Source organism: Clostridiales bacterium FE2011, assembly GCA_017569305.1.
Lineage (GTDB): Bacteria > Bacillota > Clostridia > Christensenellales > Aristaeellaceae > Aristaeella.
This window is the reverse complement of sequence record CP069418.1, coordinates 2,191,256-2,248,926: the sequence shown is the minus strand read 5'-3', so window position 1 is coordinate 2,248,926 and position 57,671 is coordinate 2,191,256. Positions and strand designations below refer to the sequence as shown.

At 56.3% G+C, this 57,671-nt stretch carries 46 protein-coding genes (1 of these 46 cut by a window edge); 19 read left to right on the top strand and 27 right to left on the bottom strand.

What is annotated here, in order from left to right; all coding sequences use genetic code 11:
• A protein-coding gene (locus tag JRC49_10125) for a hypothetical protein (GenBank protein QTE70156.1) crosses the window boundary here: on the bottom strand, nt 1-102 show its 5' end (the start). 1,005 nt of this gene lie to the left of the window's left edge; 102 of the gene's 1,107 nt are visible here — the first part of the coding sequence; its start codon is at nt 100-102; its stop codon lies off the left edge, out of view.
• 202 nt (nt 103-304) lie between these two features.
• On the opposite strand from JRC49_10125, the gene JRC49_10120 reads away from it, so the two are divergent.
• The 3 genes from JRC49_10120 (at nt 305) to JRC49_10110 (ending at nt 4,334) form a co-directional block, all read left to right on the top strand.
• A complete protein-coding gene (locus JRC49_10120) occupies nt 305-1,678 on the top strand; it encodes a peptidylprolyl isomerase (protein ID QTE70155.1) in 1,374 nt (457 codons plus the stop codon).
• Nucleotides 1,679-1,739: 61 nt separating this feature from the next.
• The gene (locus JRC49_10115) at nt 1,740-2,642 is read left to right on the top strand and encodes a DUF975 family protein (protein ID QTE70154.1); all 903 of its coding nucleotides are present in this window, start codon (nt 1,740-1,742) and stop codon (nt 2,640-2,642) included.
• A 297-nt stretch (nt 2,643-2,939) separates the two neighbouring features.
• Nucleotides 2,940-4,334, top strand: a complete 1,395-nt coding sequence (locus JRC49_10110) for a 2-isopropylmalate synthase (GenBank protein ID QTE70153.1) — start codon at nt 2,940-2,942, stop codon at nt 4,332-4,334.
• Nucleotides 4,335-4,510: 176 nt separating this feature from the next.
• Here JRC49_10110 and JRC49_10105 read toward each other — a convergent pair whose 3' ends face one another.
• From JRC49_10105 to JRC49_10085, 5 genes are all read right to left on the bottom strand, one after another.
• The gene (locus JRC49_10105; protein QTE70152.1) at nt 4,511-6,793 is read right to left on the bottom strand and encodes a DUF4982 domain-containing protein; all 2,283 of its coding nucleotides are present in this window, start codon (nt 6,791-6,793) and stop codon (nt 4,511-4,513) included.
• A gap of 119 nt (nt 6,794-6,912) precedes the next feature.
• Nucleotides 6,913-8,439 (bottom strand): carbohydrate ABC transporter substrate-binding protein, encoded by a 1,527-nt coding sequence (locus JRC49_10100; protein QTE70151.1) that lies wholly within the window; start codon nt 8,437-8,439, stop codon nt 6,913-6,915.
• A 239-nt stretch (nt 8,440-8,678) separates the two neighbouring features.
• On the bottom strand, nt 8,679-9,578 hold the full coding sequence (locus JRC49_10095) for a carbohydrate ABC transporter permease (GenBank protein ID QTE72862.1): 900 nt from the start codon (nt 9,576-9,578) through the stop codon (nt 8,679-8,681).
• A 52-nt stretch (nt 9,579-9,630) separates the two neighbouring features.
• A complete protein-coding gene (locus tag JRC49_10090) occupies nt 9,631-10,497 on the bottom strand; it encodes a sugar ABC transporter permease (protein ID QTE72861.1) in 867 nt (288 codons plus the stop codon).
• 320 nt (nt 10,498-10,817) lie between these two features.
• Nucleotides 10,818-11,849: a LacI family DNA-binding transcriptional regulator gene (locus JRC49_10085; protein QTE70150.1), complete on the bottom strand. Its 1,032-nt coding sequence runs from the start codon at nt 11,847-11,849 to the stop codon at nt 10,818-10,820.
• A 553-nt stretch (nt 11,850-12,402) separates the two neighbouring features.
• Between JRC49_10085 and JRC49_10080 the strand changes: the two genes are divergently transcribed.
• Nucleotides 12,403-13,467, top strand: a complete 1,065-nt coding sequence (locus JRC49_10080; protein QTE70149.1) for an undecaprenyldiphospho-muramoylpentapeptide beta-N-acetylglucosaminyltransferase — start codon at nt 12,403-12,405, stop codon at nt 13,465-13,467.
• A 448-nt stretch (nt 13,468-13,915) separates the two neighbouring features.
• Nucleotides 13,916-15,406 (top strand): DUF4173 domain-containing protein, encoded by a 1,491-nt coding sequence (locus JRC49_10075; protein ID QTE70148.1) that lies wholly within the window; start codon nt 13,916-13,918, stop codon nt 15,404-15,406.
• Between the two features lie 91 nt (nt 15,407-15,497).
• On the opposite strand, the gene JRC49_10070 is transcribed toward JRC49_10075, so the two are convergent.
• From JRC49_10070 to JRC49_10045, 6 genes are all read right to left on the bottom strand, one after another.
• Nucleotides 15,498-16,103 carry an SH3 domain-containing protein gene (locus JRC49_10070; GenBank protein ID QTE70147.1) on the bottom strand — a complete coding sequence of 202 codons (606 nt, stop codon included), beginning with the start codon at nt 16,101-16,103 and terminating at the stop codon, nt 15,498-15,500.
• Between the two features lie 388 nt (nt 16,104-16,491).
• Entirely contained in the window at nt 16,492-18,015 is a 1,524-nt protein-coding gene (locus JRC49_10065) for a carboxylesterase family protein (protein QTE70146.1), read from the bottom strand.
• Nucleotides 18,016-18,206: 191 nt separating this feature from the next.
• Nucleotides 18,207-20,126: a right-handed parallel beta-helix repeat-containing protein gene (locus JRC49_10060; protein ID QTE70145.1), complete on the bottom strand. Its 1,920-nt coding sequence runs from the start codon at nt 20,124-20,126 to the stop codon at nt 18,207-18,209.
• A gap of 225 nt (nt 20,127-20,351) precedes the next feature.
• Entirely contained in the window at nt 20,352-22,040 is a 1,689-nt protein-coding gene (locus JRC49_10055; protein ID QTE70144.1) for a sugar ABC transporter substrate-binding protein, read from the bottom strand.
• Between the two features lie 561 nt (nt 22,041-22,601).
• Nucleotides 22,602-23,504: a carbohydrate ABC transporter permease gene (locus JRC49_10050; GenBank protein QTE72860.1), complete on the bottom strand. Its 903-nt coding sequence runs from the start codon at nt 23,502-23,504 to the stop codon at nt 22,602-22,604.
• 65 nt (nt 23,505-23,569) lie between these two features.
• A complete protein-coding gene (locus JRC49_10045) occupies nt 23,570-24,478 on the bottom strand; it encodes a sugar ABC transporter permease (GenBank protein ID QTE70143.1) in 909 nt (302 codons plus the stop codon).
• Nucleotides 24,479-24,754: 276 nt separating this feature from the next.
• Between JRC49_10045 and JRC49_10040 the strand changes: the two genes are divergently transcribed.
• From JRC49_10040 to JRC49_10030, 3 genes are all read left to right on the top strand, one after another.
• Nucleotides 24,755-25,564: a helix-turn-helix transcriptional regulator gene (locus JRC49_10040; GenBank protein ID QTE70142.1), complete on the top strand. Its 810-nt coding sequence runs from the start codon at nt 24,755-24,757 to the stop codon at nt 25,562-25,564.
• 270 nt (nt 25,565-25,834) lie between these two features.
• A complete protein-coding gene (locus JRC49_10035) occupies nt 25,835-27,112 on the top strand; it encodes an O-acetylhomoserine aminocarboxypropyltransferase/cysteine synthase (protein ID QTE70141.1) in 1,278 nt (425 codons plus the stop codon).
• A gap of 370 nt (nt 27,113-27,482) precedes the next feature.
• Entirely contained in the window at nt 27,483-29,159 is a 1,677-nt protein-coding gene (locus JRC49_10030) for an EAL domain-containing protein (protein ID QTE70140.1), read from the top strand.
• 211 nt (nt 29,160-29,370) lie between these two features.
• Here the strand turns inward: JRC49_10030 and hflX are convergent, their stop codons facing one another.
• The 4 genes from hflX to rsmA all read right to left on the bottom strand — a co-directional run bounded on the left by hflX (nt 29,371) and on the right by rsmA (nt 34,210).
• A complete protein-coding gene (gene hflX, locus JRC49_10025; protein ID QTE70139.1) occupies nt 29,371-31,137 on the bottom strand; it encodes a GTPase HflX in 1,767 nt (588 codons plus the stop codon).
• Between the two features lie 6 nt (nt 31,138-31,143).
• Complete coding sequence (locus tag JRC49_10020) at nt 31,144-32,661, bottom strand: GNAT family N-acetyltransferase (protein ID QTE70138.1); 1,518 nt, start codon at nt 32,659-32,661, stop codon at nt 31,144-31,146.
• Nucleotides 32,662-32,677: 16 nt separating this feature from the next.
• Nucleotides 32,678-33,157, bottom strand: a complete 480-nt coding sequence (locus tag JRC49_10015) for a dUTP diphosphatase (protein ID QTE70137.1) — start codon at nt 33,155-33,157, stop codon at nt 32,678-32,680.
• Between the two features lie 225 nt (nt 33,158-33,382).
• On the bottom strand, nt 33,383-34,210 hold the full coding sequence (gene rsmA / locus JRC49_10010) for a 16S rRNA (adenine(1518)-N(6)/adenine(1519)-N(6))-dimethyltransferase RsmA (GenBank protein ID QTE70136.1): 828 nt from the start codon (nt 34,208-34,210) through the stop codon (nt 33,383-33,385).
• A 162-nt stretch (nt 34,211-34,372) separates the two neighbouring features.
• Here rsmA and JRC49_10005 point away from each other — a divergent pair, with 162 nt between their 5' ends.
• The 3 genes from JRC49_10005 to JRC49_09995 all read left to right on the top strand — a co-directional run bounded on the left by JRC49_10005 (nt 34,373) and on the right by JRC49_09995 (nt 37,985).
• A complete protein-coding gene (locus tag JRC49_10005) occupies nt 34,373-35,359 on the top strand; it encodes a phosphodiester glycosidase family protein (protein ID QTE70135.1) in 987 nt (328 codons plus the stop codon).
• 27 nt (nt 35,360-35,386) lie between these two features.
• The gene (locus JRC49_10000; GenBank protein ID QTE70134.1) at nt 35,387-36,319 is read left to right on the top strand and encodes a prolipoprotein diacylglyceryl transferase; all 933 of its coding nucleotides are present in this window, start codon (nt 35,387-35,389) and stop codon (nt 36,317-36,319) included.
• A gap of 226 nt (nt 36,320-36,545) precedes the next feature.
• Complete coding sequence (locus JRC49_09995; protein QTE70133.1) at nt 36,546-37,985, top strand: hypothetical protein; 1,440 nt, start codon at nt 36,546-36,548, stop codon at nt 37,983-37,985.
• A 348-nt stretch (nt 37,986-38,333) separates the two neighbouring features.
• Here the strand turns inward: JRC49_09995 and nifJ are convergent, their stop codons facing one another.
• Nucleotides 38,334-41,858: a pyruvate:ferredoxin (flavodoxin) oxidoreductase gene (nifJ, locus tag JRC49_09990; protein QTE70132.1), complete on the bottom strand. Its 3,525-nt coding sequence runs from the start codon at nt 41,856-41,858 to the stop codon at nt 38,334-38,336.
• Nucleotides 41,859-42,293: 435 nt separating this feature from the next.
• Between nifJ and JRC49_09985 the strand changes: the two genes are divergently transcribed.
• The 3 genes from JRC49_09985 to JRC49_09975 all read left to right on the top strand — a co-directional run bounded on the left by JRC49_09985 (nt 42,294) and on the right by JRC49_09975 (nt 46,226).
• Nucleotides 42,294-44,012 carry an arginine--tRNA ligase gene (locus JRC49_09985; GenBank protein QTE70131.1) on the top strand — a complete coding sequence of 573 codons (1,719 nt, stop codon included), beginning with the start codon at nt 42,294-42,296 and terminating at the stop codon, nt 44,010-44,012.
• A gap of 331 nt (nt 44,013-44,343) precedes the next feature.
• Nucleotides 44,344-45,504 (top strand): M15 family metallopeptidase, encoded by a 1,161-nt coding sequence (locus JRC49_09980; GenBank protein ID QTE70130.1) that lies wholly within the window; start codon nt 44,344-44,346, stop codon nt 45,502-45,504.
• Nucleotides 45,504-46,226: an SDR family NAD(P)-dependent oxidoreductase gene (locus JRC49_09975; protein QTE70129.1), complete on the top strand. Its 723-nt coding sequence runs from the start codon at nt 45,504-45,506 to the stop codon at nt 46,224-46,226. The genes JRC49_09980 and JRC49_09975 overlap by 1 nt, the downstream gene beginning before the upstream one ends.
• Here JRC49_09975 and JRC49_09970 read toward each other — a convergent pair.
• The 4 genes from JRC49_09970 to JRC49_09955 all read right to left on the bottom strand — a co-directional run bounded on the left by JRC49_09970 (nt 46,186) and on the right by JRC49_09955 (nt 49,605).
• Nucleotides 46,186-47,112 (bottom strand): DMT family transporter, encoded by a 927-nt coding sequence (locus JRC49_09970; GenBank protein ID QTE70128.1) that lies wholly within the window; start codon nt 47,110-47,112, stop codon nt 46,186-46,188. The two genes, JRC49_09975 and JRC49_09970, sit on opposite strands and share 41 nt — an antisense overlap.
• 177 nt (nt 47,113-47,289) lie before the next feature.
• Nucleotides 47,290-48,063, bottom strand: a complete 774-nt coding sequence (locus JRC49_09965; protein ID QTE70127.1) for a polysaccharide deacetylase family protein — start codon at nt 48,061-48,063, stop codon at nt 47,290-47,292.
• On the bottom strand, nt 48,060-48,914 hold the full coding sequence (locus JRC49_09960) for a serine acetyltransferase (protein ID QTE70126.1): 855 nt from the start codon (nt 48,912-48,914) through the stop codon (nt 48,060-48,062). The genes JRC49_09965 and JRC49_09960 overlap by 4 nt, the downstream gene beginning before the upstream one ends.
• A gap of 256 nt (nt 48,915-49,170) precedes the next feature.
• Entirely contained in the window at nt 49,171-49,605 is a 435-nt protein-coding gene (locus tag JRC49_09955; GenBank protein QTE70125.1) for a hypothetical protein, read from the bottom strand.
• 198 nt (nt 49,606-49,803) lie between these two features.
• Here JRC49_09955 and JRC49_09950 point away from each other — a divergent pair, with 198 nt between their 5' ends.
• Complete coding sequence (locus tag JRC49_09950) at nt 49,804-50,430, top strand: polysaccharide deacetylase family protein (protein ID QTE70124.1); 627 nt, start codon at nt 49,804-49,806, stop codon at nt 50,428-50,430.
• Between the two features lie 278 nt (nt 50,431-50,708).
• Here JRC49_09950 and JRC49_09945 read toward each other — a convergent pair whose 3' ends face one another.
• Nucleotides 50,709-51,272: a chromate transporter gene (locus JRC49_09945; GenBank protein ID QTE70123.1), complete on the bottom strand. Its 564-nt coding sequence runs from the start codon at nt 51,270-51,272 to the stop codon at nt 50,709-50,711.
• The gene (locus tag JRC49_09940; GenBank protein ID QTE70122.1) at nt 51,269-51,871 is read right to left on the bottom strand and encodes a chromate transporter; all 603 of its coding nucleotides are present in this window, start codon (nt 51,869-51,871) and stop codon (nt 51,269-51,271) included. Before JRC49_09940 ends, JRC49_09945 begins: the two co-directional genes overlap by 4 nt.
• Nucleotides 51,872-51,960: 89 nt before the next feature.
• Between JRC49_09940 and JRC49_09935 the strand changes: the two genes are divergently transcribed.
• A complete protein-coding gene (locus tag JRC49_09935; GenBank protein QTE70121.1) occupies nt 51,961-52,815 on the top strand; it encodes a class I SAM-dependent methyltransferase in 855 nt (284 codons plus the stop codon).
• A 22-nt stretch (nt 52,816-52,837) separates the two neighbouring features.
• Nucleotides 52,838-53,476 carry a hypothetical protein gene (locus JRC49_09930; protein QTE70120.1) on the top strand — a complete coding sequence of 213 codons (639 nt, stop codon included), beginning with the start codon at nt 52,838-52,840 and terminating at the stop codon, nt 53,474-53,476.
• Nucleotides 53,477-53,517: 41 nt separating this feature from the next.
• Here the strand turns inward: JRC49_09930 and JRC49_09925 are convergent, their stop codons facing one another.
• The 4 genes from JRC49_09925 to JRC49_09910 form a co-directional block, all read right to left on the bottom strand.
• Nucleotides 53,518-53,886, bottom strand: coding sequence for an ACT domain-containing protein (locus JRC49_09925; GenBank protein QTE70119.1), 369 nt, complete (start codon nt 53,884-53,886; stop codon nt 53,518-53,520).
• A 318-nt stretch (nt 53,887-54,204) separates the two neighbouring features.
• Nucleotides 54,205-55,134, bottom strand: coding sequence for an aldo/keto reductase (locus tag JRC49_09920; GenBank protein ID QTE70118.1), 930 nt, complete (start codon nt 55,132-55,134; stop codon nt 54,205-54,207).
• A complete protein-coding gene (locus JRC49_09915) occupies nt 55,131-55,622 on the bottom strand; it encodes a VOC family protein (protein QTE70117.1) in 492 nt (163 codons plus the stop codon). Before JRC49_09915 ends, JRC49_09920 begins: the two co-directional genes overlap by 4 nt.
• Nucleotides 55,623-55,646: 24 nt before the next feature.
• Nucleotides 55,647-56,363: an SDR family NAD(P)-dependent oxidoreductase gene (locus JRC49_09910; GenBank protein ID QTE70116.1), complete on the bottom strand. Its 717-nt coding sequence runs from the start codon at nt 56,361-56,363 to the stop codon at nt 55,647-55,649.
• Nucleotides 56,364-56,573: 210 nt separating this feature from the next.
• On the opposite strand from JRC49_09910, the gene JRC49_09905 reads away from it, so the two are divergent.
• Complete coding sequence (locus JRC49_09905; GenBank protein ID QTE70115.1) at nt 56,574-57,266, top strand: AzlC family ABC transporter permease; 693 nt, start codon at nt 56,574-56,576, stop codon at nt 57,264-57,266.
• Nucleotides 57,263-57,583 (top strand): AzlD domain-containing protein, encoded by a 321-nt coding sequence (locus JRC49_09900; GenBank protein QTE70114.1) that lies wholly within the window; start codon nt 57,263-57,265, stop codon nt 57,581-57,583. Before JRC49_09905 ends, JRC49_09900 begins: the two co-directional genes overlap by 4 nt.
• Nucleotides 57,584-57,671 lie beyond the last annotated feature (88 nt).

Sequence of the window (57,671 nt, the reverse complement as noted above, 5' to 3'; positions counted from 1 at the left end):
CAGGGACATATACCAGTTTCCGCCGGGGCCTTCTTCGGCCAGAACAGGAGTGATCGCCAGCAGCATGCACAGTGCCAGCAGCAGGGCTGTGATTTTCTTCATGGTGTTTCTCCTTTCAATTTTGAGCTTTCTGAACGCTTGAATCAGGTAACTATTATACCACAAAATGCCATTTTTGTGACACCCTTTCCGTTCTTTACTGTTTTTTTGTTCCGAAGCTGAATTTTGCTTGCCTGAGCTAATCCCCTTTGCTATAATATTGGAAGTGTTCCCAAAGATATTGATATGAACGGAGAGAATTCCTATGCGTAAAAAAGCTCTTCTTGCCCTGATGATGGCCGCAATTCTGCTGCTGAGCGGCTGCGCCCTGATCAAAAAGGATCAGGCTGTTGATGATGCTACCGAGATTATCCGGATGGGTGACCAGGTGATCACCAAGAAGGAAGTCCTGGCCCAGGCTGAACAGGAACTGTATGATCAGTACTCCATGTATTCCATGTTCAACTATTCCTACGACGTAACGGATCCTGCAAACATCCAGGCCGCGAAGGACGCCGCCGTCGATACCCTGAAAACAAGCCTGGCTCTGACCGCCAAGGCCAAGGAACTGGGACTGGACCAGCTGAGCGATGAAGAGCTGGAATCTGTCAAGACCACTGCCCAGGCAAACCTGGACAGCGTCATCGCATCCGCCAAGGCTTATGTTGAAGGCGGAAGCGAAATGGATGAAACCGCTCTTGCCGAAGCCGCCGCAAAGATGGCTGAAGACGCCGGCTACACTCTCGACGCGTATATCGCCCAGGGTACCACCGATGCCATTTCCGCCAAGCTGAAGGAATACGCTGTGAAGGACGTTGCGGTCACGGATGAAGAAATCCAGGCCGAGTACGACAGCCGCGTGGAATCCCACAAATCCACCTACAGCGAAAGCGCCGGCACCTGGGCTTCCGCCGCGAACAACAACTCCACCCTGTACTACACTCCCGCCGGTGTACGCCGCGTGAAGCAGATCCTCATCAAGTTCAAGGATGAAGACAAGACCGCGATCGACGACGCCAAGACCAAGCTGAACGACGCCAACACCGCCGTCACCACCGCCCAGGCCAAGGTTGACGCAGCCCAGGGCACCGTGGATACCGAAGGCATCTCCGATGAAGACAAAGCCAAGGCTGAAGAAACTCTGTCCGCCGCGAAGCAGGAACTGGAAGATGCTGACAAGGCCCTGCTGGCCGCCAACCAGGCTGTGACCGAGGCTACCGATAAGGCCTTCGCGAACATCGATGAAAAGGCCGACGCCGTGCTGGCCCAGCTGGCTGAAGAAGGCGCCGACTGGCAGAAGATCATGGACGAAAACAACGAAGACGAAGGCATGAAGGATAACGAGAAGGGCTACGCCGTAGCCGCCGGAATGACCAACTTCGACGCCGCCTTTGTGGATGCCGCCATGGCCCTGGAAAAGATCGGCGACATTTCTCCCAAGACCAAGGGCAGCTACGGATACTACATCATCCGCTATGAAAGCGATGAGGCCGAAGGCCCCGTTGCCCTGGATGCTGTAAAGGAAACCCTTTCCTCCTCCCTGCTGACAACGAAGCAGAACGACGCCTACGAAGCCACCAAGGCTCAGTGGGTGGACGAAGCCGGCATCAAGGTTGACCTGAATGCCCTGAAAGACTGACCAATGCATGAAGGGGATGCCGCAAGGCATCCCCTTTTGCTTTTTTGAAGGAGATTCTCCAATGTTTTACCCCTCCGGAATATTCCGCATGAAAGCCCGCGCTGTGCTGAAGGACCACTGGCAGACGGCGCTGCTGATCGCGCTGATTGTGAACCTGCCCACGCTGTTGATGCAGGGCTTTTCCGCCTTTACCGGCAATGACCTGATTCCCCGGCTGAACAGCGTTCTCGTGTCCGCTTCCCGGGACGGCCTCCTGCCCCAGGAGCAGCTGCTAAAGGAGATTGACGTTATCCTCGGCAGTACCAGTTTCTGGACTATGCGGGGACTGGAACTGCTGGCCTGGCTGATCACCCCCTGCCTGACCCTGGGCATGTACCGGTGGCTGCTGAACCGCGTACGCGGCCTGGAAGACCCGGTAAGCACCGTGCTGTGCCGGATGAACCAGTTCTTCCGTGCCATCGGCCTGCAGCTGCTGATCATCCTGAAGGTGCTGCTGTGGATGCTTCCCGGGATCGCGGTATCCGTATACCTGCTGCTTCCTGTTTATCAGTCCGGGGACGTGAGCGTCCAGCTGGCCGCCCTGCAGCGCAGCTACAACATGACCCTGCCGGTTCTGCTCCTGATCGCCGTTCCCGGCGTCATGGCCGCCCTGCGTTACTCCCTGTCGGAGTACATCATGGCGGATGAGCCCCAGACCCGCATCCTCACCTGCATCCGCCACAGCAAAGAGCTGATGAAGGATAAGAAGAAGGATCTGTTCTTCCTGCTGGTCGGTTTCCTCCTGTGGTACATGCTGGAGCTGCTGATCTCCTCCATGCTCAGCGGCGTCCTCGGTCTGGTCTTCCAGATGCTGGCCGGCCTGGCCATCAGCGTCTATATGAGCTGCTCCATCGCCGTGTTCTACCTCTTCCTGGAGAGCGGCGAGAAAACGCCGAAGGAACCCGAACCTGAAGAATTGAATTAATTCGATTCTTCAGGTTCGTAATTCATAATTCATAATTCACAATTCATAATTGTTTTTGTGAACCTTTCCCTGCGTTCCGGAACAAACATGTCATGAATACCCTGTTGACATTTATCGATTCTTTCAGAGGGCAGCACTATATAATTATGAATTCTGAATTGTGAATTATGAATTTGATCAATTCCGAATCCTGATCCGAAATTGATCATTTTGGTGTTCTTTTTGTTCTTTGCTTGAGTTTCCGATAGTTTGAGACTATAATGAGCGCATTGTATACAGAAACCGGAGTGATCGAGTATGCTGAGTTTTGACAACACCGTGAACCTGCTGATGCAGTCCAAGTACCGTTACAGCCTGCAGGATGTTGCGGAGCCGAACCTGTACAGGGAAATCTATGACTACGACCATGTGCCGAAGGTTGCTTTCAACCTCCGTCATGTTCCCATGCAGATGCCCGATCATATCTGGATGACCGACACCACCTTCCGTGACGGCCAGCAGAGCGTCAGCCCCTTCACGCCGGAACAGATCCTGCACCTCTTCAAGCTCATGAGCCGCCTGGGCGGCCCCAACGGCATGGTGCGCCAGAGCGAGTTCTTCCTTTATACGGAGAATGACCAGAAGGCGCTGCACCTGTGCCAGGATGCGGGACTGAAATTCCCGGAGATCACCACCTGGATCCGGGCCAATGAAAAGGATTTTGAACTGGTCAAACAGGCCGGCGTCGCCGAAACAGGCGTGCTGGTTTCCTGCAGCGACTATCATATTTTCAACAAGATGCACCTGACCCGTAAGCAGGCCATGGACAAGTACCTGGGCATCGTCAAAGCCGCCCTGGAATACGGCATCCGTCCCCGCTGCCACTTCGAGGATATCACCCGGGCCGACTTCTACGGCTTCGTGGTGCCCTTCGCCGGCGCCCTGATGGACCTGAGCCGTGAGAGCGGTATCCCGATCAAGATCCGCGCCTGCGACACCATGGGTTACGGCGTCAGCTATCCCGGTACCGCACTGCCCCGCAGCGTACAGGGTATCATCTACGGTCTGCGACACTACGCCGAAGTGCCCTCCGAACAGCTGGAGTGGCACGGCCACAACGACTTCTACAAAGTGGTTTCCAACGCCGCCACCGCCTGGCTGCACGGATGCAGCAGCATCAACTGCAGCCTGCTGGGCATCGGCGAGCGCACGGGCAACTGCCCGCTGGAAGCCATGGCGATTGAATACCAGAGCCTGCGCGGCGACGACGGCGGCATGGACCTGACCGCCATCACCGAGATCGCGGACTACATGGAGCGGGAGATCGGCCTGGAAATCAGCCCGCGGCAGCCCTTCGTCGGCCGCCACTTCAACGTCACCCGCGCCGGTATCCATGCCGACGGCATGCTGAAGGACGAGGAGATCTACAACATCTTCAACACCGCCAAGCTCCTGAACCGGCCCGCTTCCGTGGCTGTGGACAGCCGCGGCGGCACCGCCTCCATCGCCCACTGGCTGAACAACTACTTCCGCCTGACCGGCGACAACACCATCGACAAGAACGATCCGCTGATCGTCGATATGCGTGCCCGCGTGGACGATCTCTACGCCAAGGGCCGCAACACGGTCATGGGCGACGAGGAACTGGAAGTTATGGTCCGCCGCTGCGACCAGAACCGGTACGAAAAACTGCTGTTCCACAAGAGCAAGTAAAGAAAACGAGGTTCGGAATTTCCGAACCTCGTTTTAATGAAGAATGAAAAATGAAAAATGAAGAATGGCGGAAAAAACACCTTCCGGAAACGGAAGGCGTTTTCATTTCTGCTTCCCCGCCGTTTTGCGGCGGCGGGATTAATTATGCATTACGCATTATGCATTATGCATTGCATTCACATCCTGTATTCTGCTTCCAGTCCTCCGTCCGTTCTGGCGTATACCAGGGCTTTTCCTTCGCCCTTTCCCTTCCGCAGGTATACGGTCAGGGTGCCTTCCCCGGTCGTGCGGAAGCGCTCGCTGTAGGGCGTCAGGTCATCCGGTAGTCCGTTCTCCATGCCCAGGATCTTCACGTCTCCCAGCACCTGAACGCGGATCACCTCGTCCTGTGCGGGCTGACCGTCTTTGTCCAGCAGCACAGCTTCCAGCTGGATCACGTCTTCCCCGGGCCGGCTCTCATGCCGGATCCACTGCAGGGTGCAAGCCTTGCCGGGGGTAGACAGCTTATCCTCCGCGCCTTCTGTCCGGGCTTCCAGGACGCCGTTCTCATAGGGCACCTGCCATACTGCCCGGCCGCCGTCTTCCTCCGCCAGTTCCTTTTTGCCCAGGCTCTTCCCGTTCAGGAAAAGCTCCGCGGTTTTGCCGTTGGTGTAACAGGAGACCCGTTTTTTCACTCCGGGCAGTCCCTGCCAGCGGAAGCATTCGCCCCAGGCGCCGGAATCATGTTCTTCTTCCCCGGGTCCCACAGCGATGCGGATCATCGGCTCCTTTGTCCACAGCGCCAGGCGCTGCGCGTAAAGGGGCTTTTCCTTTCCCCGCAGGTCCAGGGCGCCTGCCTGGCTGATGCGCTTCGGCCAGCCGGGGCATTCTCCCAGGAAGTCCACGCCGGTCCAGAGGAACTGGCCTGCCATATATTCATGCTCCGTCACGGCCCGCCAGGCGGACGGATCATGGCTGTTTTCACTGCCCAGGATCACCCGGCCGGGATAAGTCTTGTGATCCTCCTCATAGAACTGCTCCCGGTAGTTATATCCCGCAATGTCCAGGGCGTCCGCGTAGCCTGTGCGGTTGCTCAGTTCCGGGAAGCTCAGGGCGCTGGTCACCGGCCTACTGTCATCCAGGGCATGCATCTGCGCCGTCAGCTCCGCCGCCACCTTTGCCAGGCGCCCGGCGTCCGGTTTCCGGTCGTCATAGAGACGTTCCGCCAGGGGCTTGTTGGCGTCGTTGTTGCCCAGTACTTCCTTAAAGAGGGGCGTCACATACGGGTCATTGGGATAATCGATTTCGTTGCCGATACTCCAGAGAATCACGCAGGGGTGGTTCCGGTCCCGCTCCACCATGGAGCGCAGATCCTCTTCATGCCACTGGGGAAAATCCTCCGCATAGCCGAAGTGCTTGGGCGGATAGACGTTGTGTCCCTGCCACCACTTGTTCTTAATGCCTTCCCACTCGTCAAAGGCTTCATCCATCACCAGGAAGCCCAGCCGGTCGCACAAATCCAGCAGCGCCGGATCCGGCGGGTTATGCGCGGTGCGCAGGGCATTGCAGCCCATGGCCTTCAGTTTTTCCAGGCGGATCCGCCATACGCTTTCCGGCACCGCCGCACCCAGGCAGCCCGCGTCATGATGGACGCACACGCCCCGGAGCTTCATGTTCTCCCCGTTCAGGAAGAACCCATGGTCCGCGTCAAACACAGCCGTGCGGATGCCGAAAGGAATCTCCTCCCGGTCTGTCACGACACCGTTCTTTTCCGTTTCGCCGCACAGGGTATAAAGGTATGGATCCTCCGGACTCCAGCGCCGGGGAGTATTCACCCGCAGCCGCAGGCAGCCGTTCTCCCCTTCCGCTTCACCTTCCGCGGCGATGCCTTCCGGCGTCCGCAGGGCAAAGCGCACCTTGTCCGCGCCTTCCGTTTCATACCGGATGCCGATGACCGCCTCTTCCCCGTCATCCGCTTCCGTCACGGCAAAGATGCCGTGCTCCCGGAAGCAGACCGGATCCGTCACTGTCAGCGTCACGGGACGGTCCACACCGGAACCGGTGTACCAGCGGGAATCAGCCACTTCCGAATGATCCACCCGGACGGCGATCACATTCTCCCCGGGACGGATAAATTCGCTGATATCAAAAGAGAAGCTGGTATAGCCGTAGGCATGCTGGCCCAGGTAGTTGCTGTTGATCCAGACCCGGGCACGCTTGTATACGCCTTCAAAGGTGATCCGTACCCGGCGGGCAGCGTCCTCCGCGTCCAGGGTGAAATGTCCCCGGTACCAGCCGATGCCGCCCGGCAGATAGCCGGTGCCGCTGGCCCAGCAGGGATCAAAAGGATGCTCCACGGCCCAGTCATGGGGCACGGTCACCTGCCGCCATCCCCGGTCGTCAAAGCCCATATAATACGCATCTGCGGTATCTCCCAGATGGAACCGCCAGCCTTCACTGAGGCGGATGTCCTTTCTCATGCGCGTCTCTCCTTTGGAAAGATTGACACCCCCGGCCGCTCACGCGCGGCGCTGCGGGCATAAAAAGGGGGCTGGCCCCGGCGGAGTGTACACCGCGGACAGCCCCGAAACCGGATGAATTACTTGGCGTAAACAGCATCCAGCTGGTTCTGGATTTCAGACATCACCATTTCGATGCCGGCATCCTGCAGAGCCTGACGGAATTCAGCCACCAGCGCTTCCGGATCATCGTTCATACCGAAGACGATACGGGGCATATAGGTGTTGTAAACGTTGCTCAGGTTGTCCATGAAGACGCCCACCATGGAGTTGTCATAGATGTACTGTCCGTAGGGATAGTCGATCTTCACAGCGTCATAGGCGTCATACATCTTCTGGATGGCATCCCAGTCAAGCTGGGCATTGCGGTATTCCAGGTTGTCGTTGCGGCCCCACCAGAAGTTGAAGGAGACGCCGTCCACGGAATCTTCGAAGCCATCGGGACGGGAGAACAGGCCGTTCTCATCCACGGTGTACATTTCGCCTTCGAAGCCGTACTGCATGAGATGATAGATTTCAGGATCGTTCCGCATGAGGTCATAGACCATCAGGGCGCGTTCCGGATTCTTGCTCTGGGCAGCCACAGCCATGGCGCCGTGGGTGATGTTCAGGGAGATCAGGTTGGAAGCCTCTTCGCCGAACCAGAAAAAGCCGAGGTCGGAACCGGGCTGCTTGCGTTCCATGGTGGTACGCTCGCTGGTCCAGGTCTGGGTGTGGTGCTGATGGGCACCGGTCTTGCCTTCTTCCATTTCGGTAACCACGTCGCCGGTGTAGTTCAGCACGTCAGCGCGCCAGTAGCCGGCGTCCGCCCATTCCTTCATGGTCTTGGCAAAGTTCACCAGCTCGTCGCCTTCCAGGTAGTAGCGGCTCAGGGTGTAGGGATTCTCTTTGCTCTCGCCGTAGAAGATAGCTACCGGGAAGCCTTCGATAGCGATGTTGCCGGTATGGGAGGTCTGCCAGCCGCCGGCCATCTGGGGGCTGTAGGAAGATCCGTTACCGTTGGCATCCCACGGAATCACGTCCGGCTTGTTTTCCTTGATGTACTTGAAGTATACGCCCAGGTCTTCCCAGGAATGCACACCGTTCTCAAGGCCGGCTTCACGGGCCCAGTCGCCACGGTACATGAAGCCGTGGTTGGTCCACTGCGCGTAGTTGTCTTCGGGCATGAGGTAGATCTCGCCGTTGTACTTGCACAGGTTCCAGTGCGCTTCGGACACGCTCTCCCAGGTCTTGGGGGCGTAGGTCTTCAGCATGTCTTCAGACAGGGGCAGGAAAGCGCCTTTCTGGCTGTTGGGCCAGGCATCCAGCCAGTCAGTAGCGGTACCGATCAGGTCGATGTCGCCGCTCTGGGTGGCCAGGGCCAGGTTGTACTGGGTCTGCCAGTCGGTCCATTCGATCCAGCGGAACTCCAGCTCAGCGTTGACCTTTTCGGTCAGCAGCTCGTTGATCTTTGCCAGCACTTCGTCGGTCCGGTTGGTGGGCTTATCGCCGGTGACCAGGTACACGATCTTCACGTGCTCGGATGTGTCGATGGCAGACTCTGCCACGACCGGCACGATGCTGAGCAGCATGGCCAGGGTCAGGATAACCGCAATAAGTTTTTTCATGGGGAATCCTCCTTCATATATATGATTCAGCCCATCCGGGCTTAAATCCAAAGAAATTCACAATTCACAATTCATAATTCATAATTTTTGACTGCAAAACCATCTGTTGTTCCATCCACAATTCATATTTCTCAATCCACATCTCATAATCAGCAGTTCCGACAGTTTCAGTAACTGTAATTATGAATTATGAATTGTGAATTATGAATTATCATCCTCCCTTTCGCCGACCTCTTCGCTCAGCCTTTTACTGCTCCCACAGTAAGGCCGGCGACGAAGTACTTCTGCACGAAGGGATACAGCAGGATGATGGGGCCGGTGGCGATGACGGCGGTGGCCATCTTCAGGGTTTCGCCGGGAAGGTCGGTAATGACCACGTTGGAGCCGGCGATGGAGTTCTTCAGGCTGGCCACCTTGTTGATCACGTTGTACAGGTGATACTGCAGGGGCCGGTACTCCACCTTGGTGGTCAGGAACAGGGAGCTGTAATACCACTCGTTCCAGTAGCTCAGGGCCAGGAACAGGCCGATGGTGGCCAGGGCCGGCTTCAGGTTCGGCAGGATCAGGCTGTAGAAGATCCGGAAATCTCCCGCGCCGTCAATCTTGCCGGACTCGGTAATTTCATGGGGAATGGCCTTCACGAAGTTCTTCATCAGCACGATCAGCCAGGGGCTCATCAGCAGCGGAAGCAGGATTGCGAAGTAGCTGTCACGCAGGTTCAGGTACTGAACCATCAGCAGGTAGAAGGGAACCAGGCCCGCGGAGAACAGGGACGTGAAGTAGATATAGAACATGATCCCGTTCCGGTAGGGGAAGTCCCTCCGCTGCAGGGCGTAGCCCGTCATGGAAACAATAAACAGACCGATCAGCGTACCCACCAGCGTCAGGCCGATGGTCACGGCGTAGGCGCCGATCATCTGGTCCGGACTGCGGAAGAGCAGTTCATAGGAAAAGGTGCTGAAGTCCGAAGGCCACAGGGTGAAACCGGACCGCCGGATGCTTTCTTCTGTCGCGAAGGAAGACGCGATGATCATCCAGAAAGGCATGATACAGACGATACAGAAGATGGTGACCAGGATGTAGGTCAGCACGTTGATGATGATCTGGCTCTTATCCTTGCGGATGTGGGTCGTATGCATCAGGTGCTCGGCGTGAATCTTCTCAGTCATTTTACTCACTCCTCCTTTCCGCTCAGAACAGGGCGTAGTCAGGATCCAGGTGCTTCACGAAGGCATTGGCTCCCAGCACGATGAAGAATCCGACCACACTCTGGAACAGGCCGACGGCGCTGCTCTGGGAGAAGTTGAAGCTGTTCATCATGGATCGGTAGACGTAGGTTTCAATGATGTCCGTGGTCTTGAACAGCATGGAGTTGTTGCCTACCAGGTTGTAGAACAGTCCGAAGTTACCTTTCAGGATGCCGCCGATGGCGAAGAGGAACAGGATGATAACCGTGGGCTTCAGGGTCGGCAGCGTGATGTAGCGGATGCGCTGCCAGGCGTTGGCGCCGTCAATCTGGGCTGCTTCCATCATGGAAGAATCCATGCCGGTAATGGCCGCGAAATAAACCACGGTGCCATAACCGGTGGACTTCCACAGATGAACCAGCACGATGATGAAGGGCCAGGCTCCCGCGTTCTGGTAAACCTTTGGCATCTCCATGCCCAGGCTGCGAACCAGATGGGAGATGAAGCCGTAGTCATAGTTCAGCATGTTGTACACCAGCAGGGACACCAGAACGTCCGAGATGAAGTACGGCAGGAACATGATGCTCTGCGCCAGCTTCTTGTATCCCTTGCAGGCCACTTCATTCAGCATGATGGCGAATGCCAGCTGCAGGATATTGCCGCAGACGATAAAGGCCAGGTTGTACAGCACCGTGTTCTTCAGCAGCAGGCCCAGCTGGCCGGAGATGAAGAGGAACTGGAAGTTCTTCAGTCCCACAAAGGGGCTGGCAAAAATACCCTTGTTGTACTGGAAGTTCGTGAAGGCGATGTACGCGCCGGGCATGGGCAGGTAGGAAAAGACGAGGAAGAACAGGATGGCCGGAAGGCACATCAGGATCAGCGTCTTGTTCTGCACGATGGTACGACCCACGGAAGGCTTGCGGTAATTGATCACCTTCTGCTGCGCGGCTTTTTGCAAGTGACTCACTCCTTCTCTTTCGTTCCTGTCAGTGTGTGGTCCGGATCCTGAAACCGGTTTCAAATCCCTGAAAAAAGAATGAAACCGGTTTCAAATCTCCTGTCAAAAAAAGTCCCGGAATCCTTTTTTCTTCACAATAAAAACAAATGAAATTCATCTTTACCTGAGGTCATTATAACAAAGGCGGGACTGCATTGCAAGAACTTTATTCTTTTTTACCATATTATACATTTTCAGGCCTTTTTCGGCGGTGCGCAGGATTCCCGTTCCGTGATGAAGACAGGAATGCGCCGCTCCTGCGGCCACTCATTCTGCGGGTCCAGGGCGGTCTGCACCAGAGAAGTGCCGAAAGCCTGGTAATCATACCCCACAGATGTCAGTTTCGGTGTGGTGATCCCGGTGACAAAGGTATCGTCGAAACCCAATAGCGAAATATCCTCCGGCACATGCAGGCCGGCGGCCAGCAATCCCTGCAGGATGCCCGCGCTGACCAGGTCGTTCATGCCCAGCAGGGCGGTGGGCTTCCGCTTCAGCTTCAGCAGGGTTTCCACACCTTCCAGGCCGGCTTGCACCGTATAATCCGATACGCCGATCAGCATCTTTTCATCCACGGGCAGGCCCAGCTCACCCATCACCCGGCGGAAGCAGTCCAGCCGCTCCACGGTTCCGTAGTATTCTCCCCCGGCGTAAACGAAGCCGATCTCCCGGTGGCCGAGTCCCGCCAGGTAGCGGACGCCCAGTTCCACAGAAGCCCGGTGATCCACGAAGATACCCGGGATTTCCGGCATGGGGCTGCGGGCGCCCACCACAATCCGGGTATAGCCCAGCGTCTTCCGCAGCAGGACGGTGAAAGCCGGATCCTGCTCCTCCAGGTCAATGCGTCCGCCGCAGAGGATCACGGCTTCCGGACGGAGCTCCCGGATACGGTTCAGCACGGAAATCTCCTTCTCCGGCCGGGACGTGGTATCCATCAGCAGTGTCACGTATCCCCGCTTATGGGCCTCACTTTCGCAGGCGGCAAACACACTGCTGTAATAGGAGTTGTCACTGTGGGCCACAATCACGGCAATAGTCCGGCTTCTGTTTTCTGTCAGCGCGCGGGCATACGCATTCGGATGGAAGTCATATTTGCGGATCACTTCCATCACTCTCTTGCGTTTTTCCTCGCGCACAGAAGCTGTACCGGTCAGAATCCTGGATACAGTAGCCGGACTGACCTGGGCTTCCTTCGCGATATCATAGATGGTGATATTCTTCTTCTCCATGATTTCCTTCTCCGGTTGTAATCTGCCGTTATCATGCCATACAAATATCAAAAAAGCAAGCAGGCGGCTGACTGCTTGATTTTTGGATAATTCACAATTCATAATGATATATACTTTCAACCAGTCAGAACGCCTGTAAAGTAAAATATCCATCACGCCTGGCGGAATGTGACAGCGGGACAGACCAAGTGTCACAGTCGTTGACCGTGACGCTTGGTCTGTCCCTTCTGTCACGTTCCGTTTTCACGTCGAGTATATCATTCCGCATTATGCAATCTTAATTTTGCATTTGACGTCATCCATATGACGCCATTGTCCCTCTGTCACGTTCCTGCTCTCCACAGCCTCAACGCAAAGAAAAAAAAGGATACCCCACACGCCTGACTGGAAGCTCCCTGTTTCAGTTTCTGTCTGCGGGGAGAAATTTGCTTCCAATGGCTGAATGATATATAATTGCGTTATTCCCATATGGAATTCACACTATATAATTATGAATTAATATGGAATCCTGAATTCCGGATTCAGAATTCCAAATATAGTTTGGAGTGTTATTTTGAAAAAAATCGTTTTAACCGGCGGCGGAACCCTGGGTCATGTCACCCCACATCTGGCACTGATCCCCAGGCTGAAGGAAGCCGGGTATGAAATCCACTATATCGGCACGGAGAACGGCATGGAAGCGCCGAAAATGCGCGCCGTGGAAGGCATCACCTACCATGCGGTCAAGAGCGGAAAGCTCCGCCGTTATCATGACTGGAAAAACTTTACCGATCCCTTCCGGGTCATCGCGGGCGCTTTCCAGTCCGCCCGGCTGATGGGAAAAATCAAACCGGACGTGGTGTTCTCCAAGGGCGGCTTCGTCGCGGTGCCGGTGGTTTTCGGCGCCTGGCTGCACCGGATTCCGGTGCTCTGCCATGAAAGCGACCTGACCCCCGGCCTGGCCAATAAGCTGTGCAAGCCTTTTGCCACCCGTTTTGCCACCACCTTCCCGGAATGCGCGGAAGCCCTGGGCGCCAAAGCGGAAATGACCGGCACTCCCCTGCGCCCGGAACTGTTCCATGGCGACAAGGCAAAGGGACTTTCCCTGCTGGGTTTTGACGGACAGAAACCCATCCTGCTGATGATGGGCGGTTCCTCCGGTGCCCAGAGTGTGAACGCCTGCCTGCGCAAGGCGATTCCTGAACTGACTCCTGATTTTGACGTGGCCCATATCTGCGGCAAGGGCAACCTGGACGCGGATCTGGAAGGCACGCCCGGATATAAGCAGATTGAATTCCTGGACGCTGACCTGCCGGACGTGCTGGCCTGCACCGACCTGGTGCTGAGCCGCGCCGGCGCCAACGCCCTGTGTGAGTTCCAGGCCCTGGGCCGTCCGATGCTGCTGATCCCCTATCCCAAGGGAGCCAGCCGCGGCGACCAGATCCTGAACGCGAAGAGCCTGGAGAAGCGCGGCCTGTGCCGGGTACTCCTGCAGGAAAACATGACCCCGGAAACCATGGTGAAGGAAATCCGGGAAACGTGGGCGGAAAGGGATACACTAACCGAAGCGTTAAAGAACGCCCCGCCTGCTAATGGCACAGAACGAGTTTTACAGATGATTCAGGAAATTCAGAAATAAAAGCTCATAACAACCTTATGTTTTACAACCGCGTTGGATCAAATCCAGCGCGGTTGTCCTTATCGTATGGTTATAGGCTGTCATTCCGACTAAGGCAGTTTACTGCCGCATGGAGGAATCCCTTACTATAATAGATTCAAGGGATATCCGCAACCTCAAAGGTCGCGACTCTCCACTGGAGAGCTCACTCCCTTTCGGTTGACCTCACCTCTGACGGAATTTCAGCCACTGGCTGCCCTCAGAGGTTCGCCCTCGACTTCGCTCGGGATGACATTCTATAATCCATACTCATAGAATAAGTTAAGCAGTCCGAGCCTGTTTTATATGTTTTCTTGATTTATAATATATTCTTATCGTATTACGATATATTTTTATTGACATGTAAATACTCATCGTGTTATACTCCGCCCGAAGAAGCCACAAAATACAACCCGCAAGGAGGAACACAATGAGTGAATTAACTGAAAATGTTCTGACTGAAAACAATAAGCCGCTTCCTGCCGCGCAGGACGAAATCAAAATGGACCGTGCAGGCGTCATCCTGCTGATACTTTCCTTCCTGGCAGCCCTGCTGTACTGCTTTGCCCACAGCTGGACGGGTTCCGTCTGTCCCGGGCCCGGCATCGGCCTGGCGATCAGCCACTGGGTGCTGACAGGCGTCACCCTGGCTGCCGCCAAAGCCCGGGGGCGGTTGACGCTCCGGCGGGACGGTCTCTTCCTGCTGGTCCTTTCCCTGCTGCTCAGCGCCGTATACGCCGTCTTTGCCAACACCACCCTGCGGCGGCTGAACCTGCCGGTCCTGCTGCTGATCACCGCCCAGGCTCTCTTTACGCTCACCGGCCAGAACACCGCTTCCGCCCTGTCCGGCCAGGGGCTGTGGGAAGGCTTCCGCCGGTACCTGCGGAGCCTGTTCCGCTGCAGGAGCGTTCCGTTCACCGCCGTCACCCGGCGGACAGAGCATAACGGTTATCTCCTGCCCGGCATCCTGGCCGCGATCTGCACGATGACCCTGGCGGCCATCCTCCTCAGCTCCGCGGATCAGGTATTCTCCGGCATGCTGGACAGCGTGGCGGAGAAGATACGGGATATTGATTTCCTGTTTATTTTCCGCCTGTTCCTGGCCCTGATCCTGACCCTCATCCTGTTCTCCCACCGCTTCAGCCTGCTGCAGGATCCCGGGACGATCCGCCCGGTCACAGCCCGCGCCGGCAATCCCACCATGTTCTATATGGTGCTGGCTTCCCTGGCGCTGGTATACGCGCTCTTTGGCTATGTGCAGATCCGTTACCTTTTCGCCGGTACGGAAAGCGTCCGGATGAGCGGCGGATACGCGGCCTATGCCCGCAGCGGTTTTTTCCAGCTGGTGCTGGTCGCCCTGCTGACCCTGTGCCTGATCCTCCCTGCCCTGTCCCTTTTCCGTGAAAACACGGGCATCCGGATCCTCTGCGCGCTGACGGCAGTGCTGACGATCATCATCGACGTTTCCGCCTATCTCCGGATGCACCTGTATATCGAAGCCTTCGGCCTGTCCACCCTGCGGGTGGTCACCGTATGGGGCATCGGTATCATCCTGCTGGCCCTGCTGGCCGTCATTGCCAAATCCATCCGGCCGCAGTGGCAGATCTGCCCCCTGCTGGCTGCAGTCATCCTGGCCAGCTGGGTTGTGCTGAACTGGGCCAACGTGGACCGGCTGGTAGCAGACAGCCAGGTCGCCCGGTACAACCGCGATCCTGAAAATACCGGCATTTACAGTCTGGTTTCAGACCAGGGCTGGAGTCCCGAATACTATGCCGCCTTTGAAAAGATTGCGGATCCCGGGAAACGGGCGGACGCCCTGGAGTTCCTGATCGACCTGGGCAGCGAAACACACCGGGACGGCCGCTGCCTCAGGCAGCCAGCCCTGTATGACTGGAGCCTGGCATACCTGAAAACAAAGTAAAAAGCCCTTTGTCATAAAAAGAACATGCTCCACGCGGCAGTCGTGGAGCACATTCTTTTGCAAACAGTGGAGGTACCCATCTGGAAGTTGTTTACTTTTCGCTTGTCAGGAATTCGGTCGCGATATAACCTTCGACGCCTTTGATTTCCACCCTGGACCAATACTTTCCCTTTTTCAGCACGGTGACCTTAGTCCCGCCGCGGTAGGAATCAATGATCGCACTGCTGCTGTCGGCTGCTTCGCGGAAATTCACGCAGGCGCCCTTCTCAATGTACATAGTAGAGCCGGAGGAGGCAGACTTCTCGTTCTTATTTGCTTTGGAGGAAGCAGATGAAGAAGATCCTGAAGAAGACTTGGAAGAAGATGCAGAAGAAGTCTTCGAGGAAGATTTCCGGCTAGAATCTCCGCTCTTTTCCTCCTCCGGTTTATCTTTACTGTAAGCCAGATAGCAGGTCATCATGTAGCCTGTGTTGCCCTTGACGCTGACCTTGGTCCATGTATCACCCTTCTTCAGGATGGTCACCTTGGTACCGCGGGGATAAGCGTCGATCACCTTGCCATCTGTGGAAGCCTCCTCCCGGAGGCGAAGCAGGTAACCCGTAACCTTCGTTGTCTCTGACAGGGCGGATACACAGGGCATCAGCACCGCCAGGCACAGCAAAAGGCACAGGAGACGGATCCTTCCTTTAGCGTTCATATCGGTATTCACTCCTTCGTAACCTCACGGAGGCTTTCCGCAGGTATACGGTCGTGTCGCGGCATGCATCATTTCTTGCGGCATGGCCGGTAAAATCTCAATGGGTTATATGTAATATAGCGACCGGACATATTCCTGTCAACCGCAAGTATAAAGGGACTTTTGCAGATTTCTTAAAAGATTGTTACATGTGATTTTTGCACTATTCTCATGTAACTTTCAAGTAATAATTCGACGAAAAATGACAAAAAACCTTCTGTCCGGCACAAATAAAAACGCTGCCGGAAAGTCCCTCCGCGATGCGAAGAATCCTTCCGGCAGCATATCTCATTCAGATTGTCCGGATACCCCCGTGCAAACATTTACATTCTTCGGGGATAATCCTCTGTTACAGCGTCTCAATCCGCTCCATGATCTTGTCAGACAGGAACTGTTTGAAGGGGTTCAGCGGTTCCGCGGAAGGTGCCGCGCCGTCCTTTTCAAACCGCATGGTGCAGGGTGCTTCCTCCGACCAGGCTTTCCACTCCGGCAGTTTCAGGCCGCAGAGGTCTTCCCCGTTCGGGTCACCAGTCTTGATGAAATTGCAGAAGTAATCGCACATCTGCCGGGCCAGGTCATAATGGCGGCCGGTAAAGGGACGCCAGCACTTGGCCAGGGTCTCAAACCAGAACCACAGGTCAGAGGAGTGGAAGGTGCCGGGATTGTCCCAGCCGGGCATGTCCGGATCGAAGCAGTAGCAGTAGCCCTTCTTTCCGGCGCGGGCGGTTTTGCTGAGCACGCCTTTGACCGTGCACTCGATGCCGCTGACCGGGGCATATCCCTGGTCCGGAACGTATTTGGATGTCTCCGGGAAGGCAAGGAAGGCCTCCGCCCTGTTGCCGAAGAGCTTTACAGCCTCTTCCTTCAGGGTTTCCTTATCCTTCGCGTCAATGGTGTTGAGGAATTCGTCCGAGGTGTTGCCGGCCATCATGACAGCGTCCACGCACTCCCCGCGGCTGTACAACGCGATGGGGTCTCCCACACAGAACAGGTCGTCCTGCACGGTAAAGAAGGGCGTATGACCCTCCATGTATTTTTCATAGCTGCGCTGCAGGGTCACCGCGTCCATGGCACGGGCTTCCTCCAGGCTCTTCACCTTCAGGAAAGCGAAGAATTCCTCGCCTTTTTTCTCTGCCTGCTTCAGGGTTTCCGGACGGCCTACCTCCCGGTGGAGATAGGGATCAAAGATCATGGCGCTCATGACCACCGCGCCGGAAAACAATCCCTTGTTTGCCAGGCAGGCCAGCTGGCTCATAACGCTGCCGCCGCCCGCGGACTGGCCGGCGATGGTGACCCGTTCCGGATCCCCGCCGAAGGCCGCGATGTTGCGCTGCACCCAGCGCAGGCCTGCCTGCTGGTCCAGGTTGCCGAAGTTTGCCGGCGCTTCCGGCTGTTCCTGGCTGATCTGCGGATGGGTCAGGAAGCCCAGGGCGCCGACCCGGTAGTTGACGGTTACCACCACGATACCCCGCCGGGCAATCCGCTCCCCGTCAAACTCCATCTCCGCGGGATAGCCGCACTGGAGGCCGCCGCCGAAGAACCAGACCAGGACGGGCATCTTCTCGTCTGCCTTCTTTGCCTTTGTCCAGACGTTCAGATAAAGGCAGTCCTCGCCCATGGGAATCTCCGGATCCACATGCCACTCCCGGCAGTAGATATCGTCTCCCAGGCCGGGAATCCACTGCATGGAGATGGGCGCAAAGCGGGAGCAGTCCCGCACGCCCGCCCAGCTTTCACAGGGCTGGGGCGCCCGCCAGCGGTTCTTACCCACAGGCGGCGCGGCAAAGGGAATCCCCTTGAAGGCCGTGATCCGCGGATCCGCCGCTTCAATACCCCGAACAATGCCGTTCTCGGTTCTCACTTGACGCAACATAAGCATACCTCCGGTATGATTTAATTCATAATTCATAATTCATAATTCATAATTCATAATTACAGAAACTAAACCGCCTGGAAAAAATCTCGCAAGATGATGTTCCGGAATTGTTTAACGTCCTGGAAAACCAATACCATGATTCATTATTCACCCATATAGTATCCGGCCGGACACTATATCATTATGAATTATGAATTATGAATTGTGAATTCCTGAAAAGGTCCCGGGAATACAAGTTCTTCAGTCTCTCCCGGCATATCCGGATCTGCTTTTACCTTCCGGACCTTTCCGGGATCCATAATCATCTTCAGCCGCTCAATCTGTTTCCCGAAGGCAAAGGGGCCCTGCTCCGCCGGGCGGAAGACCGCTTCTCCCGTTTCTTCATCCAGGTCAATGTCGAACCAGGCGTTCTGACCCTCCTTGTCAAAGCCGAAGAACTCCTGCCAGGCCGGCAGGTTCAGGCAGTTCTCCGGTTCCGGATACATCACCCGCAGGTAGCCGCCCTGCATCTTCACATACAGGTTGCCCTCCGCCTCGTTGTCCTTTGTGGGGAAGTCGATGGCCGCCTCTCCGCAGGCGTAGAAGATGTTGTTCCGGATCTTCGCGTCCCGGGAAGTGCCGCCCCGCTCCAGGCCGAACATCCGGAAGGGCACCGGCTTGAGGTAATATCCGCTGTGTCGGCACAGGCCGATCAGGTTATGGCTCACATGCAGCCGGTCCGTTCCTTCCCCGTAGATCCCGTAGCCGTTGACGGCCTCGTTTTCCCGGAGCTTATACCAGCCGGAGGAACCGGGTTCCACCGGCACCCTGGCCGGGTCAAACCGGCCTTCCACATTCCAGATCACGTTGTGGTCGATCAGGTTAATGCCTTCCCGGGTGCACTCAATAAAGATCGCTTCCCGCTGCTCAATGCCGTTCAGGAACAGGTTGCCGGTAATCCGGTTGTTCTCGTTGCCGCAGTCCAGCCACAGGTGATCCGCCCGGAAGGTATCCCGGAAAATGTTGTTCCGGATCAGGGCGTTGACGCTGTTGTGCAGTTTGATGGCCCCGGCTTCCCAGCTCAGCTCCATCTTCTGCCAGCCGGTGCCCTCGATCACGTTTCCCTCAATCAGCATCCGCTCCGCGAACATGCCGGCAATGCCGCAGACGCCCGCGTCCTGGATGGTGCAGTTCCGGATCACGCTGTAGCCGATCACTTCGTCCGGCCGGTGGGTGTGGTGCCAGCACTCGTTGCCCACGTCAATGGCCACGCCGTTTGTCCAGTAAACCGTGCAGCCCTCAATGATCCAGTGGTGGCCCCGGTACGCGGAGATCGCCCCGCGCTGCGGCACCGGCGCGCCGGTGGCCGCGTGTTCACAGACCAGGCCTTTGACCCGGATATAGTTCAGGAAAGGTTTATCCGGCGCGAAGCACTGCTCCCGCACGGTCACCTCAATCCGGTGATCCTTCGGGTCCTCGTCATACTCCAGGCGGAAGTGGACCTTCTGGCCGTTGGCCTCCACCCAGTAGGTATTGTCCTCCTGCGCCATGCCGCCGTACAGCGGCACCTGCTTCAGCGGCTTGCCGTCGCAGAAGACGCAGCCCCGCCGGTTCAGGTAGGTGGTCATGTCGGTCTTGTCATACTCGATGAACAGCCGGTCATGCAGGATGTTCACCGCACAGAAGGGGTTATAGCCCCGGAACAGGTCCGGATCCAGGTCATATTCCCAGACGCAGACTCCCTCCGGCTGCACGGCTCCCCGTCCCCGGTTCAGCATCCAGCCCTCGCTGGGGATAAAGTCTTTCACTTCCTCCGACGCGCTGATGACCACGTCGCCGTCACCGAAGGCTTCATAGGAAATCATATGTTCGGGATCCGTGCCGCCCATGGTGGGCTTCACGCACTCCCGGTACAGGCCCGCGTGGATCCGCACCCGGGTGCCCGGCGTCGCTTCCTGCGCGGCCCGGTTGATGGTCCGGAAGGGATGCGCCTCGCTGCCGTCGTTCTCATCCGAGGCGGCGGGGCTGGAGCCGTCCACAAACAGTTCCCGTTCCCACACGGGCTCTGTTTCCCAGAATTCATAGGTGCTGCCATCCGGCAGAAGGGCAGAATTTAATTCATAATTCATAATTCACAATTCATAATAATCTGTCGTTCAGTAACAGGAAAAAGCACAACCGTCAGGAGCATTTTCAAAGGCACATTTTCCGATCCCGGCCGGGATTATACCGGTGAAGTTCACAATCCATAATCAATTGTGAATTATGAATTGTGAATTGTGAATTACAAGGGGGTGCCCCCGAAGGAGCACCCCCGTATGGGTTACAATGTGTTGATACCGTTTGGGTGAAGATTACTGCGCAGCAGCGGCAGCAGCGATCTTGGCATCCACTTCGGGCTGCCACACGCCGCAGTCATACTCAAACAGTTCTTCGTAGCCGAAGCCGTTCAGCTGTTCGACCATTTCGTCCCACATCGCTTCGAATTCTTCATCCGTTGCGCAGGTCATGATCAGGTTCCAGGTGTACTCGCACAGGGTGCTGTTGATCTGTGAACGCAGGGCGATCATGTCGTTGTTGTCCGCGATGGGCGTGAAGTCAACGCTGGGGCTGGCCAGCAGCTTGCCGTTCTTCTTCATCCAGTCAACGTCGTCAGCAGCGTCAAACAGTTCGGACCATTCCTTCTTCATTTCGGTCATGGTCTGCTGCTTGTAGGAGTTCCAGAACTTGGAAGCAAAGCGCTCGCCAGTCAGGGGGTTGACGCAGATGGAGGAAACGATCCACTGGTTGATGGCGTTGTAGCCGTCGTTGTATCCGCCGCCGCCGTATTCATCCGGCACGGTCAGGTTGTCCATCAGGGCGTTGTCGTTCAGCACGGTGAAGGTGCCGTCTTCGTTCACGGTGTAGTTGAAGTCCTTCAGACCAACGTGCTGGATGGTGGCTCCTTCGGGGCTGGCGTACCAGTCGAGGAAGGCCATGATGCGGTCATACTTTTCGCCTTCAACACCGGCGCCCACACCGATCATACGGTCAGAGCCGTAGTAACGGTCAGCGTCAGCATAGTAGAGCATATCGCCAACGGGGACGAAGCGGAAAGCAGTGCCGGCCTTCTGGCGGTCAACGCTGTTCCAGAAACCAACCTGCCAGCTGTACCAGAACACATCCACACGGCCGGAGGACATCTTGGCGCAGGCATTGTCCCAGTTCTGGGTGCCGGAGTCCGGATCCACCAGACCCAGCTGATTCGCCTTGTTCAGGAACTTGGTGATCTTGTAGTAGGCATTCTCGCGCTCATACAGCTTGGAGAAGGTGTTGTCGGGCTTCAGCATGGCGCTGCCCTTCAGCTTCTCGCCGTACCAGGTGGTCAGCTGCACGACGTTGGCGGGACCGACCATGTTGTCGTTGCCGTCCCAGTCGGGCCACAGGGAGAAGGGATAAGCGGGATCGCCGTCTTCATTCTGGGGATGCACTTCATGGATCTTCACCAGGGCGGCCAGCAGGTCGTCCAGGGTTTCGAGCTTCGGAGCGCCGATCTCTTTGTACAGATCCCAGCGGAGCATCGGGCTGGAGTAGATCACTTCGTCAGTCAGGGTGCTGGGGGAAGTATCGGTCATTTCGCAGGGGATGCCGTAGTACTTTCCTTCTTCACCAGTCAGACCCTTGTTGTACACATCGATCTGGGTCTTGAACTTCATGATGTTTTCGCAGTCCACGATCTTGTCACTGATATCCTTGGCCAGGCCGGCATCAACGATTTCAGAGAACTTGGACTTGTCGACGATGATCACGTCGCCGAGGTTGCCTTCCTCAGAGCGGGTGGCGTAGATCGTGTTGCCAACCACCTGGGAAGCGATGATGTTCAGTTCAATGTTGAACTTGTCCTTAACCACTTTGGCGAACCAGCCGGACTGGATGCCGTTGTAGTTAGCTGCATCATCGTAGAAGTCGATGGTCAGGAGTTCGGACTCCTCAGCCACCGCGCTGATGGACACCAGGCTCAGAAGCATGGCAAGCGTCAGCAGAACAGACAGAAACCGTTTCATGTTGGTACCCTCCTTCAAAATATATGAATTTTTGGCAATACTGCCATAATTCCTTGGTCCGCAACCTCAATCGTCGCACTGCTCGCTTAGAAGCTTCGCATTGCTCGTTTCGGTTTGGATTCGCGCGCGCACCGCGGGCGGAATTCCCGCCTCGCGCACCGCGCACGAGAGGACTCCGGGTCGCTTTTGCTTCCGCAAATGTCCCACTGGGGCACCGCTTCCCTCGCTCCCCTCCTTCAAAATATGATAAAGACCTTTCTGGTCTTTATTCCGAATTCATAATTCACAATTCATAATTCATAATTGAGATACTTATCCGCATATGGATTGAATTGTGAATGATGATGGCGAGTTCATCCCGAATGAAAGATCTTGCTTTGAAATCTATGCTTTGAGTAAGGTAACTAACAATAATTATGAATTGTGAATTGTGAATTTGATTGGTGCCTGTAAAAGTCATCTCCCGCAACCTCAATCGTCGCGACTGCCCACTGGGCAGCTCGCTCGTTTCGGTTGAATTCACCTCTTTTGATATTTCTGCCACCGGCAGTCAAAAGAGGTTCATCCCTTTACGGCGCCTATCATAATCCCCTTAGTGAAGTACCGCTGGAAGAAGGGGTAAATCATCATAACGGGAAGCACAACAACTACTGTAACTGACATACGGATTGCAGTCGCCGTGGCGGCGGTCTGCAGGCCCGCGAGAATGGCGCTGGAGTTGGTCGTGTTGCTGATCAGCGCCTTCAGGCTGTTCGCCTGGGTAATGTACTGGTACAGCTTGTACTGAAGGGTATCCAGGTCCCGTCTGTTCGTCATCAGCAGCAGGTTGTCCTGGAAAGCGTTCCACTGGTTCACCGCGGCAAATATGGCGATGGTCGCAAGGATTGGTTTGATGACCGGCAGCATGATCTGGAAAAATACCCTCAGCGTGCCGGCGCCGTCTATTTCGGCGGCCTCCTGCAGTTCCCGGGGAACTGACTCACAATATGTCTTGCACAGGATGATATAGAAGGGCTGGATGATCATGGGGAAGATATAGCCCCAGAAGTTGTTGTTCAGCCCCAGATTGCGCATGCACAGTACCCACGGAATGATACCGGCATTGAAATACATCGTTACCGCCACAAAACGGAACCACAGTTTCCGTTTCCACATGGTATCCCGGGTAAACATGTAGCCCAGGAAGGCCGCGATTATCACCGTCAGGATTGTACCGATCACCGTACGCAGAACCGAGATCTTGGCCGCGTCCAGCAGACCTGGAATATTGGCCATGCGCTCGTAGTTCTTGAAGTGAACCTGCATCGGCCAGAAGAGCACCTTGCCGCGTTCGGAAAGGTTGTTCGCGCTGATGGAGTTAATGATGATGTAGTAAAACGGATAAGCACAGACAAAGGCGAAGAAGGCGTACACGATATACGTGATCACGCTGATGACCTTGTCGCCCGCGCTCTGGCGGTCCATGGGATTCACGTGCTTCTTCCGGATGAATTCGGCTTTGGTTGTCATCTGCTGTCCCTCCTTTCCGATCACACGAACCCTTGCCCGCGGACGAGGCGGGAAACGGTATTCGTAATGAAGAGCAGGGCCACGCTCACGATGCTCTTGAGCATGCTGATGGCCGTGGACAGCGGATAATTGCCGCGCCCGGTGGTGGCAATGTTATACACATACAGGTCCAGCACTTCGATGGACTTCTTGTTGAAGTTGTTCATGAAGACGAAGTACTGCTCCATGCCGTTGGACAGGAAGTTCGCCAGGTTCAGCATAACGATGACGAAATAGGTCGGCAGCAGGCAAGGGATCGTGATCCGCCAGATGATCTGCATCCGGGTCGCGCCGTCCACCTTGGCCGCCTCGATCATCTGCTCGTCAATGGCGGAGATCGCGGCCAGATACATGATGGCCGCCCATCCGGCGTTCTTCCAGGTCAGCCACAGCCACATCTTGAACCAGACGTTCTCTTTGGAGCTGAGGAAGGCGATTGGTTTGTCGATCAGGCCCAGCGACACCAGCACAGAGTTGACCGCGCCGGTGGAGCTCAGCACGTTGAACGCCACCGAGAACACCAGAACCCAGGAAATGAAGTTCGGCAGGGTGGTTACTGTCTGGACGAATTTCTTGTAGGGCTTGCAGCGGATTTCATTAAGGAACACCGCGAAGATCATCGGGAACCAGCTGAAAGCCAGGGAAAGGCCGCTCATCGCGAAGGTATTCACCAGCACGCGGCCCACGTCCGCCAGGCGGACCGGATTGTCAGCAATATACTTGAACCACTTCAGGCCCACAAAGGTTTCCGCGGAGATGGGCTTGGGCGGCATATAATCATGGAAAGCATAAATCCAGCCATACAGCGGGTAATAAAACATCAGGGCTGCCAGGATCAGAAACGGAAGGATATACAGGAATTCCACATAGGAACGGGTCTTCTTGTTCATCGCTTCACTTCCTTCCGCGAATCGTTTCGCTTATGTTGAATATACGATAGATTTCTTTGTTTCTTTTGTTCTGTTGCCAGATCGTTACCCTATATTTATATCAGGAAGAAGATGTACCTACAACGCCTTTTTCCTGTAACAAAGGGACAAAATTTGCTTTTGGGAGTTTAAAATTATTTCCTTTTTGTTCGATTTGGTTTACAATGGGTCAGAACATACTGTGTATGTTGTATGATACAGGACAAAAGTATGCAGTCTGAACGGAGGCCTTATTCCGTGAATACATTCTACGAGCAAAGACCGGAACAGCTGTTTGTCGGGGACATGACGGACCATGTCTTCCCTGCCCACGTGCACTCCGTGGCGGAGCTGGTGGTCCTGACATGCGGTTCAGCCGTGATGACCATTGATGAAACCCAGTACAGGCTGAATCCGGGTGACGCCGCCATCGTCTTCCCCCTGGTGCCGCACAGCTATGATATCCTGAGCGATGACGCCCGCGGCATCACCGCCATCTTCCCGCCGGACATCATCCCGGAATACGCCGGCACTTTCCACGGCCTGCAGCCGGAATGCCCCCTGCTGCCGGCAGCCCGCACCTGCGTGGATCTTCGCCTGGCCGTGAACCGGCTGGAAAGCCTGACCATGGAGGATGACCTTCCCCTGTGCATCGCCTATCTGCATATCATCCTGGCCGGCCTGCTCCACAACCTTTCCTACCGGCCGGTCTACGATTACAGCGAAAAGGACCTGGGGCACCGGATCATCCAGTATATCTCCGAGCATGCCTTTGAGGAAATCACGCTGGAAAGCGCCTCCCGGGCGCTGGGCATCAGCGTATCCCACCTGTCCCATTTCTTCTCCGAACGGATGCATACCAACTTCCGCCGGTTTATCAACGCGATCCGGATCAGCAAAGCCCGCCTGCTCATGCGGGATCCGAACCTGACCCTGACGGAGATCAGCGACGCCTGCGGCTACACCAACATGCGCACCTTCCGCCGGGCCTTCCAGGCGGAACTGGGACGCCTGCCCTCGGAGCATCAGTTTGCCCTCCGCAACCGGATCACGGGAGAGGAAATGTGAAAGAGGCAGGATGCCCTCTTTCAATTCATAATTCACAATTCATAATGCATAATTATATAGCGTTTTCTATTCAGCAGCAGGGAGTTATAGCTTGAATCTATAGCTCCCTATAAAATATTGCTTTCCCTGAATACACAAAAAGCGCATACATTTCACTAAAAAAGCTGATATATTATTCAGGACGCGGTGTACACGGTACCCTGCGGTCAGTAAATTCATTATGAATTATGAATTATGAATTGTGAATTATAGTTTAAGGAGGCCTTTCCAATGTCCAGAATTGAAACCCTTTGCGTACAGGGCGGCTATACACCCAAGAACGGCGAGCCCCGCCAGATCCCGATCATCCAGTCCACTACCTTCAAATATGATACCAGCGAGGATATGGGCAAGCTTTTTGACCTGGAAGCCTCCGGTTATTTCTATACCCGCCTGCAGAACCCCACCAACGACACGGTGGCGGCCCGCATCTGCGCCCTGGAGGGCGGCACCGCGGCCATGCTGACCTCTTCCGGCCAGGCCGCCAACTTCTACGCCGTCTTCAACATCGCCAACGCGGGTGACCACGTGGTAGCCTGCTCCGCCATCTACGGCGGCACCTACAACCTTTTTGCCGTCACGATGAAGAAGATGGGCATCGACTTCACCTTCGTCAGCCCGGACTGCACGGATGAAGAGCTGAACGCTGCCTTCCGGCCCAACACCAAGGCCCTCTTCGGTGAAACCATTGCCAACCCGGCCCTGAGCGTGCTGGATATTGAGCAGTTCGCGAAGGCTGCCCATGCCCACGGCGTTCCGCTGATCATCGACAACACCTTCGCCACCCCGGTCAACTGCCGGCCCATTGAATGGGGCGCGGACATCGTGACCCACTCCACCACCAAATACATGGACGGCCACGGCAGCGGCGTCGGCGGTGCCATCGTGGACAGCGGCAAATTCGACTGGGAAAAGTACGCGGACAAGTTCCCCGGACTGACCACACCGGATGAAAGCTACCACGGCGTAACCTACACGAAGAAGTTCGGCCTCGGCGGCGCCTTCATCACCAAGGCAACTGCCCAGCTGATGCGGGACTTCGGTTCTATCCAGAGCCCCCAGAACGCCTTCCTGCTGGGCCTGGGCCTGGAAAGCCTGCACGTGCGCATGAAGCGCCACTGCGAAAACGGACAGGCCGTAGCCGAGTTCCTGGCCGGTCATGAAAAAGTCGCCTGGGTCACCTACTGCGGCCTCCCGGGAGACAAGTATTACGAGCGGGCACAGAAGTACCTGCCCAACGGTTCCTGCGGCGTGGTTTCCTTCGGCGTGAAGGGCGGCCGGAAAGCCGCGGAAGCCTTCATGAAGCACCTGAAAGTCGCTGCCATTGAAACCCACGTGGCGGACGCGCGGAGCTGCTGCCTGCATCCCGCCAGCGCCACCCATCGCCAGATGAGCGATGAGGAACTGATCGCCGCAGGCGTTTCCCCGGACCTGGTACGTTTCAGCGTCGGCCTGGAGAACAAGGATGACCTGATTGAGGACATCGCACAGGCACTGGCAGCAATCTGATATCAAATCGCTGCAATGCATAATGCACAATGCATAATGCATAATTAATGTATATCAAACAAAAGCATCAATTGAAGGAGCTCTGTTTAAAGGAGCTCCTTTTTTCCCGGCTTGTTTGCCCTTCCTTTACTCATTTATTTGCATATTTTTGGTAATTAGTGCATAATTACCTATACTTAAACCAGGAAAAAAACATTTTTTGCATCGATATGGGGCAAAAATCGCACAATCGGTTGAAATCATTGATTTTTTGACCAATTTTCATAAATTTTTGTACAAAAATGTTCGTACATTAGTATTGTATTTTGCTTTTCTTTACGGTATGATGTTCCTGGTGTTCAAAACTACAGAAGAAAGCGGAGCGCTTGCCATGAATCAGGACGTCTTGTTTTCGCAGTATCTCGAGGAACTGACGGATACAATCACGGATCTGGATCATTTCAATATTGAAAAAACCTATGAAATCCTGAGACAGCTGTGCATTGCGTTCCGTGTGTGCAAAGGCGTTGCTGAGTACTACAATAATGCGGAAGAGGAGCGCATGGGCTGCGGCACTGTGCTCACCTGCTATGACAGCGGGGAGGAAACAGCTGAAGTCATCTCCTGCCGCACAGTGCTCAGCGATATTGTCGTGGCCGACTGCAAAGCTTACCGTGCCAAAGGCGTCAAACCATGGACTGAAACGGAACGGAAACGGATCGAAATGGTGGAGCGCCTGATGCTCACGGTTGTCGGCCGCCTGCGCGCCTGCGGCCTGGTGGAGCAGGCTACCCTGTTTGACGACTCAGGCTACAGCAACTATCGTTTCCTCCATTCCACAATTGAGCAGATCGGAACCTCAGGCCATATCAATCAATATGCTTTTGCCCGCTTCAACCTTCGTCACTTCGCCCTGATCAACCGCCAGCTCGGACGGGAAGTCAGCGACCTGGCCATGAGGAAATATATCGATACCATTGAGGAGGCCGTCAGCCCGGACGGCATTGTCAGCCGTCTGGGGGGAGACAACTTCGTGGCGGTATTCCTGAAAGAAAAACTGAATGAAGTCCTGGCGCGTTTTGAAGGCATCCCGATTTCCTACAACGATGGAGACCGTGTGATGATCTCCTCCCGTGCCGGGATCTTTTTGATTCCCGATGACTTCTATTACTACCAGCCCGAGGACATCATGGACCGGGTCACCGGCGCCTACAACGCCGCCTGGCGCGGAGATACCGGTGATATTGTTTACGCAAGCGAACAGCTGATGGCGGAAAAAGATCGCTTCATGCAGATCCGGTCCCAGTTCCCTGTCGGCCTGAAAAACCGGGAGTTTCTGGTTTTCTACCAGCCGAAAATCAACCTGAAGGACAACTCCATCGCCGGGGCGGAAGCGCTGAGCCGGTGGTACCGCAACGGCACCCTGATGATGCCCACGGAATATATCTCCGACCTGGAGCAAACCATGGATATCTGCAAGCTGGACTTCTACGTCCTGGAACAGGTATGCCGTGACCTGCGGCGCTGGCTGGACGAAGGCCGCCAGGCCGTCCGCGTCTCCGTGAACTTCTCCCGCCGGCACCTGATCAACCTGAGCCTGACGGAGAGCATCCTGGAGGTTGTGGACCGGTACCGCATTCCCCATGAACTGATCGAGATTGAGCTGACGGAAACCGTCACGGACGTGGAATTCCGCGACCTCAAGCGCGTCGCCGGCGCCCTGCAGGAAGCCGGCATCTACACCTCCGTGGACGATTTCGGAATCGGCTACAGCTCCCTGAACCTGATCCGGGAGATCCCCTGGAACATCCTGAAGGTGGATAAAAACTTCCTGCCCGTCAATGAAAACGCCGAGGGAGAACGGCAGAACATCATGTTCCGCCACGTGGTCAGCATGGCCAAGGAAATCGGCCTCATCTGCGTAGCCGAAGGCGTGGAAACCATCGGCCAGGTCAACATCCTGCGCAAGTGCGGCTGTGATCTCGCCCAGGGCTTCTACTATGACAAACCCCTGCCGGTAAAGGAATTTGAAGAACGGCTGGATAAACACTTCTATACAAACACGTGATGTGTCAGTAATTCACAATTCATAATTCATAATTCACAATTAAATACCGATAACAAGAACGCGTTGAGAAACTCAACGCTCTTTGTTTATTCCAGGTAGACGCCTGTAGCTATGTGCTCTGGTAAAAGAAAAACACGCCGGACTGATCCAACGTGTTAGCAGTGTCAAAATAATTATGAATTATGAATTGTGAATTGACGGAGATCGTTGTTCATTTCTGAACAACGATCTCTGCCCCGTACTTCTTGATCAGCCTCTCCGCGTCTTCCCCCGCGATCATCAGGGTGATCTCGGTGCCGGTATCCGTGTGGTTCTCAGTGATGACCCGGCCCAGGGGACGGATCTCGGACAGAATGCCGTAGCGGCTGAAGGGAATGCAGAAGGTCACCGGCCGGTGGGATTCCTGCAGGGTTTCGGCAATCTTCGCCTTCAGGTCCTCCAGGCCTTCCCCGGTCTTCGCGGAAATCAGGATTGCGCCGGGGAACACCGGATCCGGGTCTCCCTCGTCACACTTGTTAATAACTTCAATCCGCTTCTGGTCCGTGGCGCCCAGTTCCACCAGGACTTCTTCCACCGTGTCATGCTGGCTGAACATTTCCTCGCTGGAGCCGTCGGAAACGATCACCAGCACGTCCGCCAGCGCCGCTTCCTCCAGGGTGGAGCGGAAGGCGCTGACCAGCGTATGGGGCAGCTTGCGGATAAAGCCGACGGTATCCGTCAGCAGGTACTCTGTATTCTCCGAGGTTGTCATGCGGCGGGACACCGCGTCCAGTGTCGCGAACAGCTGGTCCTGCACATAGACGTCAGAGCCGGTCAGGGCGTTCAGCAGGGTGGACTTGCCGGCGTTGGTATAACCCACCAGCGCCACCACGGGAATCTCGTTGCGTTCCCGGCTCTTCCTCCGGATGCTGCGCTGCTTTTCCAGCTCGTCCAGCCGCCGCCTCAGCTCCGTCATCCGCTCCCGGATGCGCCGCCGGTTCATTTCCAGCTTGCTTTCACCGGGACCCCGGGTGCCGATACCGCCGGCCAGCCTGCTCAGGGCCAGGCCCTGTCCGATCAGTCTCGCGGAGCGGTACTGCAGCTGGGCCAGTTCCACCTGGAGTTTGCCCTCCGCGCTGGAGGCGCGCTGGGCGAAGATATCGAGGATCAGCGCCGTCCGGTCAATCACCTTCACCCGGAGAACCTCTTCCAGGTTCCGGACCTGGATGCCGGTCAGTTCTTCATCAAAAATGCATACGTCCGCTTCCAGCGCCTGGCATTCCCGGGCCAGTTCCTCCGCCCGGCCTTTGCCGATAAACATGGCGCTGTCCGGCTTGTCCCGCTTCTGCAGGAAGCTGCCGACCACCTCCGCCCCGGCGGTTTCCGCCAGGCGGGCCAGTTCTTCCAGGGACTCCTTGCTTTCAATGCCCATCAGCACGGCCTTTTCCCGGCCGTCCTTGTTCTCTTCGGTTTCCTCCCGGCCCACCAGCTGGTCGCTCTCCAGGATCTGGTTCAGCCATTCCTTTTCCGGCAGCTTATACCAGCGTTCCACGGGAGACAGCATCACTTCCGCGTTCTCCACCAGGAAAGCGGTCTGGACGTTCACGGGCTCATTGTCCTTCACGCCCACAGCCGTCATGGCGTCGTAGCGGAAGATCTTCAGGGCGCTCAGGTCCACGTCGCTCAGCCGGCCGTCTCCGTCCGGATGGGTGTGCACGCAGCGCACGCAGCTCAGGCGGCTCGTGTTCCGCCGCAGCCGGAAGTCCGTCAGCTCCACATCGCAGTCCGTGCCGATGGCCACGTTCACGATCTCCCCGTCCCGGGTGATATAGACCGCGATCTCCCGGTTCAGGGCGCAGGAGCATTCCGCCAGCAGCTTCATCAGCTCCCGGGGCAGGAATTCATCCTCTTCCAGCTCATAGGTATATAAGCTGTCCAGGCGTGCGAGCATCGCGTCCCGCACGCCTTCGATATTACCGTTTACATTATGCTTTAACATAGATGATCAGTCTTCTCCAAATGATTCGTCAGCCAGTATGGGTTCATCCGTAAACAACGGCGCGCTCACCGGCATGGCCAGCGCCGCGGCGCCGCATCCCACCAGGGCCATCTCCGGAGACTGCTTCGGCAGCAGGCAGGTTTCGCCGGCCTTCAGCTTCATGGACGCGCCGGGGAAGCGCAGCTCCGTTTCCCCTTCGGTCACGGTCAGCATACCGAATTCTTCCATCGGGGGCAGCATCACCATGCTGTCCGTCCGGATCAGGTCCAGGGAGAAATACTCCTCTGTCAGCACCCGGCGGATGCCGAAGGCTTTTTCCACCCGCATCGGGGACGGAGAGCATTTCACCTTCACCACGTCCAGCGCCTTGTCCAGGTGCAGTTTCCGTTTTCTTCCCTTCTCATCCTGCCGTTCCCAGTCATAGAAGCGGTAGGTGATATCCGAGGACTGCTGCACCTCATACAGCAGCACCCCTTCGCCGATGGCATGCACGCAGCCGGCGGGAATATAGCACACGTCCCCGGGAAACACTTTCACCCGGTTCAGCAGCTTTTTCATTTCTTCGCCTGACTCGCAGGCTTCCTTCAGTTCCTTCAGGGTTGTTCCCGGACGGAGACCGTAAACCAGTTTTCCGCCATCCGGAGGCGTATCCAGCACCAGCCAGGCCTCGGTCTTGCCGAACTTTCCGTTCTCCCGGGCCGCGGCGTACGCGTCATCCGGGTGCACCTGCACGCTCAGGCGTTCCCGGGCTTCCAGCAGCTTCAGCAGCAGCGGGAAAGGCCTGCCCGCGTATCCGCCCACCAGCTTTTCACCAAACTCGGTAATCAGGTCCGGCAGCTTCCGTCCCTGGGGATCCGAGCTCTCCAGGCCGGGAATGCAGCTGACTTCCAGGCTTTCGCCGGTATGCGGATCCTTCGTTTCTTTTCCAAACAGGTCATGCAGCCGGGTGCCGCCCCAGGGGGTCTCTTCCCCGTCCCGGAAAGACGGCCTCATCCGGATCGGCCACAGCGGGGTTTCCCGCTTCAGGGGCTTGTCAAAGGCAATAAATCCGCAGTCGGTATCCGGCCAGTCCAGCTTGCAGCAGCGGCGGAAGCCCATCTTTTCATACAGCCGGATCGCGTTCCGGTTGTCCACTGCCGTATCACAGCGGACGCAGTCGCAGCCCGCCGCGCGCAGCAGCTTCTGGGCGTCGTCCAGCACCAGGCCTGCCAGTCCATGACCCTGCAGCACAGGATCCACGCCCAGCCGGTGAATCATGCCGGGGCGGATGCCACAGGACCAGTCCAGCGCTTCATACTCCGGTTCCTGTCCGGCGGTCACCACCACCGCCGCGTCAATCGTACCCGCGTTGCCGGGAAGGATATACATCTCGCCCTTGCGGACGTCCTCCCGGATCATATCCTCAGTCGGATACACGCCCCAGTGCCATTGGCGCAGGCCGTTCTCCTCCATGTTTTGCGCCACATGCTGATAAAAGGCAAGCAGTTTATCCAGTTCCTGCTCTGTTGCCTGAATCAGTTCCATGGTTAATAACTCCTCCTCAACGATCTGTTGAGCCAAACCCGCCGACCCGTCCGGCGGTGACTTCGTCTTCCTCCGCTGTGCCGTAGGGCAGGAATACGCCCTGGCAGAACCGCTCTCCCCTGCCGATGGTCACCGGCTCAGAGAGCGGATTGCGGAGTTTGACCATAATATGTCCCTCGTTCTTTGCGAACGCGTAGTCGCTGTCAATGACCCCGACCGTGTTGGCCAGCCGCAGGCTGTACTTGAACCCGAAGGAACTCCGGGGAAACAGCATCAGCACCCAGCCCTGTTCCATCTCCGCCCGGATCCCCGTGGGAATCAGGGCAGTCTCCCCCGCCGGAATGGTCACCTCCAGCGGTGAAACAAAATCGTACCCGGCGCTGCCGGTGGTCGCCCGCTTTGGAAGCGGAATTTCAGTCAACGGCAGACATGCCTGACCATGCATGGCTTCTGCGTACTGCATCTCTGACACATGCGTAAATTTTGCAATGCTCATTTTTTTGTATCCTCTCAGCGCCTTAAAGCGAGCGTCGGGTATGTCCGAATGCACGGGATTGGAGAGCGCCGGTTCTTAGCGATTGGCGAGTATGCGAAGCCAGAGCTTAGAACCGCTGCAGCTCGGAATGAGCACGAGCGACCCGCCGCATTGGATATACCCAAGCGAGCTTTCACTCTGTTGCATCAAGCTTGCCGGCCCCACCCGCAGATATAACGGCACAACTTACTCAATTGCGTCAGCAAGTCTCGCAATTTCTTCCAAAGTCAGTTTTTCTCCACGAACCTTTTCATCCAGACCGGCTTCTGCCACAACCCGCAATGCCTCTTCCCGGTTCATCCTGAAGCTGGCGCACAGGTTGTTCACCATGGTCTTACGGCGAAGCGCAAACGCCGCGTTCGCCACCTTGAAGAACATATCCCGGTTCTTCACTTCCACCGCGGGCTCCTCCCTCAGGGGCAGCACCACAAAAGCGCTGTCCACCTTCGGCGGAGGCGTAAACATTTCAGCCGGCACATCCACCGCCAGCCGCGGCTCACACAGGAACTGGCACAGGATCGACAGCGGTCCCCAGCTCTCCTCCCCCGGAGACGCCAGGATCTTATCCGCCACTTCCTTCTGCACCATCAGCGCCAGCCTGCTCACCTGCAGGCCGCCGGTCAGGAGCAGCTTAATCAGCGGGGTGGTAATGTAATACGGAATATTCGCCACCACGGCAAAGGGCTTCTTCAGCCCTGCTGTAATCTCCTGCAGGTTCAGGGACATCACGTCGCCCTGCACCACAGTCAGGTTCTTTTTCTCATCCAGGAAGGCCTTCAGCAGCGGAATCAGCCGCTCATCCAGTTCCACGGCCAGCACGCTGTTCGCCGCGTCGCACAGATGCTTCGTCAGGCTGCCGCAGCCCGGGCCGATCTCCAGTACGTCCTCTTCTTTCGTGACTCCGGCCGCCGCTGTCAATTCTTCCAGCAGGGCTTCATCATAAAGGAAATTCTGTCCCAGGGACTGTTTGTACCGGAGATTGCTCTCCCGGATCCGGTCCTTTGTTTTGCTCATCCGGGCGCCCCTCCTTCACAAACTTTTACATTATATTGTAGCATTTCCAACGCTTCAAGACAAGGCTTCCCCTTCATTGACTCATGCAACCCTCATTTGCTATAATATTCAACGATTATGTCAGCGCCTTCAAACGCTGTGTGTATAGGAGTCCTGTGTCTTATGATGAAGTTTTTCCGGGCCATGGCAGTGATTGTGCTTGCCTGCCTGCTCTGCACCGTTTCCATTCTCCCCGCGTTTGCTGAAACAGCCCAGGAGAGTCCCCGCCTGACGCCCGGTCCGGCTGACTATGTGATCACCGAAGAGAGCGGCGGTGAGTTCCGTCCCCTTCCTATTGATATGACCGGCGGTGCTCCCCTGGGTCGCGTCCCCTACTCCGCGGACACGAACATTTTCCAGGATCCCACCATCCGCGTGGAACGCCACCGGGTCACGAGTTCTGAATGGAACTGCACCTACTACTACGCCTTTATCGAGATCAAGGATCCTTCCCAGCTGCGTACCGCCGCCGGTGACGACGCCTTCCGCACCACCACCAAGAAGCCGGTAACCCTGATCTCCAAGCATAAGAACGCCGTGCTGGCCATCAACGGCGACTACTTCGCGGCCTTCTCCGGCAACAAAGCCAACAACTACGTCCTGCGCCAGGGAACCCTCTGCCGGGATACCATTGCCCCCGAGCTGGATATGCTCCTGATTGACGAGGACGGCGATTTCCACGTCCTGACCGCGGACACCGACCTGGTCGCCGCGGAAAAGGAAACGATCAACGGCAAAAAGATCATCAACGCCTTCCAGTTCGGACCGGCGCTGGTGATCGACGGTGAAAAGGTCGCCGACGATATCATCCTGGACCGGGGTCACGCTCCGAACTATGTGGAAGCTGACCGCCTGGCCCAGCGGATGTGCATCGCCCAGATCGACAAGCTGCACTACATGGTACTGTGCTGCGCCCACTACGGCATCAACCTGGTTGACCTCCGGGACCTGGCCATGTCCCTGGCGGACTGCAAGGTCGTCTACAACCTGGACGGCGGCGCCTCCACCCAGATGGTTTTCCTGAATCAGCAGGTCAACAACACCACCAGTTCCGAAGGTCCCCGTCCCGTGACGGATATCATCTATTTTGCAAGCGCCTGGTTTAAGTAATCGGCTTCTGCCAATGGAGTATGAAGAATGGACATTAATCTGACAGGCTATCTGCTTATGATGGCGGGAGGCGCGCTGCTGTGCGTCCTCTGGTTCTTCGCCGCGTTCCGCCGGCAGGCCGGAACCCGGAAAGCCGCCGCCCTCAGCGGACTGATCCTGCTGCTGGGCATCGTGCTCGGCGTCATCTGTGCCCGGCTTTCCTGGATCCTGATGCGTTTCAACGCCTTCCAGGCGAGGGACCTGTTCTCCCTGCGGTATGATGAGCTTTCCTACTTCGGCGGCGTTGCCGGCGTCATCCTTGCAGTCTGGCTTTCCGCGAAGATCACCGGACAGTCCGGCCGCACCGTGCTGAACGCCTTTGCCCCCATGGGTGCCCTGATGGCTGCCGTTGCCCGGTTTGCTGAAGTCTTCCTGGGAGAATACGGCGTAGGCTATGTGGAGGAGTGGTTCGAAAAGGGACTGTTCTTCCCGGTCACCATCGGCATTGCCTGGGACGAATATGAATCCGAATATTATCTGGCGGTGTTCATGCTTTCCGGCATCTTCTGCCTGATTGCGATGATCGTTTCCCTGTTCCGTTCCAAAGAACACAACCGCCTGACCCGGACCCTGTTCTATATCTGCCTTCCCCAGATCCTGCTCGAAAGCCTGCGGATGATGTCCATCAACTGGCTGTTTGTCCGGGTGGAGATGCTGCTGTGCTTCCTGTTCTGTGAAGCCGTGCTGGTGTTCTACGCCATCAAGGCAAACCCGAAAAAGCTGCGTTCCTGGGTTCCCGCGATCGTCGGTCTCCTCGTCTGCGGCATCGTCATCGTCGGGGAATTCACCCTGGACGGAAAGATCACCCTTGGCGGACAGTATATTTCCAAGTGGATTGTGTACGGAGTGGAAATCGCCGGATTGGCGGCAATAGCCTTTATGGAGAATAAAGGCTATCGCCTAATGAATACTGAAGACTGAAAACTTAAAACTTAAAAATGGTGGAGGAAACAGCTCAGCAGAGCTGTTTCTTTTTATTGAGATCCGGACAAGGAACCGTCCCCTGTCCGGATCTTTTTCAGGATTCCTGAAAAATAACAACCTGTAATTCGCACAAAAAGATGTATACAGTTTTTGTTTTTTCATATAGGATAGGAACATAGAAAAGAAAATTCCTGACAGATACCCCCGTAAAAGGAGGCATAAAATGATGAAGAAGCTGGTGTCCCTTCTGCTCAGCATTACACTGCTGTGCATCGCCCTGCCCGCCCTGGCGGACCTGGACACGGCCTTTGAGTCCGGCAATCTGAAGCTGACGGAGACAGGCAGCGTCTACACCCCCGCGGTTTCAGACTTTGACCTGACGGATGATATGCTCGCCATTCTGGCTGAACTGGCACCGGACCTGGATGTTGCCGCGACGCTGAAGGACGCCCTCACGGGCGGCCCGCCGACTGTCCTCTCCCTGGCGCCTTCCGGCAATGCCGCCATCCTGGAACTGGCCGGCTACGGCATCTGCTGCTCCGAGGGAAAATATCACATTATTTATCCCGGCGCCACCTGGGGCGTGGAGGACACATACAGCAACCGGAAAGACTTTTTCATGCGGTTCGCGGGCAAGTACCACACAAGCATAGACGATTACTCCGGCGTGATCTGGTCTCCGGACGGACGGTATGTCGCCATAAGCAACATGTATGTGCTGTTTGGAAGCGCGAAGGTCGGTATCCTCGCCCCGATGATCATCGATGTTTCCACCGGCGAAATGATCCTGCTCGATGCCCTCCCTGTGGACAAAGATTTCAGACAGACCGTCTCCGCGGCGTGCTTCTCCCGGGACGTCAAATACCTTTACTATGTTCTCTACGGCAGGTTTGAGGACGCCCGCGTCCGCCTGTGCCGCTGCGACCTTACCACCGGCGAAACGGATGTCTTGCTGAAGACTGAAGAGCGCGCCTTCATCCCGCCGCTGCGAGAGCTGGCCGACGGGAGCCTGCTGCTCAACGACAACAACCAGACAAGAATCAACGAGTTCGGCTCGGTCTTCCGCTTCGCGGAAAAGGACGGGGAGTGGACTCTTGAACATATTGAAGGAACCGCCACCACCCGCTGCGCTTCACCGTTCAGGCTGTTCTATTCCGAAAAATCCGGATACGCGATTACCCTTGACAGCACCCTGCTCGGCAGGGCCTATTCCTTCCAGGTGCTCCGACCGGGAGAGGACTTCGCTGGTTTAGACCGCTATCTCTGCCTTTCTGAAGAGAAAGATGAAGTGATCTCCCTGACGGGAGCAGAACTTGAAGACGCTGCAACTGCCGCCCAGGAGCTGTGCAAAGATATCGAACCGAAAGCCCGGGAAAATGTCTTTAACGCACTGCCATTCCGATGCATAGAGCATGCGGTTATGTCCCCGGACGGCAACTACCTCCTGGCTGTAACGGTCAGCACGGATGGTCCGATGGCTGACTACACCAGGGACCTCAGCCTCATCCGTCTGTCCGACCTGGCTGTCCGCAGAGTCGACGGGCCGGACGCCAGATCGATCACCAAGGGCGCCTATCTCAGCTTGCGCAGGGCCTTCGAATGGAACACCGATACCCTGGTCATCGTCACCGAATCCGGCATCAAAACCTATCGGTTTGAATAAACGCCGGAATGTTCCTGCTGCCTGAAGGTTTACTTCTCCGGAGGAGATCCTTCGACTCCGCTCACGTTGTTCGCTGCGCTCAGGATGACACCTATACGCAATGAATAACCCCATACGCCAACATTGTCATTTCGACCAAGGGGCCCGAAGGGACCCGCGTGGAGAAATCTCCTCTCCCGTTAACGTTCGGGAACGCTATCGGAACAACGGAATGTGACAGTAGGGCTGTCCCTCTGTCACATAGTAAAGAAAAAGCATATATCATTTTTAAGTCTTAAGTTTTAAGTATTCATTACCACAACAAAATCAGGACTGCCGCGAACGGCAGTCCTGATATTTGTTTTGGGATTAGTTCTGTCCCGCCATCTTCTTGTAGGATTCGCGGCGCACCTTGGCGTCCTCTTCCTGCTGGACAAAGAGCTTGGCGGCGGCATCCGGGAACTGCTGAGCCAGGGAGGTGTAACGAACCTCGCCCTTCAGGAATTCCTGATAATCGCCGGTGGGATCCTTGCTGTCGATGGTCATCGGGTTCTCAGCTTCCGGATTGTACCGGTACAGCTGCCAGTAACCGCACTCAACGGCCTTCTTGATTTCAGCCTGAGCCTTGCCCATGCCGCCCTTGGCCTTGAGGCCGTGGTTGATGCAGGGTGCGTAGGCGATGATCAGGGACGGGCCGTGATAAGCTTCCGCTTCCAGCATGGCCTTGATGACCTGCTGCGGGTTGCTCATAGCCACCTGGGCAACGTACACATAGCCGTAGCTCATGGCCATCATGCCCAGATCCTTCTTCTTGGTGCGCTTACCGGAGGCAGCGAACTTCGCAACGGAACCGGTGGGGGTAGCTTTGGAGGCCTGGCCGCCGGTGTTGGAGTACACTTCGGTATCCAGAACGAGGATGTTGACATCCTGGTTCTGAGCCAGCACGTGGTCAACTCCGCCGTAGCCGATGTCGTAGGCCCAGCCGTCGCCGCCGAAGATCCAGATGGACTTCTTGGTCAGCAGGTCCTTGTTGGCCAGGATGAAGGCCTTCTTGTCGGCGCCGCCGTCCTTGGCTTCCAGAGCAGCAACCAGCTTTTCGCCGGCCTTGCGGGAGCCTTCAGCGTCGTCCATGTTTTCAAGCCATTCCTTGGCAGCAGCCACGATGGCTTCGTCCTTGCCGACTTCGACCACTTCCGCGATCACTTCAGCCAGCTTGGCGCGGCGCTGGGTGGTGGCCAGGTTCATACCGAAGCCGAACTCAGCGTTGTCTTCGAACAGGCTGTTGGACCAGGCAGGTCCGAAGCCCTTTTCGTTGGTGGTGTAGGGGCAGGTCGGGGCGGAACCGCCGTAGATGGAGGAGCAGCCCGTCGCGTTGGCGATCATCATGCGGTCGCCGAACAGCTGTGTAACCAGCTTGACGTAAGGAGTCTCGCCGCAGCCGGCGCAGGCGCCGGAGAACTCGAACAGGGGCTTGAGGGCCTGGCTGTTCTTGACGGAAGCCTTGTTCTCGATCTTGGAAGCAACTTCCGGAACAGTCATGGCGTACTCCCAGTTGGCCTCTTCCTTACGCTGGCTGTCCAGGGGCTTCATAACCAGGGCCTGCTTGCCTTCCTTGTCCTTCAGCGGGCAGACGTCAACGCAGTTGCCGCAGCCGGTACAGTCGAGCGGGCTGACCTGCAGGCGGTACTTCATGCCGGCAAATTCCTTACCGGTAGCGTTCTTGGTGGCGAAGCCTTCCGGCACTTCCGCATCACCCTCAACATAGATGGGACGGATGCAGGCGTGCGGGCAGACGATGGAGCAGGTGCCGCACTGGATACAGTTGTCGATCTGCCACTCGGGCACGAACACGGCAATACCGCGCTTCTCGAACTTGGTGGTGCCGGTGGGCACGATACCGCGGGGATCCAGCTTGGATACGGGCAGCTTGTTGCCTTCCTGGGCCAGAACCGGAGCGATGAACTCATCGTAGTACTCGTTGGTTCCCGGAACCTTGGCGGGCACAGCGCCTTCAGTGGTGGTCGCCCAGTCGGCGGGAATGTCAACCTTGACCAGACCGGTCAGGGCAGCGTCGATCGCGGCGAAGTTCATGTTGACGACATCCTGGCCCTTCTTGCCGTAGGAAGCGACAACCTTTTCCTTCATGTACTTGTCGGCATCTTCGTAGGGGATGATGTCGGCCAGTTTGAAGAAGGCAGCCTGCATGGTGGTATTGGTACGTCCGCCCATACCGACCTTGCGGGCCAGGTCAATAGCGTTGATGATGTAGAAGTTCGCCTTCTTGGCAGCCAGCTTGTTCTTCATGGAAGCGGGCAGGCGCTCGTTGAGCTCCTCAACGCTCCACTGGCAGTTCAGCAGGAAGGTGCCGCCTTCGCGCAGGGGGCTGACCATGTCATACATGGTGACGTAGGCGGGGTTGGAGCAGCTGATGAAGTCGGCCACGTCGATCAGATAGGGGCTCTGGATCGGGGTGTCACCAAAGCGCAGGTGGCTGACGGTCAGACCGCCGGACTTCTTGGAGTCATAGAAGAAGTAAGCCTGGGCGTACTTCTCGGTGTGGTCGCCGATGATCTTGATGCTGTTCTTGTTGGCGCCGACGGTACCATCGGAACCGAGGCCGTAGAACATGCAGGCAGCAGTGCCGGCGGGAGCCGCGGCGAAGGTTTCGCCCAGCTTCAGGCTGGTGTTGCTGACGTCATCGTCGATACCCACGGTGAAGTGGTTCTTCATTTCACCGTCCAGGTTGGCAAACACGGCCTTCACCATGGTGGGGGTGAATTCCTTGCTGCCCAGACCGTAACGGCCGCCCACGACCTTGATGTCGCCGCGTCCGGCTTCCGCCAGGGCAGAAACAACATCCAGGTACAGAGGCTCGCCCAGGGAACCGGATTCCTTGGTGCGGTCCAGCACGGCGATCTTCTTCACGGTCTTCGGGAGCACCTTCATCAGGTATTCCACAGAGAAGGGACGATACAGGTGGCACTTCACGATACCGACCTTTTCGCCGCTCTCGAGCATCTTGTTGATGGTCTCGTGGGCAACGTCGCAGCTGGAGCCCATGGAGATGATGACCTTTTCGGCATCCGGAGCGCCTTCATACTGGAAGGGCTTGTAAACCCGGCCGGTCAGCTTGGCGACTTCGTCCATGCACTCTTCCACGATGGCGGGAACGGCCTTGTAGAAGTTGTTGGCGGCTTCACGGCCCTGGAAGTAGATATCGCTGTTCTGGGCGGTACCGGCCTGATGCGGATGTTCCGGATTCAGGGCGCGGGCGCGGAACTCTTCAATCTTGTCCCACGGTACGAGAGCCTTGATCTCTTCGTAGTTGTTCTTGGTGTCGATGGCGTCGATCTTCTGGATTTCGTGGCTGGTACGGAAACCGTCGAAGAAGTGGAGGAACGGCACGGAGCTCTTCAGCGTTGCCAGATGGGCAACCAGGGCCATGTCGTGAGCTTCCTGGACGGAGTTGCTGGCCAGCATTGCGAAACCGGTCTGGCGGCAGGCCATAACGTCGCTGTGATCACCGAAGATGTTCAGCGCGTGATACGCAAGGGCACGGGCGCTGACATGGAAGACTGCGGGCGTGAGTTCGCCGGCGATCTTGTACATGTTGGGGATCATCAGCAGCAGACCCTGGGAAGCGGTGAATGTGGTGGTCAGAGCACCGGCGGACAGGGAGCCGTGCACAGCGCCGGCGGCGCCGGCTTCGGACTGCATCTCCGCGATGCGCACCGTCTGGCCGAACAGGTTCTTCCTGTCATGGGCGGCCCATTCATCCGCAACTTCCGCCATGGGGGAAGAGGGGGTAATGGGGTAGATGGCTGCCACATCGCTGAACGCATACGCAACGTGGCTGACAGCAGTATTGCCGTCAATGGTCAGTTTGATGGACATGAACTTACCTCCTGACTTGATGTGGGCGGGGCGGTTGCCCGCCCGTTATAAAAGACCGCCCTTCCGTGAAAAAAATGCACACGAAATAAGGCGGTTCGCCTCTGAGATTAATTATATGCATTATATAGGTAGATGTCAATGAATCATCCGACTCCCGGCAGGATGTTTCATAATGCATAATTCACAATTCATAATTCATAATTATATAGTGTTTGGCCTGCTCTGCGCTCTTGCCAGGCCGTCCTTCGTCAAAAGATGTCAGCACGAGACAAAACAAATTAATCGTTTCGTTATTTACTATTATTTATAGTTGCGAAAACATTGGAAAAACAGGTATAATAATTGTTTGTACAGCCCCCTTTATCAAAAGTTCATGGCTGTTCAGCATATTTAATTATGAATTATGAATTATGAATTGTGAATTGAGGTAGTTCCATGGACATGATGACAACCATCGCCACCCTGCTTGCTTCAACCATTTCTTCTGTCTGGCCCGACGCCGAAGGTCTGCCTGTTGCGGATGAAATCCGCGGCCTGCTGGCTGTGCCGCCGGATCCGGCCATGGGCGACTATGCCTTCCCCTGCTTCCGCCTGGCCAAGCCCCTGCGCTCCGCCCCGCCGAAGATCGCGGAAGCCCTCTGCGCCGCCTGGAAGAATGAGGACACCGCCTCCGTGCAGCCCGTGAACGGCTACATGAACTTCTTCCTCAACCGGGCCAACTTTGCCGCCGGCATCATGGCTGAGCTGCAGGAGAAGAAGGACCGCTTCGGCTCCGGCGAGGAAGGCAAGGGGAAGACCGTATGCCTGGACTACTCCTCCATCAATATCGCCAAGCGTTTCCACATCGGCCACCTGTCCACAACCATGATCGGTAACAGCCTGAAGCGGATCTTCGACTTCCTGGGCTACGAGACCGTAGGCATCAACCACCTGGGCGACTGGGGCACCCAGTTCGGCAAGATGGTCTGTGCCTACAAGAAGTGGGGCAAAAAGGAAGACGTGGAAGAGCGTGGCATCGACGCGATGACCGAACTCTACGTCCGTTTCCATAAGGAAGCTGAAACCAATCCCGCCCTGGAAGACGAAGGCCGCGCCTGGTTCAAGAAGATCGAGGATAACGATCCCGAAGCCATGGAGATCTTCCGCTGGTTCAAGGAAGTGACCCTGAAGGACGCCGCCCGGGTGTACGACATTCTCGGCGTTTCCTTCGACAGCTATGCCGGCGAGAGCTTCTACAATGACAAGATGGAACCCGTGGTGCAGGAACTGCGGGACAAGAACCTGCTGGTGGAAAGCCAGGGAGCCCAGGTCGTGGACCTGAGCGAGGACAACATGCCTCCCTGCCTGATCCTGAAGAGCGACGGTGCCACCATCTATGCTACCCGCGACCTGGCCGCTGCCATCTACCGCCAGAACACCTACCACTTTGATAAGTGCCTGTACGTGGTGGCCTATCAGCAGGACCTGCACTTCCGTCAGGTCTTCCGCGTACTGGAAAAAATGGGCTATCCCTGGGCAAAAGACTGCGTCCACGTTGCCTTCGGTATGGTCAGCTTCGAGGGTGAAGCCCTCTCCACCCGGAAGGGCAACATGGTCCTGCTGGAGGACCTGCTGAACCAGGCCGTCACCAAGGCCCGGGATATCATCGAGGAAAAGTCCCCCAACCTGGAAAACAAGGACGACGTCGCCCGCCAGGTGGGTATCGGCGCCGTGGTCTACACCGACCTGAGCAACAACCGCATCAAGGATATCGACTTCCGCTGGGATCGCGCCCTCAACTTTGACGGTGAGTCCGGCCCCTACGTCCAGTACACCCACGCCCGCTGCTGCAGCGTGCTGCGCAAGGCTCCGGATTTCTCCGGCGTGACTCCGGACTGGTCCGCACTGACTGACGACGAAGCCCAGGCCCTCCTGCGGCTCATCAGCCGCTTCCCGGACGTCATCCGCGAAGCAGCCGCCAAGTATGAGCCCAGCATGATCACCCGCGCCGTGACCGACATCGCCCAGGCGTACAACAAGTACTACTACGAGCACCGGATCCTGGACGGCGAACCTGCCCAGGCCGCCGCGAGGGTCGCCCTGACCGACGCCGCGAAGACCGTCATCAAGACCGGCCTGTACCTGATTGGGATCGAAGCGCCTGAGCGGATGTAAATCCTTTCCGGAATTCATAATTCACAATTCATAATTCATAATTATCATTTGTGAATACCACTGATTTTCATGGATCTCAAAGGGAGCAGACTTTACACTGTGGAGTATGCTCCTTTTCTTTAGCTCCGAAAAAGGCAGGAGCACTTGTAACCACTTGCGTTTTTGCGTGGATTCCCTTATAATGTGAAGGAATTTTAAGTTTGTGTGACGAAATTTTTAAAGAAAGATTCCCAGCAATCCGGTCATGGAAACTTAATTATGAATTATGAATTATGAATTGTGAATTGTGATCTGAGATTCACCGAATCCATAGAAAAGGTTGGTGTGATTCATGAGTAGAACAAAGAAGAGCAAGGCCGTCCCGGTTGTCATCGTCCTGACGATCCTGATCGCCGCATTGGCCATCCTCTGCTTTCTGATCAAGCCCCTGGTGATTGAGCCCCAGAAGGCCGCCATCGCCAAGGCCAACGCCGACGCCAAGGCTGCTGTTGAAGAACGGAACAAGCAGGCCGAAGCGGAATACAAAGCGCTGATTGCCGAGCTGGAAGCCAAGGCCAATGAGCCCACCAACCCCAGCTGGCCGGAGCATGACCCGGATGCCGCCTGGCAGATCCTGGACCTGTCCGATATCCCGCTGGAAAGCCAGACCGCCGAAACCAAGACCCGTGCGGATCTGTTCAAATACGGCAACGAGATGCTGCTGGTGAACGCCTGGCATTCCCGTCCGGAAAACGACTTCGACGAGAGCGAACTCAAAAGCGTCGCCAAGTACAACCAGGGCGACAAGAAAATCCAGGCCAAGGACAACAATGTGCTCCTCTACCCGAAGGCCATCCAGGCCCTGACTGTTGCCCTGGAAGACGCGAAAGCCGCGGGCTACACCCATTACCTGGTGGACGGCGGCTACCGCAGCTATAAGACCCAGGAAGAATACTTCAACAACAAGGTCAACAAGCTCTCTTCCAAATACACCGGCGAAGCCCTGATCGAAGCCGCGAAGAAGGAAGTTAACTATCCCGGTACCAGCGAATACAACTCCGGTTTCGGTTTCGACCTCCGTCTGTATGACCGGAACGATCCCGACGTCGGCGCCCCGAAGTACTCCACCACGCCGGAAGGCAAGTGGATGAACGAGAACTGCTGGAAGTACGGCTTCGTTTTCCGCTTCCCCCAGAACGCCTGGCCGCTGGAAACCTCTTCCGACAAGAGCTTCAAGACCGGCGTCTCCGTCCATCTGAACCTGTACCGCTATGTTGGCAAGGGCAATGCCGCCATCATGCACTACAAGGATTTCACCCTGGAAGAGTACATCGAGTACCTGGAAGAGCATCCCCACATCGCCCTGTTCGAGAACGGCGTGCTGAAGTATGAAATCTACCGCCAGTACGTGGGCGAGGCTGCCAGCTTCGACGTCCAGCTGACCCGCAAGACCAACACCTGGGAAACCTCCCTGGACAACATGGGTGCCCTGATCACCGTGTTCTACTATTGATGAGTACGATCCTGATTACAGGCGCCTCCCATGGCGTAGGCAAAGCATTTGCCATTGCCTGCGCACAGTCCGGGCGCTTCTCAAAGATCATCCTGAACGGCGGCACTGATACAGCCGCCCTGGAGGATACCGCCCGCCGCGTTTCCGCAGCGGGCGATCTTGTCTGCCTTGCGGACGTCGGCGACGTCAGCGATCTCGCCTATGTACAGGGCCTGCGGGAGCGTTTCGGCCCCGTGGACACGCTGGTCAACAACGCCGGCATCTCCCGTATCGGCCTGCTGACGGACATGTCCCCGGATGTATGGGACCGGGTGCTGAGGGTCAACGTGACCTCCCTGTACAACACCTGTCACACTTATGTGCCGGACATGGTTTCAAACGGCGGCGGACAGATCCTGAACGTTTCCTCCGTGTGGGGCCTGTGCGGCGCTTCCTGCGAGGTGGCCTACAGCGCTTCCAAGGGCGCGGTGAACGCCTTCACCAAAGCCCTGGCAAAAGAACTGGCGCCCTCCCATATCCGGGTGAACGCCATTGCCCTGGGCATTATCGGCACGCGCATGAACGCGCACCTGACAGAAACAGAAACCGCGGAGATCTGCGACCAGATCCCCGCGGGCTATATTGCTTCTCCTGAAGACGCGGCGCAGGCCATGCTCCGCCTGCTGGATATGCCGGAATACTTTAACGGTGAGATCGTCCGTTTCGACGGATGCTGGATATAACCGGCGAAAGCTGGGCCAGGATCACCGCGAAAAACATAAGCACACAACCGACGGTCTCACGGACCGTCATTTTTTCGCCTATCAGCAGGGCGCCGGTCAGCACGGCGAACACCGCTTCCATGCACATGATCAGCGAAGCCACCGTGGGATCCGTATCCCGCTGGCCCAGCACCTGCAGGGTGTAGCCCACCGCACCGGACATGATGCCGGCGTACAGGATGGGAATCAGCGCTTCCCGGAGGCCTTCGCAGGTGATGGGCTCCGTGGCCAGGGCAATCAGCATGGACAGCCCGCCGGTCACCAGGAACTCATCCCGGGCCAGCTTCACGCCGCTGACCCGCGGCGCGTAATGATCCACACACAGGATCTGGAAGGTAAAGCACACGGCGCAGCCCAGCACCAGCAGGTCTCCGCCCTGGAGCTCAAAACCGCCGCCCGCGGGCATACACAGCAGCCACAGGGCGGCCACGGCAATGAGCACGCCCAGCCAGATCACCTTGCCCGGATTCTTCCGGAACAGGAACCAGGCCGCCACCGGCACCAGCACCACATACAGAGCCGTAATGAACCCCGCCTTCCCCGCACTGGTGGACACCAGGCCCATCTGCTGCAGGGAGGAGGCAATAAACAGCAGCGCGCCGCAGATCACTCCGCTGAGCCGCTGCTCTTTCGGGTCCGGAGCCTTGTAATCAGGGCTCTTTTTGTTTTTCCGCTCAAAAAGGAGCGTGACCGGAATCATCACCAGCCACGCAAGCAGCATCCGTACACCGTTGAAGGTGAAGGGCCCCATGTGATCCATGCCTACGCGCTGCGCCACAAACGCCGCGCCCCAGATCACCGCCCCGAGAAGCAATAACAAGCTTCCCCGGAGAGACTTTTTACTCACTTGATTCTATCCCCTGTTATGGATTTTAATTCATAATTCACAATTCATAATTCATAATGAGAGTTACTGAAAACAACCGTCATCCTGAGCAAAACAGAATAACACATCCACTTAACCTATTTTACTTAAGTGGAGACACAAATCATAATTGTGAATTATGAATTATGAATTGTGAATTCATTTATCTTTGAACTGTTCCTTATCGAAAACGTACAGTTCGTCACTCGTTTCCGGCGGGTCAAAACCGAACAGCTCGCTCACGGTGACCATTTCAAAGCCCCGTTCTTTCAGCTCCGGAATCAGTTTTTCCATGAACAGGGTATCCTTTTTCTTCGAATGGAAGAGCAGGATGCTGCCGTTCTGGATCTTGTCCAGCGCTTTGTTCAGGTCCTTGGTTTCGCTGATATCCCAGCGGACCACATGATCATATCCGTATCTTTTCACCGCGTTGATAACCCGGCTGTTTCCGTTGCTGTGGCTCTTGAGATCCTCAATGCTTCCATAGGGCGGACGCAGCCAGCGGGTTGCATAGTGATACCCCAGGGTTTTGTCCAGCGCTTCCTGCCAGCGTCCCAGGGCACCGTAGATGGACTGATTGTCCCGGCCTCCCAGCTGCAAATGCCGGTTGGTATGCGTTCCGATTTCACAGCCCGCGTCCAGCACGCTCTGCCACATCTCCCGGTATTTTTCCTCCAGGCATCCTGTATAAACCAGCGGGAAGAACGTCATGACGATGCCCTGTTCCTTGCACAGTTCCACGTCCCGCTTAATCCATTCCGTAGCGCTCTTGTAGCAGTCATCCACCGTGATGGCAACCTTTTTAATGCTCCTGTCTCCGTGATTGAGGACAAATTCCTGCAGGAGCTCCTCATTGCTTTCCGCGCAGGCATATCCCGCGATCGCGCACAGGCACAGAAGCAGCGCCAGGCCTTTCTTCAGCCATCCGCTCATTCCTTGTTATCCCCCTTGTAGGTTACGACGCTGCCGGCCTCCACAGACCTGGTCAGCCAGGTGTTACCGCCGATCACGCTGTTATCCCCGATATAGGTGTCTCCGCCGAGGATGGTGGCGTTGGCGTAAATCACCACGTGGTTGCCGATGTTCGGGTGCCGCTTGATGTTCTTCACGGGGTTCCCGTTCTCATCCAGCTCGAAGCTCTTCGCGCCCAGGGTTACGCCCTGGTACAGCTTCACGTGGTTGCCGATCACCGTGGTTTCACCGATGACAATACCGGTGCCGTGGTCGATGAAGAAGTACTCGCCGACCGTGGCGCCCGGGTGGATATCAATACCGGTCTTCTCATGGGCGTATTCCGTCATGATCCGGGGAATCAGCGGCGCCTTGAGCACATACAACTCATGGGCAATGCGGAAGATGCAGATGGCCCGGAAGCCGGGATAGGTGATCATAACCTCTTCCCTGCAGACCGCGGCGGGGTCGCCCTCGTACAGGGCTTCCACATCCAGCAGGAGCAGGCGCTTGATCTCCGGCAGCCGCTCGGCAAAGCCGGTGCAGATCGCGTCGGCAGCCTTCACCGGATCCTCACCCTGGAGGTCCTGGAACCGCATGGCCGCAACCAGCTGGTCCCGCAGCCGGTACAGGGCACGGATCAGCAGCGTTTCCTCCGCCATGTCCGGATAATCCCGGCGGAAGGCCATGGGGAACAGCAGGGACTGCAGCTCGTGAAGCACCTTCACAATTTCCAGCCGGTCCGGCGGCGGACAGGCATGATCAGCACAGCGGGCCTTTTCCATTTTCACCTGTGCCAGAGCTTTGACCGTTGACTTGATATGCTCTTTCATGCCAATCCCCCTAAATCAATTCAGAATTAAGAATTCAGAATTCAGAATTAAATGTACTCAATGCCGTTGCCTGATATATATCCAGGCATATAGCACTTCATAACAAATTATTATACCTTTATTCTCAATCACTCTGCAAGTTTTTTGGTGTTCTTTTGGTTTACATGTCAGCAGGAAACAAGGCCGTTATCACGTTTTCCGAAGGAAAACATTTCACATCGCGAATCGATATTTCATTGATTTATTGTACTTTTCATCAATCCACAAGACGCCACTGGCTTTTCCCCCTGGCGCCGTATACCCAGTATTCCATGATAATGTATTTCTCAACACCGTCTTCCCGGACTTCACTGGCCTTAGGTTCTTTCAGATTATCATAGCAATAGTGACCCATATCATCCAGCACGTCAAAAGGGCAGACATTCACACCCTCCAGCTGCTCATGTGAATTGTGCTCTTTCAGGTATTCCCGGAATTCGTCCAGTCCCTGTTCATAGCGGACCACTTTCTCCACAACGCAATGATTCCAGCAGATATCGTTAGCCACGATCCTCGTTCCCAGGAAACCCGTTGCCCCTTCCGGCATCTGAAGCCAGTCCAGTTTTGTCCGATAATAACCCCGGACAAGAACCAGGATCGCGATAATCAATAAGACAATCACACCCCGCCTGAAGTCTTTATCAGTTTTCATTTTCTCCTCCCGTTCTGCTTCCATGATTCATTATATTTTACGCTTTCCGGCACGTTTTTCTTCCCTTTACTCATTCAGTGCGATGAAGGATTGACAGGCTCCTCTCTTCTGCATACAATAACTTGTACGGACAAAAGCTCTGACACTACATCATTCTTCATTTTTCATTCTTCATTGCATATTCCCCCGGAGGTTTCTATGCCGAACATTGCCCTGACGTTTGACGACGGCCCGAATACCGTTATCACGCCCCTGGTTCTGGATATCCTGAAGGAATACGACGCCGTCGGCACCTTCTTCCTCATCGCGCAGAACATCACGCCCGAATCGGCGGAAATGGTCCGCCGGGCCGTTGCCCAGGGCTGCGATATTGAAAACCATTCCCTCACCCACGGCTTCATGGATAAGATGACCGCTGAGGAAATCCGCGCTGAAGTAAAAGCCTGCACGGAGCAAATCGTGGCCATTACCGGCCGGGAGCCCCAGTTCTTCCGTCCGCCCTTCATCGCCGTGAACCAGACCATGTATGACAACATCGACTACACCTTCATCTGCGGCGCCGGCTGCGAGGACTGGGTGCCCACCGTCTCCGCTGAAGAGCGGGCCGAGCGGGTGCTGACCAACGCCGAGGACGGCCAGATCGTTCTCCTCCATGATATGCAGTGGAACGTCAACACCGTGGAAGCGCTGAAGACCATCGTACCGGAACTGAAAAAGCGGGGCTACCGCTTCGTCACCTGCGCCCAGCTTTTCGCCGAAGCCGGCGTCACGCCCGTGCATGGAAGACTCTACTCAAACGTCTACCAGACGGTTGATAAGCCATAAATGGCTTTAATGAATACTGAAAACTTAAGACTTAAAACTGAAAAATAATTTTGTTTAACCCACAATTGAGAAATCAGATCAAAGAAAACTGCTTCCGGTTTTTTCCGGAAGCAGTTTTTTCCACCATTTTTAAGTTTTAAGTTATTGAGCAGTTGTCCAAATCTTTGATTTGGGTAACAACTGCCATGCTACAGCCGTCCATTTCTGCAAGCCGGAGGCGTTGTAGAAATGGAATACGGCGATCGCAAAGTTTTCAGTTTTCATTTGAATCATTATCTTCAGAAGATAATGATTCCCAATACCGCTGATATTCCTATCAGCAGTATTGGCGATATTCCCTTTTTGAGTTTCTTGATCTTCCTGGAGCCGAAGTAGATCACCGCCAGGACAACGGCCAGGGCCAGGGGACGCCAGTCTGCTTCCGCACCGGTCAGGGGCAGGATCGCGTTCTTATACAGCATATGGATGCCCACCGCCGTGATCACGCCGATGACGCAGCTCTGCAGGCCCCGCATCACAGCCTGGGCATACTTGTTGTTCAGCGTATGCTTCATGACTTCCATGATCAGCAGGATGAGCACAAAGGCGGGCAGGATGGATGCCAGCGTGGCGATAATCGCGCCGGGAATTCCCGCCTGGCTGGTGCCCACATAGGTCGCCAGGTTGACCATGATCGGGCCGGGGGTACTCTCGCTGACAGCGATCATGTCCGTCAGCATTTCCTCCGTCACCCAGCCGTAGGACAGTACCACTTCACGGATCAGCGGAATCGCGGCATAGGCGCCGCCGAAGGAGAACAGGCCCACCTTCAGGAAGCCGATCAGCAGTTCCAGATAAATCATGCCTGCTCACCGTCCTTTCCCTTGCGGTCCTGGACAAAGAACACAGCCACACTGATGGCTGCGGCTGCCAGCAGCAGCGTAATCGTGGAGATCTTCCAGGAGAAGACGCTGATCAGCACTGTCAATATCAGGGCCGCGACCAGCAGGATAATCCGGATGGGCTCTTTCGGCATCTTCTTTGCCATCCGGATACCCACGTCCAGGATCAGCAGACCCACCGCCACCCGGATGCCCCGGAAGGCGCTGGCCACCCAGGCAATCTCCAGAAACCGGTCCAGGAACATGGAAATGGCCCAGATGATAATGAAGGACGGCAGCACCACACCCAGCGTGGCCGCGATGGAACCCCAGATGCCCTTCTGCTTGAAGCCCACAAACGTGGCACAGTTGATGGCCACCGGGCCCGGCGTGCTTTCCGCAATGACGGTCACGTTCACCAGGTCCTCATGGGTGATCCAGTGTTTCTTTTCCACGCAGATGTTCTCGATGACGGAGATCATCGCGTACCCTCCGCCGAAGGTGAACGCCCCGATCCTGAAAAAGGTCAGGAATAAATCCCAAAGCATGCTATCCTCTCCCGCATACAATTCTTTTGACATTATAGCATTACTCCTTTCCCTCCGCCACATTTCGTGATATCATGGAGTCCACATTTTTCAAGTCTAAAACCAAAGGAGATGAGCCATCCGTGAGCACCAACAATATCTGGTCTGACAACATCCAGGGCGTGATGACGCTGTACCTGAGCCGCCAGCTGAGATTCGACGACATGTTCTTCGACCAGTATCAGAAGGCCTTCGGGCTGGACCGGCATGCGGACCTGAAGATCCTGGAAATCGGTTGCGGCCCCGGAGCCCTCGCTGCCGCCCTGCACAGATGGTATCCCAACGCGAAGATCACTGCCATGGACCGGGACAGTCAGTTCGTGGCCTTCGGCCGGGAAAACAACCCCGGGGTTGAATTCCTGGAAGGCGACGCCACCGTTCTCCCCTTTGATGACAATACCTTTGACGTTACCATCTCCAATACCGTGCAGGAGCACGTGGAGCCCTCCGCTTTCTGGGGAGAACAGCGGCGGGTCCTGAAGCCCGGCGGCGTCTGCCTGTGCCTCTCCGCCCGGAAAGGCCTGCACAGCACCGCTCCCTGCCTGGAGATCACTGCTGCTGAGGAAGCCTTCTGGAACAGCCTGCCGGAAGACGAGGATCCCCGGGAAAAGTACGGCGTCTGCAAGTACCCCATGTCTGAAGCCGGTATCCCCGCCTCTGCGGAACAGAACGGCTTCCGCAATGTCTCCACCGGATACGCGGTCATTGATCTCACGCCGGATGCTCCGAAATATCCCGCTGAGATGGCAGAGCGGATGATCGAGGCTCAGCGCCAGAATGACCTGGAGGCCATCGCCTCCACCCACGCGGAAAACGACAAGGAAGCCATTGCCGCCATCAACGCCAAATATGACGAACGTCTCCGCCTCTACCGGGAAGGCATCCGCCAGTGGGACACCTCCGTGTCCATCACCATGATCGTCCGCGGAGTAAAATGAGATTACGACAAAGGGAACGACTATGACGAAGCAACTGAAGCAGTACAGTATCTTCCTGATCGGCCTGTTCATCGCCGCCCTGGGAGTCGCGTTTTCCACCAAGGCCGGGCTCGGCACCTCGCCGGTGGCCTCCGTGCCCTATACCGTATCGCTGGTCATTCCGTCTCTCTCTTTCGGCTGGTGGATGATCATCATGAGCCTGATCCAGATCCTGGTGCAGGTGCTCCTGCTCCGGAAGAAGTGCAAGCCCTTTGAGATTCTGGTGCAGGTTATTGTCGCGTTTGTCTACGGTTCCCTGACCGACTTCTGCTGCGGCCTGCTGCAGGGGCTGAACCCGGTTTCCTATCCCGCCCGGTTTGCCCTGATGCTGGTCGGCTGCGTGATCCTGGGCCTGGGCATCTGGATCCAGTACAAGGGCGGCGTGGCCATGCTGGCCGGAGAAGCCATGAACCGGGCCATCAGCCAGGTCACCGGCAAGCGCTACGAGAATATAAAGATCTTCTTTGACGTGTTCTATATCGTGGTCTCCGGGATCATCTCCCTGGTCTTCCTCGGCAAGTTCGCCGGCGTCCGGGAGGGCAGCATCATCGCGGCATTGCTGATTGGGAATATTATCAAATTTTACAATAAAACATATAACAAATATTGCAAAAAAGCCTGACGGCAAAGAGAAAAGGCGGAGAATACTCTCCGCCTTTTCGTTTATTCCGCTATTTCATATCCGGCTGTGCTGAGCACAGCCAGGGCTTTTTCATAATTCTCTTCTTTCACAAGCACATAGTCCGTGTTGTAGGTGGATACGGCGAAGATGCCGATTTTGTTTTCCGCCAGGATGGCGGTAATCGGAGCCAGGATACCGATCAGGGAAAAGTCCAGCGTCCCTTCAATCCGGAATCCCCGCCATCCATCCTCCCGGGCGATGGTATTTGCCGGTGTGCTTTCCGTCCTGCACACCAGGGACAGCTCCTCATCCGTCCTGCCGATAAAATAGAAATCCGCGTTCAGGTCTATATGCTCCGTGGAGTCCACCTTGCACACCGTCAGTGCATATGGCAGTTTCTTCAGCTTCATGTTCTTCCCTGCTTCCTTCTTTGATTGAAGGTATTATACAGGGAGATCAACCGTGCCTGCAACATCGGCTAAGTAAAACGCGCGGAGCGCGTTACAGGGGGACAGACCCTCAGTCACATTTTCTTCGAAAACAGTGACAGAGGTTCAGTCCCCGCAGTCACACGCATCCGCGCGCTGCACATTTTCCATTAGCCACTCTATAGGTTTAACACTAATGATCACATTCGTCGAAGACGAATATTTCACATTTGACGAAGTCAAATATTTCATATGGATCGGAGATCCATATTTCACATCGCGAAGCGATATTTCATTGCGTCAGGGAAGGAACTTTCCTGACGCCAGATACAGCTTGTACCATTCCTGGTGTGTCAGTTCCACATTCGCCGCGGCGCAGATTTCCTTCAGGTGCTGCGGGTTCATGGTGCCCGCGATAGCCTGCATCTTTGCCGGATGGCGCAGGATCCACGCGATGGCGATGGCGGTCTTCGTCACGCCGTATTTTTCTCCCAGTTCGCCCAGCACCTTGTTCAGTTCCGGGAAGTCCGGATGATCCACGAAGCAGCCGCCGAACATGCCGAACTGCAGCGGAGACCAGGCCTGGATCGTAATGTCGTTCAGGCGGCAGTAATCCAGTACGCCGTTATCCCGGCTGATGGACCGGTCGGTGGTCAGGTTGTTCAGGTACAAGCCGCCGTCAATCAGCTGGCTCTGGTCCAGGGAGAACTGCAGCTGGTTGAACACCAGGGGCTGTTTCACATACTTCTTCAGCAGTTCCAGCTGTCCGGGCGTCACGTTGCTGACGCCGAAATGCCGCACCTTGCCGCTTGCCGCCAGCTTGTCAAAGGCTTCCGCCACCTCTTCCGGATCAAACAGCAGGTCCGGGCGGTGGAGCAGCAGGGCGTCCAGGTAGTCGGTCTTCAGCCGGCGCAGGCTCGCCTCGGCGTTTTCCACGATATAGTCCCTGCTCCAGTTGAATTCTCTCGGATCCCTGCTGATACCGCACTTGCTCTGCAGGTATACGTCCTCCCGCTTCAGGCCGGTCAGCGGGAACGCGTCGCCGAAGCGCTTTTCCGCCTCGCCGTCCTTGCCGTAGCAGGTGGCGTGGTCAAAGAAGTTGACGCCCTCTTCCACCGCGGTGCGGATCATGTCCGCCGCCTTCTGCGTATCCAGTGAGGGCATGCGCATGCAGCCCAGGATGATGGCCGAGGCATTCTGCGGTCCGTTCTTCACGTTGTAATATTTCATTTTACTTCCCTCCTCCGGCTGTCCCCGGGCGCGTAGCTTTCCAGCAGTTCAATAATGCATTTCAGGTCCGGGGCTTCCAGGTAATTATACTCCCCGTTTCCGTCCCCGTAGGTTCCGTGCTGCACCAGCCGCAGGCCAGCCGCCTCAGCATTGGCCACCTGCGCGGCGGAGTCCTTCACCTGGAAGGCCAGGTGGTGCATGCCTTCGCCATGCTCGTTCAGGAAGTTCCGCCAGGTGGACGGCTCCTCGTTGGGCTGGATCAGCTCAATCTGCAGGCCGGGGTTCACGTCGATGAACGCCAGCAGGGAATTCGCCTTCGGTGCAGGCTTTCCCTCAAAGACGGTCTGCATGACCTCATAATCGCCGCAGGGCTGGGTCTCCGGCACGTCCACGCCGAGGAATTCCGCCCACTTTCTCTTCGTTTCCTCAATATCCTTAACGATAAATCCAACCTGGGCTACCAGATGGGTTCCAACAACACCGGCCATTTTCTGTTCCTCCGTTTTATATTTTTACCAGGGATAAGGTACGCCTTCATAGGTGACGAATACCGGGCCTTCCTTGTCATGCCGTTTGGTTTCAAACAGGTTCCGCAGGGTCTCCGCGTGCTCATAGGGATCCAGTGGCGCCTCAGTGTTGCCCGGGTTCGTCCGGATCCAGCCGGGATGAATGCAGATGATGTTCAGGTTCGGCTCGTTCTTGAAATAGTTATGCACGGTCATGGTCAGCATATTCAGGGCGGCCTTCTCCGTGCCGTAATCCAGGTAGAAGGTCCGGTAGCACTTGCCGATGCTGCCTGCCTCGGAGGAGATGTTCACCACCAGCCCGCCGATCGCGCTCTTCTTCAGCAGCGGCAGGAAGGCTTTCAGCACCCGGATCGGGCCCACCGCGCCCACGTTCACCGCCGGGGCGATCAGGTCCAGGTCAAAGTCCGGCAGCTCCTTCATGGTATCCGCGGAAGCCGTCGTGGCGTTGTTGATGATCAGGTCCAGGTGATCCGTCAGCTTCTCCGCTTCCGCAGCCGCGGCGTTCACGGATTCCGTCACCGCGATGTCCATGGTCAGGATATGCAGCTGCTCCGGATATTCCTCCCGCAGTGCCTCCAGGGCTTCCGACGGGCGGCGGATGGAAGCAAACACGGTATCCCCGTGCTCCAGGTAACGCCTCACCATATTGAATCCAAGGGCATAAGGCCTGCCCGTGCCGGTAATCAATACTGTCTGTGCCATCTTCTCTTCCCCCCTTCTTTGGTTTCCGGGAAAAGTATACCAAACCGTTCCCTCCCGCCGCTTTCCATTTTTTGACCGGCCGCCCTTCATTTTTTGCGTCGTTTTTCGTGCAGAACAAAAACTTGACATGGAGTACACTTCAAGGCATAGCATAGGAAGGAAAACGCGGAACGGGCAGCAGCCCTCCGCCGAAAGGAACCTGACCTTCGGATGAAAACAGTCAGAGCCGCTTTTATCAAATCCCTGCCGGTGATGGGAGGATACCTCATCCTGGGTACCGGCTTCGGCATCCTCGCCTGGAACAACGGGTACGGCCTGCCCTGGGCCTTTGCCATGAGCCTGCTGATGTTTGCCGGCTCCATGCAGTTTGTGGGCGTCGGCCTGCTGGCTGGCGGCGCCTCTGTGCTCACCGTGATTCTTACCACGATCATGGTCAACGCCCGGCACCTGTTCTACAGCATTTCCATGTTCGGCCACTACAAAGACGCCGGACGGTACAAGCCATATCTCATTTTTGCCCTTACGGATGAAACCTATTCCCTCCTGTGTGACGGCCAGGTGCCGGAGGGCATGGATCCGCACCGGTTCCGCTTCCTGGTTTCCCTCTTTAACCAGTCCTACTGGGTGCTGGGCAGCGTCCTGGGCAGCCTGGCAGGCAGCGTGCTCCCCTTCTCCGCCGCGGGCGTAGAGTTCTCCATGACCGCCCTGTTCATCGCGTCCTTCACGGAGCAGTGGATCGAAACAAAGGATCATCTGCCTGCCCTCACCGGCCTGCTGGGCACCCTGCTGTGCCTGCTGGTCTTCGGGCCGGAAGGCTTCCTCATTCCCGCCATGTGCCTGATCACCCTGCTGCTGACCCTGTTCAGGAGCACCATCTCCGCCGGAAGGAAGGTGAGCGAATGAGCGTCTCCCATTCCGCCGTCCTGGTGGCGGTCATGTCCCTGGTCACCATCCTGCTGCGGGCGCTTCCCTTCCTGGTCTTCCGGAAGAAGACCCCGGATTATATTGCCTACCTGGGCAAGGTGCTTCCCCCGGCCATCATCGGCATGCTGGTCATCTACTGCCTCAAGGATACAAAAATCAGCTCCGCGCCTTTCGGCGTTCCGGAGCTGATCTCTGCCCTGCTGGTGGTTCTCCTGCAGGCCTGGAAAAGGAATGTGCTGGTGAGTATACTGGCGGGCACGGTATGCTATATGGCACTGATACACTTTGTATTCTAATTCAGAATTATGAATTCAGAATTCAGAATTATTACTCTGATTAACCAATCTGCCTGTGAGTCTTCATAATGATTCACGTTGCAGCTCT

What these genes read in the sequence shown, in the direction of transcription:
- JRC49_10120 (QTE70155.1), top strand. Translation starts at nt 305, where the DNA reads ATGCGTAAAAAAGCTCTTCTTGCCCTGATGATGGCCGCAATTCTGCTG.
- JRC49_10115 (QTE70154.1), top strand. Translation starts at nt 1,740, where the DNA reads ATGTTTTACCCCTCCGGAATATTCCGCATGAAAGCCCGCGCTGTGCTG.
- JRC49_10110 (QTE70153.1), top strand. Translation starts at nt 2,940, where the DNA reads ATGCTGAGTTTTGACAACACCGTGAACCTGCTGATGCAGTCCAAGTAC.
- JRC49_10105 (QTE70152.1), bottom strand. Translation starts at nt 6,793, where the DNA reads ATGAGAAAGGACATCCGCCTCAGTGAAGGCTGGCGGTTCCATCTGGGA.
- JRC49_10100 (QTE70151.1), bottom strand. Translation starts at nt 8,439, where the DNA reads ATGAAAAAACTTATTGCGGTTATCCTGACCCTGGCCATGCTGCTCAGC.
- JRC49_10095 (QTE72862.1), bottom strand. Translation starts at nt 9,578, where the DNA reads ATGCATACGACCCACATCCGCAAGGATAAGAGCCAGATCATCATCAAC.
- JRC49_10090 (QTE72861.1), bottom strand. Translation starts at nt 10,497, where the DNA reads ATGTGCCTTCCGGCCATCCTGTTCTTCCTCGTCTTTTCCTACCTGCCC.
- JRC49_10085 (QTE70150.1), bottom strand. Translation starts at nt 11,849, where the DNA reads ATGGAGAAGAAGAATATCACCATCTATGATATCGCGAAGGAAGCCCAG.
- JRC49_10075 (QTE70148.1), top strand. Translation starts at nt 13,916, where the DNA reads ATGAGTGAATTAACTGAAAATGTTCTGACTGAAAACAATAAGCCGCTT.
- JRC49_10070 (QTE70147.1), bottom strand. Translation starts at nt 16,103, where the DNA reads ATGAACGCTAAAGGAAGGATCCGTCTCCTGTGCCTTTTGCTGTGCCTG.
- JRC49_10065 (QTE70146.1), bottom strand. Translation starts at nt 18,015, where the DNA reads ATGTTGCGTCAAGTGAGAACCGAGAACGGCATTGTTCGGGGTATTGAA.
- JRC49_10060 (QTE70145.1), bottom strand. Translation starts at nt 20,126, where the DNA reads ATGAATTATGAATTAAATTCTGCCCTTCTGCCGGATGGCAGCACCTAT.
- JRC49_10055 (QTE70144.1), bottom strand. Translation starts at nt 22,040, where the DNA reads ATGAAACGGTTTCTGTCTGTTCTGCTGACGCTTGCCATGCTTCTGAGC.
- JRC49_10050 (QTE72860.1), bottom strand. Translation starts at nt 23,504, where the DNA reads ATGGACCGCCAGAGCGCGGGCGACAAGGTCATCAGCGTGATCACGTAT.
- JRC49_10045 (QTE70143.1), bottom strand. Translation starts at nt 24,478, where the DNA reads ATGAACAAGAAGACCCGTTCCTATGTGGAATTCCTGTATATCCTTCCG.
- JRC49_10035 (QTE70141.1), top strand. Translation starts at nt 25,835, where the DNA reads ATGTCCAGAATTGAAACCCTTTGCGTACAGGGCGGCTATACACCCAAG.
- JRC49_10030 (QTE70140.1), top strand. Translation starts at nt 27,483, where the DNA reads ATGAATCAGGACGTCTTGTTTTCGCAGTATCTCGAGGAACTGACGGAT.
- hflX (QTE70139.1), bottom strand. Translation starts at nt 31,137, where the DNA reads ATGTTAAAGCATAATGTAAACGGTAATATCGAAGGCGTGCGGGACGCG.
- JRC49_10020 (QTE70138.1), bottom strand. Translation starts at nt 32,661, where the DNA reads ATGGAACTGATTCAGGCAACAGAGCAGGAACTGGATAAACTGCTTGCC.
- JRC49_10015 (QTE70137.1), bottom strand. Translation starts at nt 33,157, where the DNA reads ATGAGCATTGCAAAATTTACGCATGTGTCAGAGATGCAGTACGCAGAA.
- rsmA (QTE70136.1), bottom strand. Translation starts at nt 34,210, where the DNA reads ATGAGCAAAACAAAGGACCGGATCCGGGAGAGCAATCTCCGGTACAAA.
- JRC49_10005 (QTE70135.1), top strand. Translation starts at nt 34,373, where the DNA reads ATGATGAAGTTTTTCCGGGCCATGGCAGTGATTGTGCTTGCCTGCCTG.
- JRC49_10000 (QTE70134.1), top strand. Translation starts at nt 35,387, where the DNA reads ATGGACATTAATCTGACAGGCTATCTGCTTATGATGGCGGGAGGCGCG.
- JRC49_09995 (QTE70133.1), top strand. Translation starts at nt 36,546, where the DNA reads ATGATGAAGAAGCTGGTGTCCCTTCTGCTCAGCATTACACTGCTGTGC.
- nifJ (QTE70132.1), bottom strand. Translation starts at nt 41,858, where the DNA reads ATGTCCATCAAACTGACCATTGACGGCAATACTGCTGTCAGCCACGTT.
- JRC49_09985 (QTE70131.1), top strand. Translation starts at nt 42,294, where the DNA reads ATGGACATGATGACAACCATCGCCACCCTGCTTGCTTCAACCATTTCT.
- JRC49_09980 (QTE70130.1), top strand. Translation starts at nt 44,344, where the DNA reads ATGAGTAGAACAAAGAAGAGCAAGGCCGTCCCGGTTGTCATCGTCCTG.
- JRC49_09975 (QTE70129.1), top strand. Translation starts at nt 45,504, where the DNA reads ATGAGTACGATCCTGATTACAGGCGCCTCCCATGGCGTAGGCAAAGCA.
- JRC49_09965 (QTE70127.1), bottom strand. Translation starts at nt 48,063, where the DNA reads ATGAGCGGATGGCTGAAGAAAGGCCTGGCGCTGCTTCTGTGCCTGTGC.
- JRC49_09960 (QTE70126.1), bottom strand. Translation starts at nt 48,914, where the DNA reads ATGAAAGAGCATATCAAGTCAACGGTCAAAGCTCTGGCACAGGTGAAA.
- JRC49_09955 (QTE70125.1), bottom strand. Translation starts at nt 49,605, where the DNA reads ATGAAAACTGATAAAGACTTCAGGCGGGGTGTGATTGTCTTATTGATT.
- JRC49_09950 (QTE70124.1), top strand. Translation starts at nt 49,804, where the DNA reads ATGCCGAACATTGCCCTGACGTTTGACGACGGCCCGAATACCGTTATC.
- JRC49_09945 (QTE70123.1), bottom strand. Translation starts at nt 51,272, where the DNA reads ATGATTTATCTGGAACTGCTGATCGGCTTCCTGAAGGTGGGCCTGTTC.
- JRC49_09940 (QTE70122.1), bottom strand. Translation starts at nt 51,871, where the DNA reads ATGTCAAAAGAATTGTATGCGGGAGAGGATAGCATGCTTTGGGATTTA.
- JRC49_09930 (QTE70120.1), top strand. Translation starts at nt 52,838, where the DNA reads ATGACGAAGCAACTGAAGCAGTACAGTATCTTCCTGATCGGCCTGTTC.
- JRC49_09925 (QTE70119.1), bottom strand. Translation starts at nt 53,886, where the DNA reads ATGAAGCTGAAGAAACTGCCATATGCACTGACGGTGTGCAAGGTGGAC.
- JRC49_09920 (QTE70118.1), bottom strand. Translation starts at nt 55,134, where the DNA reads ATGAAATATTACAACGTGAAGAACGGACCGCAGAATGCCTCGGCCATC.
- JRC49_09915 (QTE70117.1), bottom strand. Translation starts at nt 55,622, where the DNA reads ATGGCCGGTGTTGTTGGAACCCATCTGGTAGCCCAGGTTGGATTTATC.
- JRC49_09910 (QTE70116.1), bottom strand. Translation starts at nt 56,363, where the DNA reads ATGGCACAGACAGTATTGATTACCGGCACGGGCAGGCCTTATGCCCTT.
- JRC49_09905 (QTE70115.1), top strand. Translation starts at nt 56,574, where the DNA reads ATGAAAACAGTCAGAGCCGCTTTTATCAAATCCCTGCCGGTGATGGGA.
- JRC49_09900 (QTE70114.1), top strand. Translation starts at nt 57,263, where the DNA reads ATGAGCGTCTCCCATTCCGCCGTCCTGGTGGCGGTCATGTCCCTGGTC.